Below are 57,364 nucleotides of genomic sequence, written 5' to 3'. Positions count from 1 at the left end.
AAACTTTACAATATTTAAGGAGTGCTGAACATGAAAGTCGTTACCTTCGGCGAGCTGATGATCCGGCTCCAGCCCTACAACTACGAGCGCTTTGTCCAGGCGGACCACCTGGAGTTCACCTTCGGCGGCGGCGAGGCCAACGTGGCCGTCTCCCTGGCCAACTACGGCCTGGACGCCGCCTACGTCACCAAGCTGCCCGCCCACGCCATCGGCCAGGCGGCGGTGAACTCCCTGCGCCGCTACGGCGTGGACACCTCCATGATCGTCCGGGGCGGCGACCGTGTGGGCATCTACTTCAACGAGAAGGGCGCCTCCCAGCGGGGCAGCGTGTGCATCTATGACCGGGCCCACTCCGCCATTCAGGAGTCCCAGCCCTCCGACTTCGACTGGGACAAGATCTTCGAGGGGGTGGACTGGTTCCACTTCACCGGCATCACTCCGGCCCTGGGGCCCAACCTGGTGGAGACCTGCAAGGAGGCCTGCAAAGCCGCCAAGGCCCACGGGGTGAAGATCTCCTGCGACCTGAACTACCGGGGCAAGCTGTGGACCCGGGAGCAGGCCCGGGAGGCCATGACCGAGCTGTGCCAGTACGTGGACGTGTGCATCTCCAACGAGGAGGACGCCAAGGACGTGTTCGGCATCGAGGCCGAGGCCACCGACATCTATGCCGGCGAGATCAACCACGAGGGCTACAAGTCCGTGGCCAAGCAGCTCTCCGACAAGTTCGGCTTTGAGAAGGTGGCCATCACCCTGCGGGAGTCCCACTCCGCCTCCGACAACGGCTGGAGCGCCATGCTCTACGACGCTGCCTCCAACGAGTACTGCTTCTCCAAAAAGTACGAGCTGCGCATCATCGACCGCGTGGGCGGCGGCGACAGCTTCGGCGGCGGCCTGATCTACGCTCTGCTCAACGGCAAGAGCACCCAGGACGCGGTGGAGTTCGCCGTGGCGGCCTCCGCCCTCAAGCACACCATCGAGGGCGACTACAACATGGTCACCGTGGCCGAGGTGGAGAAGCTGGCCGGCGGCGACGGCTCCGGCCGCATCCAGCGGTAACAGGATATTATCTTCCAGATCCAGATACACAGCGAGAGAGGACCGGTCCCCTGCGGTGATCGGTCCTCTTTCCATCCATTTGAATTCTTCCCGCACCCGCCGGGTTCGGGACACCAATTAAAATCAGGAGGGGCGTATTTATGGAGCATTTCAATCCGCTGCTTCGGGGGGCCAGCTCTCCCCAGAAATTCATCACCATCGGCGAGATCATGCTGCGGCTCACACCCCCGGACTACGAGAAGATCCGCATGGCCACCAGCTTCCAGGCCAGCTACGGCGGCAGCGAGGCCAACATTGCCCTGGCTCTGGCCAATCTGGGCATCGACAGTACCTTCTTCAGCGTGGTCCCCAACAACAGCGTGGGCAAGAGCGCCGTGCGTATGCTGCGCAGCAACGACGTCCACTGCACTCCCATGATCCTCTCCACCCCGGAGGAGACCCCCACCCACCGTCTGGGCACCTACTACCTGGAGACGGGCTACGGCATCCGGCCCAGCAAGGTCACCTATGACCGGATGCACAGCGCCTTTGTGGAGTACGACTACGGCCGGGTGGACCTGGACGCCCTGCTGGAGGGCTTCGACTGGCTCCACCTCAGCGGCATCACCCCCGCCCTAGGCCCCGGCTGCGCCAAGCTCACCCTGGACTGTTTGAAAACGGCCAAGGCCCACGGCCTCACCGTCAGCTTTGACGGCAACTTCCGCTCCGCCCTGTGGACCTGGGAGGAGGCCCGTGACTTCTGCACCCAGTGCCTGCCCTATGTGGACGTGCTGCTGGGCATCGAGCCCTATCACCTGTGGCGGGACGAGGCGGACCACAGCAAGGGGGACTGGAAGGACGGGGTTCCCCTCCAGCCCAGCTATGAGCAGCAGGAGGAGATTTTCCAGGCCTTTGTGGACCGCTACCCCAACCTCAAGTGCATCGCCCGCCACGTGCGCTACGCCCACAGCGGCAGTGAGAACAGCCTGAAGGCCTTCATGTGGTATGACGGGCATACCTTTGAGAGCCGCCTGTTCACCTTCACCATTCTGGACCGAGTGGGGGGCGGCGACGCCTTCGCCAGCGGCCTTATCTACGCCATGATGCACCAGTACAAGCCCATGGATATGCTCAACTTCGCCGTGGCCAGCAGCGCCATCAAGCACACCATCCACGGGGACGGCAACATCACCGACGACGCGGACACCATCCGCAGTCTGATGAACATGAACTACGACATCAAGCGGTAAATCCCCATCCGGACCCCAGGGGCCTCCGGCGGACAGTCTGTCCGCCGGAGGCCTTTTCTTTCTGCATTGTTCCGGGCACACCGGCGGCTCCCGGAAAATGAAGAATAATTTTACTCTTTCTTTATGACGGCGGCGGGAGCAATCCGGAGCAATCTGTGGTATGATACAGAGAAAGACGTCAGGCTGGAAAATTTCCTTTTTTCCGAAGAACCGTCCGCCTGGAGGAGGAGCTGCAATGAAGCGAACCATTTTATGCTATGGGGATTCCAACACCTACGGCTATGACCCCCAGTCCCCCCTGGGCGGGCGGTATCCGCCCCAGGTGCGCTGGCCCGATCAGCTGGCCGCTCTTCAACCGGACCGGCAGATCGTCAATTTGGGGGAGAACGGCCGTGAGATTCCCCGCCGCCCCTGGGAGGTCCAGCGCCTGGAGGAGGCGCTGAAGCGCTCCTCCCCCGTGGACGCGGTGGTGATTCTGCTGGGCAGCAACGACCTGCTGCAGATGTCCCCGCCCCAGGCGGAGGTGGTGGTGGAGCGGATGCGCGCCCTCCTGGCCTGGCTCCTGGTGCGGCGGGGGCAGTGGGGGGGCCAGACGCAATTTCTTCTGGCCGCCCCGCCCCCCATGCGCCGGGGCGCCTGGGTGGCGGATGAAGCCTGGGCGGAGGCCTCCCGCCATCTGGCGGAGCAGTACGGCGCCCTGGCCCGGGAACAGGGAATCGCCTTTGCCGACGGGGGCGCGTGGGGGGTGGAGCTGGCCTTTGACGGCGTCCACTTCACTCAGAGGGGCCACCTGGCCTTCGCCCAGGGGATGGACCGTGCGCTGCGGGCCCTGGGTCTGTAATGTTTACAAACCCGCCCTTGTTTCCGCTCCAAAACTCCGGTATAATGGGAGACAGCCCGGAGATACCTCTCTGCGGACAAAGGAGTGAGTTTATGGATCAATTTCGCAACAAGAGCGGCTATATCTGTGATATGGACGGCGTGATCTATCACGGGAACCGTCTGCTGCCCGGCGCCAAGGAGTTTGTGGAGTGGCTGTACCGGGAGAAAAAGAAGTTTTTGTTTCTGACCAACAACAGCGGCAAGACCCCCCGGGAACTGCAGGACAAGCTCGCCCGCATGGGGCTGGAGGTGGACGAGCAGCACTTCTATACCAGCGCTCTGGCCACGGCGGAGTTCATCGCCGCCCAGATGCCGGGGGCCAAGGCCTATGTCATCGGGGAGCCCGGGCTGTACAACGCCCTGTACGACCGGGGCATCACCCTCAGCGACATCAATCCGGACTATGTGGTCATGGGGGAGTCCCCCAACTACAACTACGACGCCATCTGCAAGGCGGTCCACCTGGTGCAGAAGGGGGCCCGGTTCATCGGCTGCAACTCCGACCTCACCGGCCCCACCGAGGAGGGGCTGGTCCCCTCCTGCCGGGCCCTGGTGGCCCCCATTGAGATGGCCACCGGCCAGCAGGCCTACTTCATCGGAAAGCCCAACCCCCTGATGATGCGCACCGGCCTGAAGCTGCTGGGGGTCCACTCCCAGGATGCCGCCATCATCGGCGACCGGATGGACACCGACATTGTGGCCGGCATCGAGAGCGGCCTGGACACCCTGCTGGTCCTCTCCGGCGTCACCACCCGGGAGGAGATGGAGCGCTTCCCCTACCGGCCCCGCCTGATCCTCAACGGGGTGGGAGAGATCCCTCCTGGAGAGGCCTGAATATTCTCCGCAGCCCTTGGAGCCTCCAGGGGCTGTTTTTTTCGGCCCTAACCTGCGTTCCCGCCTCCGCCGGGGGCGGGAACGCCAAGAAAAGATTTTTCCAGAAATGTAAGGCAAACGTGGAAGTCTTATTTTAGGAAAACAGAGTTGACAGCCGAATGAAACGCGCTATAATAAAGTCATCCCGTATTATTGATATATCAATCATTGATATGGCAAGAAAAGAGGTCGATTCCTGTGCGCTATGCCATTCATACCCTTTTGGCCCGCACCGCCCACGCCCAGCGGAACTATCTGCGGCCCTACCTCAAGGAGATGGGCCTCTCCCCCGGGCAGCCCAAGGTGCTGCGGTATCTGAGCGAGCTGGGACACAGCAGCCAGCGGGAGCTGGCCGACTGCTGCGACGTGGACCCCTCGGCCATCTGCCGGATGCTGGACAGCCTGGAGCGGGGGGGCTTTGTCACCCGCAGTCCCTCCCCCAACGACCGGCGCAGCGGCCAGGTGGAGCTGACCCAGCTTGGCCGGGACGCCCTGGACGCCTGGGAGGGGCGGTGCAAGGTCATTGAGGAGCAGATGCTCCAGGGCTTCTCCCCGGAGGAGCGCGCCCAGCTGCGGGACTTTTTGGAGCGGACCTACCGCAACGTGGGAGGGCGCTTCCTGGAGGAGGAGACGCCATGAAGGATCTACGTACCATGGCCCGGTATCTGCGCCCCTGCCGGTGGGATTTTTTCGTTGCCATCCTGCTCCTGCTGGTGGAGTGCGGGTTTGAGATGGCCATTCCCCTGCTGATGACGGGGATCATTGACGACGGCGTGGCCCTGGGGGACGTGCCCCGCATCTGGAAGCTGGGGGCCGCCATGGCCCTGTGCGCGGGCCTGGCCCTCATCGCCGGATTTATCTACGCCCGGTTCGCCGCCCGGGCCGCCTACCGCTTCGGCGGGGGGCTGCGGGAGGCGGAGTATGAGAAGCTCCAGAGCTTCGCCTTCTCCAACCTGGACCGGTTCTCCTCCTCGTCCCTGGTGACCCGGATGACCACCGACGTGACGGTGATGCAGAACGCCATCAACGGCGGCCTGCGGCCCATGGTCCGGGGGCCGGTGATGCTCCTGCTGGGCATCGGGCTGTCCTTTGCCATGAACGCCAGGCTGGCCCTGGTCTTTGTGATCTGCACCCCCGTTCTGGGGATCATCCTGGCCCTGATCGTCCGCAAGGTGAGTCCCCTGTACAGCCGCCAGCAGACCGCCATGGACCGCCTGAACAGCCGCATCCAGGAGGGGCTCACCGGCATCCGGGCCATCAAGGCCTTTGTCCGGGGGGAGTACGAGGAGGAGCGCTTCCAGGAGGTGAGCCAGGAGCTCTCCGACGCCAGCCGCACCACCTTCCAAAACGCGGTGCTCAACCTACCCTTCTTCCAGCTGGTCATGTACTCCGCTGTGGTGATGATCCTGTGGTTTGGCGGACAGCTGATCCTGGCCGGGGAGATGCAGGTGGGCGAGCTCACGGGATTTCTGAGCTATGTGCTCCAGGTGATGAACTCCCTGATGATGATTTCCAACGTGTTTCTCCTCCTCACCCGCTCCCTCACCAGCGCCCACCGCATCGGCCAGGTGCTGGAGGAGGCCCCCGACCTGGAGGAGCCGGAGGACCCGGTCCGGGAGGTGCCCGACGGGAGCATCGACTTCGACTGCGTCTCCTTCCAATACCAGGCGGGCTCGGAGAAATACGCCCTGCGGGATGTGGAGCTCCACATCCGGGCGGGGGAGACGGTGGGCATCCTGGGGGGCACCGGTTCGGCCAAGAGCACCCTGGTTCAGCTGATCCCCCGGCTGTACGACGCCACCGTAGGGACGGTCCGGGTGGGGGGCCGGGACGTGCGGGAGTACGACCTGAAAACCCTCCGGGACGCGGTGGGCATCGTCCTGCAGAAAAATGTGCTCTTTTCGGGCACCATCCGGGACAACCTGAAGTGGGGCGACCCGGAGGCGGACGACGGCACCCTGTGGGCCGCCTGCCGGGAGGCCTGTGCCGACGAGTTTCTGGAGCGGATGCCCAGGGGGCTGGACACCGACCTGGGCCAGGGGGGCGTCAACGTCTCCGGCGGCCAGAAGCAGCGGCTGTGCATCGCCCGGACCCTGCTGAAGCGGCCCAAGGTGCTCATCTTTGACGACTCCACCAGCGCGGTGGACACCGCCACCGAGGGGAAGATCCGCCGGGCTCTGGCCCAGCGGCGGGACGTGACCAAGCTGATTATCGCCCAGCGCCTCACCTCGGTGATGGACGCCGACCAGATTGTCATTCTGGAGGACGGGCGGGTCCACGCGGTGGGCACCCATGAGCAGCTCCTGGCCGGCGACCCCATTTACCAGGAGATCTACCATTCCCAGATGAGAGGAGGGGACCAGGATGGCCAGAGTTTATAGCGGAAAGCGGCCCCAGGACCTGAAGCGGACCCTGGGCGCGGTCTCCCGGTACCTGGGGCGGCACCGGGTCCTCATCGCGCTGGTGGCCGTGCTGGCCGCCCTCAGCGCCTCCGCCAATCTGCTGGGAACCTACATGATCCGGCCCATCGTCAATCAGGTGGTGGCCCAGGGCAGCGTATCCGGCCTGATGGCCGGCGTGGGGATCACGGCGGCCATCTATGCCGTGGGCGTCCTGTCCACCCTGGGCTACACCCAGATCATGGTCCGGGCGGCCCAGAAAATTCTCCTGGACATCCGCCGGGACCTGTACCACCGGCTTCAGACCCTCCCCCTGCGCTTCTTTGACCAGAACCGGAAGGGGGACCTGATGAGCCTGTTCACCAACGACGTGGACACCATCTCCGACGCCCTGAACAACAGCTTCGCCGTGGTCATCCAGAGCATGGTCCAGCTCTTTGGGATGGTGCTGCTGCTGTTCCTCCTCAACTGGAGGCTGTCCATCCTGGTCCTGGCGGGCTATGGGGTGATGTTCGCCTACATCCGATACAGCAGTAAGCGCAGCAAGTTCTACTTCGACCGCCAGCAGGAGCACCTGGGCAGCCTGGACGGCTACATTGAGGAGATGACCGCCGGACAAAAGGTGGTTAAAGTGTTCAGCCACGAGCCTGCCAATCTGGACGGCTTTCGGGCGCGGAACCAGGCCCTCCAGGAGGCGGGCTCCCGGGCCCAGGCATACGCCGCCACCATGATCCCCGCGGTGGTGACCATCTCCTATTTCAACTACGCCATCATCGCGGTGCTGGGGGGACTGATGGTGCTCAACGGCCAGTCCGACCTGGGCAGTCTGGCCAGCTATCTGGTCTTTGTGCGCCAGTCGGCCATGCCCATCAACCAGCTGACCCAGCAGGGCAACTTCCTCCTGGTGGCCCTGGCCGGCGCCGAGCGCATCTTCCGCACCATGGAGGAGGAGCCCGAGGTGGACCGGGGCGCTGTGGAGCTGGTCCGGGTGCGCCGGGAGGGGGACGGGACGCTGATCCCCTGCCGGGAGTCCACCGGCCGCTGGGCCTGGCGGGACTCCGCCCGGCCTTCGGCCCCTCTCGTCCCTCTGCGGGGGGATGTGCGGTTCGACCACGTCACCTTCGGCTATGAGCCGGGGCAGACCGTTCTGCGGGACCTGAGCCTCTATGCCAAGCCCGGCCACAAGATCGCCTTCGTGGGCTCCACCGGGGCGGGCAAGACCACCATCACCAACCTCATCAACCGCTTCTACGACGTGACCGGCGGGACCATCACCTACGACGGCATCGATGTGCGGGACATCCGAAAGGACGACCTGCGCCGCAGTCTGGGCATCGTCCTCCAGGACACCCACCTGTTCACCGGCACCGTGGCGGACAACATCCGCTTCGGCAAGCTGGACGCCACTCAGGAGGAGGTGGAGCGGGCCGCCCGCATTGCCAACGCCCACTCCTTCATCAGCCGCCTGCCCCAGGGGTACGACACCATGGTCACCGGGGACGGGGCCAACCTGTCTCAGGGCCAGCGTCAGTTGCTGGCCATCGCCCGGGCCGCCGTGGCCGATCCCCCGGTGCTCATTCTGGACGAGGCCACCTCCTCCATCGACACCCGCACCGAGGCCCTTATTGAAAAGGGCATGGACGCCCTGATGGAGGGCCGCACCGTGTTCGTCATCGCCCACCGCCTGTCCACGGTGCGCAACGCCAATGTGATTCTGGTGCTGGAACATGGGGAGGTGGTGGAGCGGGGGAGCCACGAGGACCTGCTTGCCCAGAGGGGGGAGTATTACCAGCTCTACCACGGGATGTTCGAGCTGTCCTAATTCATACGGAAGGAAGGCCCCGGGGCATGCGCGGCACGCGTGTCCCGGGGCCTCTCTGTACAGTTTACTTCTTCGACAGGGCCTCCCGGTCCTGGAGCATGGCCTCCACCTCCCGGCGGGGACAGCGGTAGTCCCCCTCCCCCCGGCGGTAGTAGGTGCCGGTGTAGGGGTCCTGACCGATGTAAACAGGCCGGTCCTTGGCCGGGGCCCGGGGGACGAAGATGGCCACCACCTCATTGCGGCCATTCTTCAAAATCTGCACGTCCTCCTCCCGGAGCAGGTTGACGCTGACCACGCTCCGATCCCGGACCATGGACCAGAACTCCTCCACCAGCTCCTCCGGGTCAAAGAGGGGGACCGAGTAGAGGGAGCCGTCCCCCTTGTCCTCCGCCACCCCCAGGAGGATCACGCCCCCCAGGGTGTTGGCAAAGGCGGAGTAGGTCTCCCACAGGCTCCGGGGCAGACCGCCCTGGGCCCGCTTGGCCTCAATGCGGTTGTCCTCCCGGTACTCCTCCAAAAATTCCAGATGTTCCAGCGCCACGAGGATTCCCTCCTGTCTCTCTATCCATTTTGTATTTTCCTGGCAAAAAAGTCCCATGCGTTTTTCCACAAAACTTTTTCCGCCGTATCCCGTCCCAGTTTTTCCTCCAGGTACCGCCCCAGCTCCGGGACTTTTTCACATCCGTCCAGACAGGCAGGCAGATCAGCCCCGTCGAAGTCGGAGCCCAAAGCCAGGCAGTGCTCCAGTCCCAGCTCCAGAAAATGGGCGGCGTGGCGGTACACATCCTCAAACTCCGCCGCCCTCCCGTCGGAGCGCAGGAAGGGGGAGTAGTAGTTCAGTCCCACCAGTCCGCCGCGGCGGGCAATCTCCCGGGCCTGGCGGTCGGTGAGGTTCCGCTGGTGAGGGCACATGGCCCGGGCGTTGGAGTGGGAGGCCGCAACCGGGCCGTCCGTCTCCTCCATTAAGTCCCAGAACCCCCGGTCGTTCAGGTGGGAGACGTCCAGCACAATTCCCCACCGAATCAGCTCCCTCACCGCCTCCCGACCAAAGGCAGTCAGCCCGTGATCGGTCTGACTGCCAGAGCCGATGGCGTTCTCCCCGTTCCAGGTGAGGGTGACCATCACCACTCCCGCCCGTGCCAGTTCCTCTGCTCTCCCCAGGTCCCGCCCCAGAACCGCGCCATTTTCCACCGTGAGGAACAGGGCGGCCTTATCCCGCTCCCAGGCCGCCTCCGCTTCCCCGGCGGTGCGGCAGATCCGGGCCCGGTCCGCAAACCGCGCCCCCTGCCGCCGGAAACTTTCCACATGGGTGTGGAAAAATGGGAATACATCTCCCTCCGGAAGTCCGTCCGGCACAAAAATTGCACAGCACTGCGCCCAGCTCTGCCCCTGGGGGAGGCGGCACAGGGCAAAGGCGGACTGCGGGTCGTTCAACGTGTCCAAGCAGCGGCCCGGGGTCATAAATGCGGTCAAGGTATCACAGTGGAGGTCAAAAACAGCGGACATGGAATCGCTCCTTTCCTCATGTGCTTCCATCCTATGCGCCCCGCGGGCCATTGACTTCCCCAAAAAATTTGTTATGATAGGGGCAGTTTATCCCATAAGAGGCCAGGAGGCGAGCTTATGTTCCAATGGGATGCCAGAGCGCTGGAAATTTTAAATACCCTGGAGCGGGCCGGCCATCAGGCGGTGCTGGTGGGGGGCTGCGTCCGGGACGCCCTGCTGGGCAGGGAGCCCCACGACTACGACGCAGCCGTCTCCGCCCCGCCGGAGGAGATCCTGGCCGCCTGCCGTTCAAAGTTCAAATGCATCCCCACCGGCCTGGCCCACGGGACGGTGACCGTGGTCCACAACGGCCTCCCGGTGGAGGTGACCGCCTTCCGAAAGGAGGGGACCTACTCCGACCACCGGCATCCCGACCGGGTGGCGTACACCTCCCGCCTGGAGGAGGACCTGGCCCGGCGGGACTTCACCGTCAACGCCATGGCCTGGGGCCGGAGCGGCCTCATTGACCCCTTCGGCGGACAGGCGGACCTGGCCGCCGGGGTCATCCGCTGCGTGGGGGAGCCGGACCGCCGCTTCCAGGAGGACGCCCTGCGGGTGCTCCGGGGACTGCGGCTGGCCGCCCAGCTGGACTTCCGGCTGGAGGGGGAGACCGCCGCCGCCATCCGGCGGAACACCCCCCTTCTGTCCTATGTGGCCTGGGAGCGCATCCAGGCGGAATTTCTCCGTCTGCTGTGCTGTCCCGGGGCGGAGCGGATCTTACTGGACTTCCCGGAGACGGTCTGCCAGATCGTCCCGGAGCTCACCCCGGCGGTGGGCTTTGACCAGAAAAATCCCCACCACTGCTATGATGTGTACACCCACAGCGTAAAAGCTCTGGGCCGGGTGCGGCCGGAGCCCGCCCTGCGGCTGGCCGCCCTCCTCCACGACGGGGGCAAACCCGCCTGCTTCTCCCTGGACGGCCAGGGGGTGGGCCACTTCTACGGCCACGAGGGGGAGAGCGCCCGGCTGGCGGAGCAGGCCGCCGCCCGGCTGCGGCTGGACAAGGGCACCCAGGAGCGGGTGGTCACGCTGGTGGCCCGCCACGGGCTGCAGATCGAGGCCAGCCCCAGAGTGGTCCGCCGCTGGCTCCAGCGGCTGGGACCCGACCTCTTTTTCGACCTGCTGGAGCTGGAGCGGGCGGACGGCATGGCCTGCGCCCCCCGGCCCGCCCCGGAGCCCGACCGCTGCGCGCAAGCAGAAACGATGGCCCGGGAGATTCTGGCCCAAAAACCCTGCCTCACCTTGAAGGAGCTGGCGGTGAACGGCCGGGACGCCCTGGCCGCCGGCCTGTCCGGCCCCGCCGTGGGCCGGGCGCTGAACCGCCTTCTGGATCAGGTGGCGGCGGGGGACCTGCCCAACGACCGGTCCGTCCTCCTCCCCCTGCTGAACCGTGACCTCAGAGAAGAATAATGGTAATCCCGTTGTTGTGCCGCTCCCGGTCCGGGTCCTTCCGCAGGCCGTCACAGCGGCGGAACGCCTCCAGTACCGCCGGGTTGAAGATGGAGAAGTCCTCCCCATAGATCACGTCCCGGATTTCTCCCCTCCCCTTCAGGCGGGCTAAGTAAGACCGGGCCTCCACCCGGATGCGGCCGCCGGTCCCGGAGGAGCCGTAGCCGTGGATGATCTTCAGGGCGGCGCACCCCAGGGACCGGCTGTGGTGGAGCTCAAAGGTGAGGCGCTTGATGGCGGCGTTCACCGTGGGCTTGCCCAGCTCCAGGTTCACCTCCCGCAGCCGCCCGGCGGAGGCGGTCACAGGCCTCCTCCGTCCCGGAAGGCCTTGGACACCCGGTAGATCAGATACAGGTCGCTGGCCCCGTCGTACACCAGGGACGCCCCAATGAGCATGGTCATGGCCTCCATGGTCCCAAAGGGGTTCAGCAGCACCACGCCCCCCAGCACGACCGTCAAGACGGCCAGGACCAGGTCCACCCACCAGTTGGGAATCCCCAGCCGCGCCAGGCTCACCGCCCCCTGCAGGTCGATGACCCCGTGGAAGATGAGCACCGCCGCCACGCTGAACTGGATGAGGACGATCACCGACCCGGGGCTGGTGAGCAGCCACAGCCCCAGGGCCGCCAGAATCAGCCCCGGGATCAGGAACCAGGCGGGGAACCCGTCCCGCCGCTTGGCCAGCCAGGTAAACAGATAGATGAGCCCCGTCACCAGCAGGGCCGCGCCCAAAACGGTGCACAGCAGCCGGATGGACCGGTTGGGGGCCAGCACCAGCAGAAGCCCCAGCAGGAGGGTGAGCGCCGCCATGACGATGCTGCTGCGCCGCTGTTCCCGAAAAATATTGCCCATAGTTGCCTCTCTTTCTCTATCGGCTCCAGATGGTGCGGCCCCGCTGAATGGTCCGCTCCACCTGGAGTTTTTTCAGTTCTTCCGGCGGCGTTCTCAGGGGGTCGCCGGACAAAAGCACAAAGTCCGCCCGCTTGCCCGGCCGCAGGGTTCCCAGCTCCCTCTCCAGCCCATACTGGAGGGCGGCGGTCTGGGTCACCGCCCGGAGGGCCGCCTCCACCGGGATGCGCTCCTCCGCCCCCAGCACCCGGCCGGTCTTGGTCCTTCGGACGCAGGCGCACCAGATGGTCTCCAGCATATCCGGCGGAATCACCGGGGAATCCTGATGGAAGGTGAAGGGGATGCCCCAGGCCAGAGCACTCCCCGCCGGACTGATGCGGCCGGCCCGGTCCAGACCGAAGCTTTTCACATGGATCTCCCCCCAGTGGTACACATGGGCCACAAAGAAGGAGGGGATCACCCCCAGGGTCTTCACCCGCTCCAGCTGGTCCAGGCCCAGCAGCTGGGCGTGGATCATCACCGGGCGGCACAGCTTTTTGCCCGCCTCCCGCTCCGCCTGGGCCAGGAGGGTCAGATACTGCTCCGCCGCCCGGTCCCCGTTGCAGTGGGCCAGCAGCTGGGCGTCCCGGTCCAGGGCCTGCCGGAAGGCCGACAGCACCTGGCCGTCCGTCATGGTGGAGGTCCCACAGCCGCCCCCCGCATAGGGCTCCCGCACCCAGGCGGTGCCCCCCTGGGGGGAGCCGTCCAGAAAGATCTTCATGCCCGCCGCCCGGAAGGTTCCAGGCGAGGCGCTCACCCCCTGGGCAAACTGTCCCCGGAGGCGGTCATAGTCCGCCGGGGGGACGTAGGCGTTCACATCCAGGTACAAGAGCCCCCGCCGCAAGATCTCCCGGTACACCGGGGCCATCACCGGCTGGAGCAGCCCCTCCTGGGCGGTGGCGATGCCGTGGGAGGCGTACTCCTCCTGGGCCCCCTGAAAGGCCCTCAGCACGTCCTCCAGGCCCTCCATGGGAATCCGGCCCAGCAGGTCCAGGAAGGGGTTCTCCTCCCCCCGGCCGGTGAGCTCCCCCTGCCCGTCCCGCTCCAGGCCACAGTCCCCGTTCAGCGCCCCCAGCCGCTCCAGGGCCAGGGTGTTGAACACCCCCGCGTGGCCGGAGGCGTGCTGGATGACCACCGGGTTGTTGGGACAGGCCCGGTCCAGGCAGAAGCGGTCGGGGGCCGCCCCCTCCGCCAGGGCGTTCTGGTCGTAGCCGGTACCCTTGACCCACTCCCCGGGCTGAACGCCCCGCTCCTGAACGTGCCTGCTCAGCCGGTCCGCGATCTCCCCCCAGCCGGCGCACTCCCCCAGGGGGACCTGGAGGCGGGCGTAGGCGCAGGCCAGCAGGTGGCTGTGGGGGTCCAAAAAGGCGGGCAGGAGGGCCCGGCCCTCCAGGTCCACCCGGCGGGCCCCGGGACCGGCCAGCCGCTCCGCCTCCTCCCGGTCCCCCACATAGGCGATCCGTCCGCCCCGCTCCACCAGGGCCTGGGCATACCGGGGCTCCTCCAGGGTCACGATGGGCCCGCCAAAGTAAAGGGTGGTCTCCATGGCTCCGCCTCCTGTTTCATTTGCCCTGATTGTATCACGGTTCCCGTGTACAAACAAGGGCCCGTCGGTGTCTAGTGTGTCCGATTTTTCCCCTATATTTCACACTTGCTCCTCCCGGCGAGCTTCGAAACACAAAACGGCCGTCCCGGTTGGGACGGCCGTTTTTATGGAGCGGTTGCCTTACAGCAGATCCTCCTCGTTGACGATCTGCGCCTTGATCAGGTTGGTGGAGCCGCTGCGGCCCAGGGGCACGCCGGCGGTGATGACCACGGTGTCCCCGTTCTGGACCAGCCCCTCCTTCAGGGCCACCTCCACAGACATGGAGAAGATCCGGTCGGTGGAGGTCACCTCGCCGGTGAGGAAGGGGATGATGCCCCAGGAAATGGCCAGCTGGCGGCGCACCTTCTCGTGCATGGTGAGGGCGGCCACCGGGCAGGAGGGGCGGAACCGGCAGATCATCCGGGCGGTGCGGCCGGAGCTGGTGGCCACCAGAATGGCCTTGGCATCCAGATCCTTGGCGGTGAGGCAGCAGGTGTGGGTGATGGCGTCGTCGATGTTGGAGGCGGACACCCCCATCATCTTCTCAAAGCGGCGCCAGTAGTGGATGGACTGTTCGGCCTCCTCCACGATGCCCACCATGGCGGACAGGGCCTCCACCGGGTAGTTGCCGTTGGCAGTCTCGCCGGAGAGCATGACGCAGCTGGTGCCGTCAAAGACGGCGTTGGCCACGTCGGACACCTCGGCGCGGGTGGGGCGGGGGTTGCGGATCATGGAGTCCAGCATCTGGGTGGCGGTGATCACCGGCTTGCCCAGGCGCAGGCCCTTGCGGATGATCTGCTTCTGCAGGATGGGCACCCGGGCGGCGGGGATCTCCACGCCCAGGTCGCCCCGGGCCACCATGACGCCGTCGGCGGCCGCCAGGATCTCGTCGATGTTGTCCACGCCCTCCTGGTTCTCGATCTTGGCGATGATCTTCACGTCCTGGCCGCCGAACTGGTCCAGCACCTCCCGGACCGCCTGGACGTCGGCGGCCCGGCGGACAAAGGAGGCGGCGATGAAGTCAAAGTCGTGCTCCACCCCGAACTTGATGTCGCTGACGTCCTTCTCGGTGAGGGCGGGCAGGTGGATCTTCACGCCGGGGATGTTGATGCTCTTGTTGGCGGACAGGGTACCGCCGTTTTCCACGGTACAGTGGATGTCCTGGCCCTCAATGCGGTCCACCTTCAGGGCCACCAGGCCGTCGTCAATGAGGATCTCCTGGCCGGGGCCCACCTCCTTGTGGAGATTGGGGTAGGTGACGGAGACCAGCCCGGCATTGCCCGCCGCCTCCCGGGTGGTCAGGGTGAAGGAGGCGCCCGCCTCCAGGGTAATCGATTTGGTATCAAAGCTCTTGATGCGGATCTCCGGGCCCTTGGTGTCCAGAATGGTGGCCACCGGACGGCTCATGGCGTCCCGGACGTTGTTCAGCTTGTTCAGGCGCTGCAGATGCTCCTCGTGGTCGCCGTGGGAAAAGTTGAAGCGCGCCGCGTCCATGCCGGCACGGATCAGCTTGCGGATCAGCTCCTCGTCGTCCACCGCGGGGCCAAGGGTGCAAATCACTTTTGTTTTTCTCAAAGTCATACAATTCTTCCTCCTACGGGAATTTGATTCTTTTTTTCTCTTCTTTTCCATGTTAATCATACTAGACGGGCATGGGGTTTGACTAGGGGAAAAACGATGAAAAAAGCCGTCCGAAGCCCATAAAAATCAGGCAAAGCGGTACGTTGCGCCTCCGCTTTGCCTGTATTTTACGCCGATTTTATCGATACGAATCAGCCAGCTCCTTAAATTTCGGCAGCGCCCGCTCAATCATCTCGGTCTGGACGCAGTAGGCCAGCCGGAAGTGGCCGGGAGCGCCGAAGCCGGAGCCGGGCACCAGCAGCAGGTCGAACTGCTTGGCCCGCTCGCTGAAGGCCATGTCGTCGCTCTCCAGGCTGCGGGGGAACAGGTAGAAGGCCCCGCCGGGCTCGGCCACATGGTAGCCCATCTCCCGGAGGGCGGACACCAGAAGCTTGCAGTTGTGCTCGTATACCGACAGGTCGGAGGTCAAATCGCAGCACAGGGAGGTCACCTGCTGGAACAGGCTGGGGGCGTTCACATAGCCCAGAGAGCGCCCGGCCCCCGCCACGGCGGCGTAAACCTCCTTGGAGTCGGTGACCTTGCCGGGGACCAGCACATAGCCCAGGCGCTCGCCGGGGAGGGAGAGGGACTTGCTGAAGGAGTAGCACACGATGGTGTCGTCGTACAGATGGGGAATCCAGGGGGCCTTCACGCCGGAGAACACGATCTCCCGGTAGGGCTCGTCGGAGATGAGGTAGATGGGGTGGCCGTACTCGGCCTCCTTCTTTCTCAAAATGTCCGCCAGCCGCTCCAGGGTCTCCTGGGAGTAGACCACGCCGGAGGGGTTGTTGGGGCTGTTCACCACCACGCCCTTGGTGTGAGGGGTGAGGGCCTGCTCAAAGGCGGCGAAGTCGATCTGGAAGTGCTCGATCTCCGGGGGGATGAGCACCATCTTGGCTCCGGCCCCCTCGATGAACACCTTGTACTCGGGGAAGTAGGGGGCGAAGACGATGAACTCGTCCTCCGGGCAGGTGAGGCCGTTGAACACGCAGCACAGGGAGGCTGCCGCGCCCACGGTGAGGTAGAACTGATCGGCGGTGTAGTCCCCGCCGAAGCGCCGGTTCAGGGAATCGGCAAACCGCTGCCGGGCGGCGGCGTCCCCCTGGGCGCTGGTGTAGCAGTGGATCAGGTCGGGCTGCTCCTGCAAAATGCGGATAGCCGTCTCATTCACCTGGGGAGGGGCGGGGACGCTGGGGTTGCCCAGGGAGAAGTCATACACGTTCTCCCGGCCGACGACGGCGGCCCGCTGGTTGCCGTACTCAAACAGCTCCCGGATCACAGAGCGGGCGGTGCCCAGCCCAAGCATGCGTTTGGAAACCATGACACAAAACCTCCTGGAAATCGAAATTTACCAAATTTGCAGCCGCGGGCAGAAAAAAGCTCCCTGCGGCAGGATGGATTTGGTCTTATTATAGCACGACTGTTTAACGCTGTAAAGCGTCGATTTCTCCTCTGTTTTTCGCATTTTTTCCCCGACTTTCCCCAATATACCAGGCAAAATGTTTTCCGTTTCTTTGATCTTACCAAATTTTAACATTCTTTGTTGTGCAATTTTTCCGATTTACAAACTGCACAAATGTCACTATAATCAAAAATACAGAAAGGTCCTTGGCACATTTGCCCTGGGAACAGCCTCCGGTCGAGGCTGCTTCCCTGCGAACAGCCAAACATTTTTCAACGCAGAGGGGCGGTGATCGTATGAAAATCCTGACCGGCAAATCCATTTTGGATCAGGTTGCCTACGGTCCCCTTCGGGTTTACCACCGCCAGCCTTTCCAGCTGGACTTCCTCTCCCACCTCTCCTCGGGGGATGAGGTCCTCCGGTTCCAGGCCGCCCAGCGCCGGGCGGTGCTCCAGCTGGCCGATCTGTACGACCAGGCCGCGCTGGTGGTGGGTCCGCAGGCGGCATCCATCTTTGCCATCCACGCCATGCTGCTGGAGGACACCTCCTTTGTGGACAGTATTTTATCTATCATTCAGACTCAATACACCACCGCGGAATACGCCGTTCAGGTGGCAGGGACCAGTTATTCTGCCGCCTTTGCCGCCCTGGACAACCCCTACATGGCGGCCCGCGGGGCCGACCTGCGGGACATCTCCAATCGGGTGATCCGCCTGCTTTTGGGGCAGAAGACCCCCGATCCCCTGGGGAACCGGCCGGCGATCCTGGTGTCCGACGAGCTCCTCCCCAGCGAGGTGATGGCCCTGGACCGGAAAAAACTGCTGGGTCTGGTCACCTGGCACGGGAGTACCGACAGCCACACCACCATGCTGCTTCGCCTGATGAACATCCCCGGCCTGGCCCAGACTGACATCGGCCAGGAGTGGGACGGCCACCAGGCCCTCCTGGACGGCTCCGCCCAGAGCCTGTACTTAGACCCGGACAAACAGCTGGTGGTGGATATGGGGTTCGGTCCTTCCAAGAATACCAAACGCTCATCCATTATCTTACCAGCCCAGTAAACAGACGCAATGATCAAAATTTAGGCCACCCTGAAACAAAATAGTTTCAGGGTGGCTTCTTTATGATTCAAAAAATACAATATACAATGTCTCTAAATACATTAAAAGCGGTATTGAGCGTTCCAACACCTTGGCTATCTTTGTCCACCTGTCATCTAAGCCACCATAGCAATCTTTCCGAATTATTGGTATCATAATCAGCGATGGGGTTAGTAAAATAAGAGGTAGTCCGAGCAGAATATATGAACGTACTGGAGCAATTAGCCGAGGAACCAATAATTCCACTAAGATTACAGTCCCTACTCCTAAAATATAAAGTATTATTAGCCATAGCATACACTTTATATAAGATTTTTTCATATTTTCTTGCTTCCCCTCAAATATACACAGGTCAAATAGTGTATTACTTCATTATAATTGTGTCTGTTTTGACATCCGTACTTCCATCAATGTATTCAGTAACCACTTTAAAATGAATTTTCTCGCTTACACAGTGTCTATTTGTCTCATCTAACCGATCAACCTGATATCGGTATTCATGCCGACTGGAAACTGTAACCGTATAAAAAATATCATCATCCAATAAAACAGTTTTCAAAGAAGTATAGAAAAGAGCTAATTGTGACACAACCCGTGTAATATATGGGGCCATTGATACATCATCCAAATGTCCCGGAATAGCAGCCGCTACCACACCAAGCAAACCTGCACCAACCACCTCTGCTACTACCGCTGCTTCATAATCTTCGACAGTAAAACTCCTCACAGACTCCACTTTATAATCTGGGGACGAATACTCCGTCACATAATAATAACGGTTGTTATGTGGCTCAATTTCATTTCCATTTGGCATCTTTGCTGCAAAACCGGAGGACACCACTCCCAAAGTCATCGCTAATACTAAAAAGATAGACACAATTCGCTTTTTCATATTTAAAATACTCCTTTCACCACTCAAATACAAGTCATTTCATGCCATGATTTACGCTTTCTTTTCAGACGACAGGATCGTCTGCGTTTCCGACGCGCCGCCCGACCAGGCCGTCACCTCTGCCTTGGCCCGATAGGTCCTGCCTGCGGTCACCGTCTTCGTCTCAGACACCGAGGCCCGCCTGCCGTCGGATTCATCGGACCACGTTGCAACCGTTTCCCAGCTGCTTCCGGATTTCTCCTGGAGCTCAACCACGATGCGGCAGCGGTCCGCCACTCCGGTTTGCCCGGTGACCCACCCATTCACAGCGGCCACACCCGCAGAGATGTCAAAGGTCAAAGACTTCCCTCTTATGAACAATGCATAGGGTGTGATCTCCCCCTGACCGGGCGGGTCAGGGAGCGCCGCCGCCGATACGCCGGGGACCATGCCGCCGCACAGGCAGAGGGATACACACAGGGCCGGAAGGAACGCTTTTTTGTGGAACACTGGAACCACATCCTTTCTTTGGCTTCTACTATATATAACCATCGGCAGCGCCGATTTTGGACACTGTTTTTAAAAATTTTTCCGGCCTGTTGATGAAACAACCCAAAGCCTTGTGCTGCAAGGCTTTGGGCTGTTTTTGTTTTATTGGATCCCTTCCGCGACCCGCTCCAATTCCTCCATGGGAATGGTCCCGGACAAGAGATACACAAACGGTCCCTCCGTCCAGTGGATCGTGCGGTCCACGCCTTTCACGATCCCCAGGGCTTCCGTGCCATGGACCGTCAGGTCAAAGACCTCCGCGTCCTCCGTATCCAGTCCAAGCTGCATTTCCACGCCATCTGCAACCAGGGTCTGACTGAATTCCACAAACGCTCCGTCCGGCGATTCATAATACACATAACATGCTGTCGCACTCTGCTCCCGGCCGGTCTCCTCCATCCCCTCCGGCAGATAGGTGAACGTCAGGTCTCCCGGCTCGTCTGCGGCGGGCGAATCCGAGGTATAGGTAAACTCGGTAAAATCCCGGAGCACCTGCACCACCACCTGGATCACCCGCTCCCGGAAGGCGGCGTCCACGGTCATCAGGCAGGAGAAGGACAGGGTGAGGAACACCAGGGCGAAGGCCGCCGCCCGGCGGCCATAGCGGAGGGCAGAATTGACGGCGGGGGACCGCCGCTGCCGCCGCAGCAGCTTTTCCACCTTCCGGCGGAACTTTGGGGAAAATTCGTGCTCGGGGGCCTGTTCCGGGAGGGCGGAGAGCCACAGCTCACCCGCCTCCGGGGCGTACCGGTCCAGCAGTCCGTCCAGCTCGTCTCTCATACCTCCACCCCCTCATCCTTCAGCGCCTGGCGCAGCTTCTCCTTGGCCCGCTGGAGGGTGCGGGCCACATTGCCCTGGGTCATCCCCAGCAGGGCGGCGATCTCCCGGTCGGAGTACCCCTGCCAGTGCTTGAGCAGAATCAGCTCCTGGTACCGGGGCGGCAGGGCGGCAATGGCCCGGGCCACGGCGCTTCCCTCCTCCAGGACCTCCATCCGGTCCTCCCCGGGCAGCAGCTCCTCCATCAGGGGCAGGCTCCCCCGCCGCTTTTTCCGGTTGTACTCGTTGATGGAGATCCTCTCAACCATAATAACCACCAGGGCCCGGGTTTTTGGACACTCCGGGTCGGAAATTTTTTCGATGTGATTCGCCACACGGACGAAGGCCTCGTGGACTGCGTCCTCCGCGTCCCGGTCGTTGCCCAATATCTGCCTGGCCCGGTAAAACATCAGGTTCTTGTACTTCTCATAGATTCGCTCAAACTTGGACCGGTCCTCGGGCGCGTCAATCATGGCCAGATAGATCAGCATGGACCTGTTCCACCCCCTCGGGCTAAAAAAGGCCCTGGAGCGGCGTTTGCTTCCTCTCCAGGGCCGGTTTGCTTGTCGGAACCGCAGGTCTCAGCGCTTGCGGTTGAAAATGCGCTCCAGAATGTCCCAGTCGTCGTCGCTGACGGCGGCCTTCTCGGCCTCGGGCTCCTGCGCGGGGGCGGGGGCGGCGGGCTGAGCCGCTCCGGCGGCGCGCTGCTCCTCCACACGGGCTCCGGCGCTGGTGAAGGGCTTGCTGCTGGCGGCCGCGGCGGGGGCGGCGGCGGGCTGCTCCTCCTTCTCGTCAAAGCCGGTGGCGATGACGGTGACCCGCAGCTCGTCCTCCAGGGTGTCGTCAAAGGCGGCGCCGAAGATGATGTTGGCCTCGGGGTGGGCGGCCTCCTGCACCAGATTGGCGGCGGTCTCCACCTCCTCCAGGCCGATGTCCATGGAGCCGGTGACGTTGATGAGCACGCCCTTGGCTCCGTTGATGGAGGTCTCCAGCAGGGGGCTGGAGATGGCCATCTTGGCGGCCTCCTCGGCCTTGTTCTTGCCGGCGGCCCGGCCCACGCCCATATGGGCCCGGCCGGCGTCCTTCATGACGGCGGACACGTCGGCGAAGTCCAGGTTGATGAACCCGGTGTTTTTGATCAGGTCGGAGATGGACTGGACCGCCTGCTGCAGCACGTCGTCGGCGATCTCGAAGGCGTTGAGCATGGTGATCTTCTGGTCGGTGGCCAGCTTCAGCCGCTCGTTGGGGATGATGACCAGGGAGTCCACCTTGTTGCGCAGCTCGTTGATACCCCCCTCGGCCTGCTTCATCCGGCGCATGCCCTCAAAGCGGAAGGGCTTCGTCACCACGCCCACGGTGAGGATGCCCAGCTCCTTGGCGATGTCGGCCACGATGGGAGCCGCGCCGGTGCCGGTGCCGCCGCCCATGCCGGCGGTGATGAACACCATATCCGCGTCCTCCAGTGCCTTGGAGATCTGGTTGCGGTTCTCCTCGGCGGACTTGCGGCCCACCTCCGGGTCGGAGCCCGCCCCCTGTCCATTGGTGAGCTTCTCGCCAATCTGGATCTTATAAGTAGCCGCCGACACGGAAAGCGCCTGCTTATCCGTGTTGATGGCAATAAAGTCAACTCCCTTTGTGCCGGTGCGCACCATGCGGTTGACCACGTTGTTTCCGCCGCCGCCCACACCGATCACTTTGATATTTACCACGCTGTCGGGACCCATGTCCATTCCGAAGGCCATTGTCGTTCCTCCTAAGTACAAAGTCAAAATCCCCCACAAGCCTACTTCTTGTGGTCGGAAGAATTGCAAAGTCGATATTTTGTTTTATTGTATCGCTCTTTCTCAGGCAGGTCAAGAGAAAAAGGCGGAATTACAGAAACTTTCCAGCTCAGCTCGCGGAAAATACCTTTTCGTCCAGCCGGCCGCCCCCATCAGAGCAATCAAACATTCTGATGGGTGATTTAACTGAATGAGAACAGCTCAGGACGGCCTCTCAGCTTTCCGCCGGAGTAAAGATCGCGTCCGCCATCTCCTGAGTCAGATCCATGGTGCCGGCGGCCTGGGGCCCCCGGGTCTGGAGGGTATCCTCCACCGCCGCCGAGAGTACCGCCAGGGAGTGGGCCATATCCTCCCCCAGGGGCAGGCGCGCGTCAAAATTCTCCCGGTAGCGCATTCCCACCCAGGTGGAGTGGGTCAGGTCAATGGAGGAGACCTGATCCAGCTCCCCAGCCGCCTCTAGGGCGGAGAGCAGCTCCTTCAGCGTGGCCAGCCGGGACTGCTGCTCCTGGGGCACCGCCAGCATGGTCCCCGCCTGGGGGGCCAGAACCGTCAGCCCGGTGACGGACAGCACTCCGCTCCCCTCCGGCGCCGCCTCCAGCAGCTTGCCGCTGGCGCTGATGAGCCAGGGCTGATCGGCCAGAGCGGGGAGCTCCTCCCCCTCTGCCTGGGAGCTGTCCCCCTGGGCGGAGCTGTCCGCCTCCCCGCCGTCCCCGGACCCGTCCGCCGCCGGCTCCGCCTGCGCCGAATCGTCCCGATAGACCTCCACCTGGGCGGCGGCGGAGATCTCCGTCACCTGGATGGTGAGCGTGCTGGGCAGCCCCCGCTGGGGAGATACCTCCCCCACATAGGGCAGCCGCTGCAAAATCTGCTGGCTGATCTGGTTTTTGTTCATCTGAAACAGGTTGTCGCCGATCTGGACCCCGGAGGCGTCGATGACCTCCTGGGCGGTGTAGCGGCTGTTGCCCACCACCGCAATGGTCTCCACCTGAAAAAAGACGGTGGCCCCCAAGGTGGCGGCGGCCACCAGGGCCGCCCCGCACAGCAGCTTGAACAGCAGGCCGAACCGCCGCCGGCCCCGTTTCCGTTTTCGGTTGTGCCGCATTGACGCCATAGGTGTTCTCCTGCCGCCGCCCCGCGCGGGAGCGGCGTCTTTTTATCTCAGTGTATCAGCCGGACCTGCGCCCCCAGGGCGGTCAGCTGTCCCTCCAGGTCCTCGTAACCCCGGCGGATGTGCTCCAGGCCGCTCACCTGGCTCACCCCCTCCGCCCCCAGGGCGGCCACCACCAGGGCGGCTCCGCCCCTCAGGTCGGTGCTGTGCACCTTGGCGGCGTGGAGGGGCCGACCGGTGACCACCGCCACCCGCCCCGCCAGCTGGATGTCGGCCCCCATCCGGGAGAGCTCATCCACATGCCGGTACCGGCTGTCAAACATATTCTCTACAAACATGGTGGTGCCGGTCCCCCCGGCCAGGGCGGCCATGAGCACCGCCTGGGCGTCGGTGGGAAAGCCGGGATAGGGGGCGGTGCGCACCGGACGGATTCCCCTCAGCCGTCCCCGGCTGTTCAGGGCAATCCGGTCCCCCAGAATCTTGATTTCACAGCCCGCCTCCTGGAGGCAGGCGGTCACCGCCGCCAGGCTGGACGCTTCCGCCCCCTCCAGCTCCAGCCGTCCGCCGGCGGTCCCCGCCGCGCATAAGTACGTGGCCGCCGCGATGCGGTCCCCCATGACGGTGTGCTCCGCCGGGTGGAGGGGAGCCCCCCCTTCCACTGCGACCACCGGGCTGCCCGCGCCGGACACCCGGGCCCCCATGGCGTTGAGGAAGTTCTGCAGGTCCACGATCTCCGGCTCCCGGGCCGCCCCCACGATGGTGGTGGTCCCCCGGGCCCCGCAGGCGGCCAGCATGGCGTTTTCCGTGGCCCCCACGCTGGGGATGGACAGGCACAGCTCCCGCCCCACCAGGCCGCTCCCCACTGTGCAGCGCAGGCGGCCCTGCTCCTCCACGATCTCCGCCCCCAGGCTCCGCAGCGCGGCCAGGTGCAGGTCGATGGGGCGGGGCCCCAGCTCGCAGCCCCCGGGGTAACTCAGCTCCGCCCGGCCCAGCCGGGCCAGCATGGCCCCCAGGAAAATGACCGAGGAGCGCATCTCCCGCATCAGCGGGTCCGGAATGGTCCAGCCCGTGGGCTGGGAGGCGTCCACCAGCAGGGTCTTTTCCTCCCGCTCCACCCCGCAGCCCAGCAGCCGCAGGATCTTCCCAGTGGCCTCCACGTCGGACAGGCGGGGACAGTTGTGGAGGATGCTCTGGCCCGGAGCCAGAAGGGCGGCGGCCAGGATGGGCAGAACGCTGTTTTTCGCCCCCTGGACCCTCAGCCGTCCGGAGAGCGGCACGCCGCCGCGAATTTCAAGATGACTCATGGGATAGCCTCCAATTATATGTTGGATTCAGGCTATCCTATGCCCAAACGCAAAAATTGGTTTCCCCTCTCAGGGACAGGCCGCCCGCGGGACTCCCACCCGGGCGGCAGGCGGCGGAACGCCGCCCCTACTTTTTCAAAAGACCCGCCAGGGTCTGATAGATCTTCTCCCCCGCATCGGGCACCGCCATGGAGTTCAGGGCCCGGATCATGGAATCCCGCCTGGCCGGGTCCCGCAGCAGGGCGGAGGCCTGGTCGTAGAGCTCCATGCCGGGGCAGTCCTTCTCCAGCAGCAGCACCGCCGCCCCCTGCCCGGACAGCACCCGGGCGTTCTTCTCCTGGTGGTTGGCGGTGACGTTGGGAGAGGGCACCAGGATGGACGGCTTGGCAATGGCGGTGAGCTCCGAGATGGTGGAGGCCCCCGCCCGGCACACCACCACGTCGGCGGCCGCCATCACCAGGGGCATGTCGTAGATATACTCCCGCACCTCGATGCCGGTGCCCTCCAGCTTCACGCCCCGGCGGAGCAGCTCCTCCTGCATCCAGGCGAAGTCCCGGCCCGCCCCGTGGATGTGGCGGAAGGGAGCGCCCTCCTTCGCCTCCCGCTCCAGGAAGTCCACCATGCGGCGGTTCATCACCTCCGCCCCCAGGGACCCCCAGTAGGACAGGAGCAGGGGCCGGCCGTCGGCCAGGCCCAGCTTCTCCCGGGCCTCCTGCCGGGTGTAGCGGAAGAAGTCCCCCCGCACCGGGGTGCCGGTGACCACCACCCGCTCCGGGTGGTCGTAGTGGGCGCGGCTCTCCTCAAAGCCCACCATCACACAGTCCACCACCTTGCTCAGGGCCTTGGTGGTGAGGCCGGGGACGGCGTTGGACTCGTGGACGGCGGTGGGGATCTTCCGGCGGGCGGCCTCCTTGACCACGGGGAAGGAGGCGTAGCCCCCGGTGCCCACCACCAGGTCGGGCTTGAAATCGTCCAGAATGCGCCGGGCCTGCCCCTTGGACTTCTGCATGTTCATCAGGGTCCCAAAGTTGTGGGCGATGTCCGCCGGGGCCAGAGAGCGGTGGAAGTTGGTGATGGTCACCGTCTCGATGGGATAGCCCTCCTTGGGCACCAGACGGGTCTCCATCCCCCCGTCCGCCCCCACAAAGAGCACCCGGCAGCCCGGGTTGCGCTCCTGAAAGATGCGGGCCAGGGCCACCGCCGGATTCACATGCCCGGCCGTCCCGCCACAGGTAAACAGAATGTTCATGCAAACACCTCGTTTGAATTAGGAATTAGGAATTCTCTCACCGCCGTATACGTTCAAACCTGCTTGGGAGACAGTCACCCAATTCTTCATTCTTAATTCTTCATTTCCCTCAGTCGTTTTTCGGCGCCCGGATCTGCCGGGAGATACTCAGCACCATCCCCATCTCCGCCAGCTGGATCATCAGGGCGGTGCCGCCGTAGCTGAAGAAGGGCAGGGAGATGCCGGTGTTGGGGATCAGGTTGGTGACCACCCCGATGTTCAGAAACACCTGGACGGCAAACAGCGTGATAATTCCAACAACCGTCAGCGCCCCGAACTTATCCCGGGCGTGGAGGGCCAGCCAGTAGCCCCGCAGGATCAGCAGGGCAAACAGGGTCAGCACCAGCAGTCCTCCCAAAAAGCCCAGTTCCTCCACCACAATGGGAAACACAAAGTCATTTTCCGGCTCCGGGATGTAAAGCATTTTCTGCATGCTGTTGCCCAGCCCACGCCCCAGTAAACCGCCGGAACCCATGGCAATCAGGGCCTGCCGGGTCTGATAGGCCAAGTCCTCCCATGTGCCCTGCCAAAGCTGGATACGGGCCAGCATGTAGGGATTCAGGGCAATGACTACCAATCCCATCAGAAGCACCACTACGCCTCCGGCTGCAAACCAGCCCAGATGGATACCAGCGGCAAAGAGCACCGACGCGCCTCCCGCCAGGATCAGCAATGCGCCGGACAGGTGGGTCTGAAAGACCACCAAGCCAGCCACGATCCCCAGAATCACCATGTAGGGCAGCAGCTCAATAAAGCCAATCCGGTCCAGCAGATTGTAGAACCGGCCAAAAAAGGAGCGGTTTTTATAGCGCTTGTGCTTCTCCGTGTCCCGCTTGCACAGCCGGGCGGCAAAGAACAGGATGACCGAAATTTTAGCGAACTCCGAGGGCTGAAACTCGATGCCCAGCCGCAGCCACCGGCGGGCGCCGCCGTGCTCCACTCCCAAGGGAGTATAGATCAAAATCAGCAGGAAGATAGATCCCACCAGCGCGATGGGGGCCATCCACCGGAAGGTCTGGTAGTTGATCTTGGAGACCACATACATGGCCGCCACTCCCACCCCGGCGAACATGGCCTGACGGGTAATGTAGATCAGCGGGTCCCCGTCGTTGTAGTAGGCGGTGGCGTAGGAGGCGGAGAACATCATAATCAGGCCGATGCCCAGCAGAAGGAGCACCAGCATCAGGAAGGGCAGGTCCATAGGGCCCCGGGCCAGCTGTTCATCGACGGTCAAATCACGTTTGGGCTTTCGGGCCATGGACTGCCTCCTTACTCTCATGTTTTGATACAGACGGGATTTTGCCACAGACAGATTACTATTAGTATTGCCTTTTAGCCGGGGAATTTCGCCGCCGGGGCGGCGAAATTCCCCTCCTGCAAAGGCTTTCCAATTACATGGGATACCGATTCATGACCCCCAGGAACGCCAGCAGGCACAGTACCAGGGTGATCCCGGAAAAGACGCAGAACAGCTTGGTCTCGCTCCAGCCCCCCATCTCCAGATGGTGGTGGAGGGGCGCCATGCGGAAGAACCGCTTGCCGCCGGTCTTTTTGAAGTATACAACCTGGATAATATCGGACAGAACCTCCAGGACGTAGATGAGTCCCACAATGGGGATCATCAGGGGCAGGTCCAGGGCGAAGGCCAGGCCGCACACCGCGCCCCCCAGGAACAGGGAGCCCGTGTCCCCCATGAACACCTTGGCCGGGTGGAAGTTATAGATAAGGAAGGCGGACAGCCCCCCCGCCAGGGCGGCGGACACGATGACCAGGTCGGTGCGGCCGTACCAGGCGGACACCGCCACATAGCAGAGCATCACCGGGATGGTCACGCCGGTGGCCAGGCCGTCCACCCCGTCGGTGAGGTTGACGGCGTTCACCGTCCCCACCATGACGAAGGCGGCAAAGACCATGTACACGATCCAGGGGATGCCCACGATCTCCACATTCAGGAAGGGGATATACAGGTCCGGGGTGAGGTAGCCGTCCCGGCGCATCAGGATGACAAACACAATGGCCGCTGCCAGCTGAAGGAAAAATTTCTGGGGGGCGGTCAGCCCCTCGTTGGCGTGGTGGCGCAGCTTCTGAAAATCGTCCACAAAGCCGATGGCCCCGAACACCAGGGCGAAGAGGAACACCACCAGATGGTTGTGGAGGCCCCTCTGGAGATCCCCCCAGCCGGCGGTGAGCACGGCGATTCCAATGCCCAGAATAAACATCAGGCCGCCCATGGTGGGGGTGCCCTGCTTGGACATGTGCCAGGTGGGCCCATCCTCCCGGATGGACTGCCCCGCCTTCAGGCGGCGGAGAATGGGAATCAGGATCTGCCCGGCGATGGCGGTGACGCCAAAGGCCACAATAAAACTGAGGATATATGTCATCGGTCAAACCTCCAGGAGTTTTCTTTCTCTTGGGCACGCCAATGGGTCGGTTGGCAAACTGGTATTATACTACACCCGCCGGAAAATTTCCAGCCCTTTCCCGCCGCTTGGCCTGTTTTTCAAAATATTCCGCCACGATCTCCCGCTCATCCATGGGGTACTGCACCCCGTTTACCTCCTGATAGGTCTCATGTCCCTTGCCTGCCAGGACGATCACGTCCCCCGGCCGCCCCTGGGCCAGGGCCCAGCGGATGGCCTGGGGCCGGTCGGGCTCGATGTGGATCTCGCCCCCCGGGCCGCCCATGCCGGCCAGGATGTCCTCCAGAATCGCCCAGGGGTCCTCGGTGCGGGGGTTGTCGGAGGTGACCACCGCCACGTCGGCCAGCTCCCGGACCACCGCCCCCATGAGGGGCCGCTTGGTCCGGTCCCGGTCGCCGCCGCAGCCGAACAGGCAGACCAGCCGCCCCGCCGTAAAGTCCCGGGCGGTGAGGAGCACATTCTCCAGGGCGTTGGGGCTGTGGGCGTAGTCGATGAGCACCGTGTAGGCGGTGGGGGTGGGAACCACCTCCACCCGCCCCTTTACCCCCCGGGCGCAGCGCAGGGCGGCGGCGATCTCCCCCAGCTCCAGCCCCAGGCACAGTCCGCAGGAGGCGGCGGCCAGGGCGTTGTAGATGGTGAAGCCCCCGGGGATGGGCAGGTGGATGCGCTGGATGTCCTGTCTGGACACCGCCTCGAACTCCACATGTCCCGGGAAAAGGCGGATATTCTTGGCGGTCAGGTCGGCGGCGTCCTTGTTCTCCGAGTAGGTGAACACGGGGCAGGAGAGCCGCTCCCGGTACCAGCGGCCCGCCTCGTCGTCCAAATTGAGGACTGCCGTCTCACACTGCCGGAACAGCAGGCCCTTGGCGTCCCGGTACTCCTCCATGGTGTGGTGGTAGTCCAGGTGGTCCTGGGTGAGATTGGTGAACACCCCGGCGGCGAAGGTCAATCCCTCCACCCGGTGCTGGACCAGGGCGTGGGAGGACACCTCCATCACCACATGGGTGCACCCCGCGTCCGCCATCTGCCGCAGCAGCTGCTGAACCTCGTAGCTCTCCGGGGTAGTGCGGTGGGCGGGAAGGCGAAGGGCGCCGATCTGGTTTTCGATGGTGCCGATGAGGCCCGCCTTGGTCCCCAGCACCCGCTCCAGCAGGTCTTTGATGAGACAGGTGGTGGTGGTCTTGCCGTTGGTGCCGGTGACCCCCACCAGGGTGAGCTTCCGGGCCGGATGGCCGAACCAGTTGGCGGAGGCAAGAGCCAGGGCCCGCCGGGCGTCGGGGGTCGCCAGCCAGGGCCCTTCCCCCTCCGGGGGCGTCTCACACAGGACGGCGGCCGCCCCCTTTTCCAGAGCCTCCCGGATAAACCGCGCCCCGTCGGTCCTGGCCCCGGGCAGGGCCACGAACAGGGCCCCGGGCTCCAGGGTCCGGGTGTCGTAGGATAAGGAAGAAATTTCCATATCCTCGGTAAAATGCTCCCCCGCGAGGGGGACGCCGTGCAGCAGATTCCACAGCTTCAAAGTTGTCACCCCTCACGGGTGCGGTTTCATTCTCTCTAAATTTTGCGCATTGGGCCTTCCGGCCCTCTTGGGAACACCGTCTAATCCAGTCCGGCGTAGCCGTCCTCCACCACGGTGGAGAACTGTACGTCGATCACCGTGCCGATGGCCGCGGTCTCCCCGCCGGCCACGCTCTGGCTCTGGGCCCGGGAGGAGTTGGTGTAGAAGGTGCTGGTACCGGTGGCCCGCATGAAGAAGCCGGCCGCCTCCAGGGCGTTCTTGGCCGCCTCATAGCTCTGTCCCACCACGTTGGGCACCGTCCCCGTCTCCTCGGGGGCGGCTCCGCCCAGGTAGAGGATCACGGTGGACCCGCCCGGTACGGCGGAGTTGGCGGCGGGCACCTGGCTGGTGACCACATCCCCCTCCCCGATGGTCCGGTAGCTCAGTCCCTTATTGCTCAGCCTGGCCTCCGCGTCGGCCACGGTGTATCCGGTCACCTGGGGGGTGGTCACGTCCACGGCGGCGGACTCCTCCGCCGTGTACTGCTTCTCCACATCCAGATAGTCCAGAATCTGGGCGATCACCTCGCCGGCCATGGGGGCGGCCATGTTGCCGCCGCTGATGTACACGCCGGTGGTGGACCAGTTGCTGCCCGGGGAGGCGGGCTGGGGCTTGTCGTAGGCCAGGAGCACGATGATCTCCGGGTCGTCCGCCGGGGCGAAGCCCATGAAGGAGACGATGGTCCGGTCGTCCTCCTTGGGAATGGTCTCGGAGGAGCCGGTCTTGCCGCCGATGCGGTAGCCCGCCTGATAGGCGTTTCCGCCGGTGCCCTCGGATACCACGGTCTCCAGGATGGCCCGGCAGCGCCGGCTGGTCTCCTCGCTCACCACCTGGCGGATCAGGGTGGGCTCGGTATTCTGAATCACCGCTCCGCTGGCGTCGGAGATGGACTGGACCACATAGGGCTGGTACAGATTGCCTCCGTTGATGACAGCGGAGAAGGCGGTAATCATCTGAATGGGGGTGACGGTAAACCGCTGTCCAAAGGAGGCGGTGGCCAGGGACAGATAGCCCTCCAGGGATGTAATATAGTCCCGGTCCCACACCAGGCCGGTCAACTCCCCCGGCAGGTCGATGCCGGTTTTCTCCTTCATGCCGAAGGCCTCGAAGTAGTCGTAGAACTTCTCCGCCCCCAGCCGCTGACCGATCATCATAAAGGCTGGGTTGCAGGAGTTCTGCACCGCCTCCGCCAGAGTCTGATTTCCATGCTTTCCGGTGCGCTCCGAACAGTAAATTCGGACCCCGTTGACCTCATAGTAGCCGGGACAGTAGAAAGTGTCGCTCTCGCTCACCACGCCCTCCTCCAGGGCGGCGGCCAGCACCAGGGCCTTGAAGGTGGAGCCCGGCTCGTAGGGCTCCCGTAGGCCCTTGTTCAGCCACTGGGTCTCCCGGACGGCGGCATTGGCCTGGGACTGGGCCTGCTGCTGGAGCTCCGCGTCGGTGAGCTGCTCCTCGGCGGGCTTCTGGGCGTTCTCCGCCTTGAGCTGCTCATAGATCCCCTGGACGTTGGACGAGGCCTCGCCCTGGAGGAGACTGTCCATGATCGCCGAGTAGTTGTTGGGGTCAAACTCCGGGGAGCTGGCCATGGCCAGGATCTCCATGGTCTTGGGATTGGCCACGATGCACACGCCGCCGTTGCGCACGTCGTAAGCGGCGATGCCCTTCTCCAGGATCTGCTCGGCATAGGACTGGATGGTGCTGTCAATGGTCAGGGTCAGGTTATAGCCATTGACCGCGTCCACATAGTTGGAGTAGCTGTTGTACAGCTCGTCGTTCTGGGCGGTGCGGCCAGTGACCACCCGGCCGGGGACGCCCTTTAAAATGCTCTCATAGCCCGCCTCCAGGCCGTAAACGCCCCCCTCGCTGTTCACAAAGCCCAGCACCTGGGAGGCCAGCGCTCCGAAGGGGTAGTAGCGCTTGGTGCTGGGGGTGAGATAGAGGTAATAGCCCGTGTTGTTCTCCTCAATGAAGGTGCGGATGGCCTGGGCCTCTTCCTCCTCCAGCTCGGTGAGGAGCACCTCATACTGGGAGTTTTCCTTGGCCATTCGCCGCTCCAGATCGGCCCGGTCCAGGTCGGGGCGGATGGCCATCAGGCCGTCGATGATCTCGTCCCGCAGCTCCTGCACCGCCGCGCTCCAGGCCTCCCCGTCCTCGTTGCCCTCCTCATCGGTATAGTCGCTCCGGTCCACGCTGTTCATCAGGTCCTTGGGGGCCAGAATCAGGTTGTATACGGTGGCCGACATGGCCAGCACATCGCCGTTGGCGTCCAGAATGTCCCCCCGGTGGGCGGACACCGACACGTCCATCAGCTGCTGATCTGTGGCCCGCTGCTGGTAAAAATCGTGGTCCCGGATGGAGATCGTCCACAGCTGGATCACCAGCGGAATGAACAGTCCCACCCCGCACACCAGCATCAAAAACAGGGAGCGCCGGAATACCAGGCGCTTGGACTGCCGGTTGCGGTCGATCCGGCTGTCCCGGTCCTCCCGCTCCCAGCGCGGTCGATTCTGCACGTTGGTCCCTCCTTGTATCTCTGCTCAAAGGCGTCATCAGCGCCAGAAGGGCGCAAGAAAGCCTCCCTTCCTGCGCCCTTATCTCTGTCCCGCCTGCGTTTTATGGTTCCAATTTATGGCTGTGTCACTGAAAATATGCGAACAGATCGCCAAACAGCTCCTTCAGGCCGTCCAGCAGCCCCTGGGGCCCCTGGCTGGTCTCCTCCTGTCCGTACAGCACCACGCTGTCCGGCTCAGACAGATCCAGATAGACGATCTGGTCGTTGGTGGGCCGGACCATGGTGTCCCCCACCGCCGCCTGGATGCGCTCCATGTCAAAGACCTTCTCATACTGGGCGGAGAGCCGCACGTTCTCCTCCTGCAGGTCGCTGAGCTCGCTGCGCATGGTCACCAGCTGGTCGCTGGTCACGATATACTGGGAGTAGCTCCACAGCACCAGGGCGGCAAAAATGCCCACCGCCAGAAAGCCGATCACCGCGAAGGGAGAGACCTCCCCCGCCTCCCGCACCTGGACCCGGGTCCGGGTGAGGGCCCGCTCCCGTTCCCGGGGCCGGACCTTGGGCTTGGGCCGGAGCGTATCCTCCCGCCCGGGGGCACGGACGGCGCTGCCGTCGTAAGCGGGGGCATAGGCTACGCTTCCATAGGTGTCGTATGAGGGTCGGTTGCGGCGGCGGCTTGCCATTCCATTCACTCCGTTTCTCCTTGGTATCCCACAGTCTGCCCGCTCAGGCCCTCCCTGCCGGGGGCTTGAGCTTCTCCGCCGCCCGCAGCTTGGCGCTCCGGGCCCGGGAATTTTCCGCGATCTCCTCCGCCGTGGGCAGAATGGGCTTTCGGGAGATCAGTTTCACGTCCGGAGTCTTCCCGCACACACACACCGGGAAGTCGGGCGGACAGGTACAGCCTTTTGCAAAGGCGGCCAGGCCGGTTTTCACGATCCGGTCCTCCAGCGAGTGGAAGGTGATCACCGCCAGCCGTCCCCCCTGATTCAGCCGGGGCACGGCGGCCTGGATCATCCGGTCCACCGAGGAGAGCTCGTCGTTGACGGCGATGCGGATGGCCTGAAAGCTCCGCTTGGCCGGGTGCTGCTTCTCTTTCAGTGCTCTGGCGGGCATGCCGCTCTTGATCACGTCCACCAGTTCCAGCGTGGTCTCAATGGGGCGCTCCTGCCGGCGGCGGACGATGGCCGCGGCGATGGTCGGGGCGTACCGCTCCTCCCCGTACTGGGACAGGATGCGCCGCAGCTCCTCCTGGGGCCAGGTATTCACCACCTGGGCGGCGGTGAGGCCCTCGGAGCGGTCCATCCGCATGTCCAGAGGGGCGTCGGTCCGATAGGAGAAGCCCCGCTCCCCATCGTCCAGCTGGGGGGAGGACACCCCCAGGTCAAAGAGCATCCCGTCCACCCCGGCGAGATGGAGCCCGTCCAGGATGGCGTCCAGCTGGTCGAAGTTGCTGTGGACCAGGGTCACCTTGTCCATCCACTCCCCCAGCCGCTCCTGGGCCGCGTCCAGGGCCGCCTGGTCCCGGTCCACGCAGATGAGCCGTCCGGTGGTCAGCCGCCGGGCGATCTCCCGGCTGTGGCCCGCCCGGCCCAGCGTCCCGTCCAGGTAGATCCCGTCAGGGCGGATGTTCAGGGCCTGGATGCACTCCTCCAGGAGCACCGGCTTGTGGGTCAACACTTCTTCCATACGCTAGAACCCCAGCTCGCTCATACAGGCGGCCATCTTTTCAGGGGTCATCTCCTCCTCATCCTGATACCAGAGCTGGGCGCTCCAAATCTCCGCCCGGTCGTTGACCCCTAGAATCACCGCGTCCTTCTCCAGCTTGGCGTACTTGCGCAGCTTCTGGGGAATGACGATGCGCCCCTGGCTGTCCAGCTCGCACTTTACCGCGTTGGCAAACAGGGGGCGCATGACCTTGGACTGGGTCATGGGCAGAGAGGCAAATTTTTCGGTGAACTTGTCCCACGTGGACTGGGGGTAGATGGCCAGACAGGTATCAATGCCCATGGCCAGATAAAAGGTGACGCCCAGCTCCTCCCGGAGCTTGGCGGGGATAAACAGACGGCCCTTGGCGTCGATGCTGTGCTCGTACGTGCCGGTCATCTGTGTCACCTCTCCCCCACTTCTCTATCTTTTTATGGGAGACTAATCCACTTTCCCCCACCACGTGTTTTTAGTATAAAAGCTGTTGACATAAAATGCAACCCCTTTTTTGAATTTTTCCCAGAAAAAAACCGCAGGAATCCTGCGGTTTCGTCTCTTTTCACGACTAAAACATTCGTTCTATTCAGTTGACAGAACAACCTGTTTTTTCAATCTCTTCAGACAGAATTGTGCTGAATCGCCCTCCCCGCTACTATATGTTGTGTTTTGTGGTTTTTGACGCGCCGTTCTTTCTCCCCCCGCCCGATTGCACACTCCGCCCAGGTATGCTACACTAGCCTTATCTGATCTGTGAGAGGAGTCGCCGCCATGCTGGATTGGGAAGAATTGGAGAGACAGTGCCTGTCCTGTCAAAAGTGCGGACTGGCAGAGACACGCCATCATGTGGTATTCGGCACCGGTCCTCGGGACGCGGAGGTCATGTGCATCGGAGAGGGACCGGGCGAGCACGAGGACCTGCAGGGGCTCCCCTTTGTGGGCCGGGGCGGCCAGCTGCTGGACGAGATGCTGGAGCTCATCGACCTGAGCCGGGACAAGAACGTGTACATCGCCAACATGGTCAAATGCCGTCCTCCTCACAACCGCGACCCGCTGAACACCGAGCAGGACGCCTGTATCGGCTACCTGCGCAACCAGGTGGCCCTGATCCGCCCCAAGATCATCATCTGCCTGGGGCGCATCTCCGCCATCCGGCTCATCAAACCCGACTTCAAAATCACCAAGGAGCACGGCCAGTGGTTTGAGAAGTCCGGGGTCCACATGACCGCCCTGTTCCATCCGGCGGCCATCCTTCGGGACCCCTCCCGCCGTCCGGATACCTTTGTGGACCTGAAAGGCATCCAGGCCAAGATCCGGGAGGTATGTACCCACACCTACCGGTGAATTAAGAATGAAGAATTAAGAATGAAGAATTGTTATGGGCTTCCAAAGGACTGTACGGGGCATTTTATTGCGGAGCAGTTCAAAAAATCGGCGAAAAGAAAAAAGCTGCCGGCAACCGAAGGAAATTCGGTTGCCGGCGGCTTTTATGCAGAAATTATTGCTCGTTTTTAACATCAAAACTGCCCGTTCAAGGCAATTCTTAATTCTCCGAATTACATCATCTTCACGGTGTAATACACCAGCAGGGCAAACAGCCAGGCCACCATGGCGAACAGCAGATAGTAAGACACCGCGCCGCCCAGGGCGATGGCCGCCGCAATGGCCGCCAGACTTACCACGCAGCTGGCAAACATCAGTCCGTAGCCGGCGTCCGGGGGCAGCACCCGCTTGATCCCCTCTTTGACAATGAGGCGGCCCTGATGAGACTTCATCCAGAACATGGCGGCGGCCAGAATCACAATCACTCCGATGGCCAAAATTGTATAAAAACTTGCCGCTCCCGCGTGCCGCACAAACCACAGGCCCAGCACACCCGCGCCGCTCACCAGAGCGGCCAGGAAAAACTCCCGCTGATAGAGGTAGTACACCAGCGCCAAGGCCGCCCAGGCAGGCACCAGCCAGAACAGCATCCGCACCCCTGCGTCCTGGAAGTGTATGATAACATGGGAGCAGACCAGCAGCACCCCGGAGGCGGCTGTCAGCGTCAACGGAAGCCCCGCTTTCCGGCCCTTGCTCAGGCGCAGGGCCACCCATATCACGCAGGCGATCAAAGCCGCCAGGCTCGCCCATCTCAGAACCCTCAGACCGGCATTGAAGGCCAAAGCCAGATTGATGGATTCCGCAGTGGTCCGGTAGTTGATATAGTAGCGGTCCACAAGCACCAAAAAAAATTCCAGGACAATCGCCGCTCCAACCCAGATCAGAGCTCGATTCAGGTCCTGATCCTCCTGACGCCGGCGTGCCTCTTTCTCATTATAATTCATGTGCCTTGATTCTCCTCTTATTGTTCCGGGGCCCAAAGCCCCGCTTCTCATTTCGGTCAGGCAAACTGCACTTATCTACGATCCAGTCGGTTTATTATTGTACCAGAACTCAGAAATTTTTGCAACACAAAAAAAGGAAAAAGCAGGATGGCGGGAAAAGCCGGGAGAAATCTCCCGGCTTTTCCCCATTTTACACAAAAATCACTTCTCCGCTTCAGTTGTTCCCACCAAACTCAGAGAAGAATTTGTCATGGACCGCCTGGACCGCCCGGTCGGCGTCCCGCTCATCCACCAGGACGGACACCTTGATCTCGCTGGTGGAAATCATGTTGATATTGATGCCGGCGCTGGACAGGGCCTCAAACATGCGGCTGGCCACGCCGAAGTTGTTCACCATGCCGGCCCCCACGATGGACACCTTGGCCACCTGGGCGTTCATCTCAATGGCCTTGAAGCCGATGTACTCCTGGTTCTCCTCCAGGATCTTCTTGGCCTCCTCCGCGTCGCCGCGGGCCACGGTGAAACTGATGTCCTTGGTCTCCTCGCGGCCGATGGACTGCAGGATGATGTCCACATTGATCTTCTTCTTGGCCAGCAGGGAGAAAATTTTAAAGGCGGTGCCGGGCTCGTCAGCCAGGCCGATGAGGGCCAGCCGGGCCACGTTCTTATCCTTCGCCACACCGCTTACATGGGTCTTTTCCATGGTCTTGACAACCTCCTTGACTTTTGTACCGGGATTTCCCGTGAAGCTGGAGAGGACCTCCAGATTGACATTGTAGCGCTTGGCCATCTCCACCGAGCGGTTGTGGAGCACCTGGGCGCCCAGGCTGGCCAGTTCCAGCATCTCGTCGAAGGTGATCTCCTCCAGCTTGCGGGCCCCCTTCACAGAGCGGGGGTCGGCGGTGTATACGCCGTCCACGTCGGTGTAGATCTGGCACAGATCGGCATGGAGGGCCGCCGCCAGGGCCACCGCCGAGGTGTCCGAGCCGCCCCGGCCCAGGGTGGTGATGTCGCCGTACTTGTTGACGCCCTGGAACCCGGCCACCAGCACGATCTTGTTCTTGTCCAGCTCGGTCTGGATGCGCTCGGTCTGGATGCGCTTGATGCGGGCGTTGCTGTAAGCGGAATCGGTGTTCATGCCCGCCTGCCAGCCGGTGAGGGAGACCACCTGATAGCCCATCCCCTCAATGGTCATGGCGCACAGGGCGATGGAGATCTGCTCGCCGGTGGACAGGAGCATATCCATCTCCCGCTTGGAGGCGTTGGGATTGAGCTCCTGGGCCTTGGCGATCAGGTCGTCGGTGGTGTCCCCCTGGGCGGAGAGCACCACCACCACGCTGTTGCCCTTCTTATAGGTCTCGGTGATGATCCGGGCCACGTTGCGCACGCGGTCCGCGTTGGCGACAGAGCTGCCGCCGAATTTCTGTACAATCAATGCCATATATTGTTTCCCTCCAACGGTTTGTCAAAACGCAGGTCTGCTCTCTATCCTATGCAGACCAGGGCCCCCCGGGCAAATAGCCGCCCCGCGGCTTACAGCACGCGGAACCGGGAGCCCACCTCCATGCCCGCCAGGCGGTCCATCAGCTGGGGCTCCGTCATGGGGGCGGTGAGGAAGGCGGCCTCTCCGGCGGGAGCGCCGGCGCGGGCCAGGGGCTGAATCTCCCCGCAGGCCAGCCGGGCCTGATCCATGGTGGTCTGGGCCCGGACGTACCACCGGGAGGTGAGGCCGTCGGGGGACACCACCAGGTCGGGGGCGCCGGGGCCCCACTGGTTGTGGTGGTCCCGCTTGGTGTCCTTGGCGATGTCGATGACGTCGGCCACCACGGCGGAGGCGGTGGGCAGCTTGCCCGCGCCCCGGCCGTAGAACATCACGTCGCCCACCGCGTTGCCGGTGACGGCGATGGCGTTGAACACGTCCTCCACCCCGGCCAGGGGGTTCTCACAGGAGACCAGGTGGGGAGCCACAAAGGCGCACACCTTGCCCTCCGGCTCCCGGATGGCGCGGCCCAGCAGCTTGATCTTATAGCCGCAGGAGTCGGCGTAGGCCACGTCGGCCAGGGTCACCCCCCGGATGCCCTGGGTGGGCACCTGGTCGGGGTACACGTGCTGGCCGAAGGCCAGGGCGGCCAGAATGCAGATCTTCCGGCAGGCGTCGTGGCCGTCCACGTCGGCGGTGGGGTCCTGCTCGGCGTAGCCGTTGGCCTGGGCCTCCTTCAAAGCCTGGTCGAAGGACAGACCCGCCTTGATCATCCGGGTGAGGATGTAGTTGGTGGTGCCGTTCAAAATGCCGGTGATCTGGTCCAGCTCATTGGCGGCCAGGCAGGCGGTGAGGGGGCGCAGGATGGGGATGCCCCCGCCCACGCTGGCCTCAAACAGATAGCTGACCCCGTGCTCCTTGGCCAGCTGGAGCAGGTCATAGCCGTGGGTGGCCACCAGCTCCTTGTTGGAGGACACCACGCTCTTGCCCGCCTTCAGAGCCCGCTGGGTGAAGTCCAGGGCCACCTTGGCCCCGCCGATGGTCTCCACCACCACGTCCACCTCGGGGTCGTTCTCGATGACGGAGAAGTCCTTCACAAACAGGTCCTTGTAGGGGCTGTCCGGGAAGTCCCGCACATCCAGGATATATTTCAGGCGGACCAGGCCGTCCACCCGCTGGTCAATGACCGCGCTGTTCCGGGTGAGCACGTCCGCCACGCCGGAGCCCACGGTGCCAAAGCCTAAAATCGCTACGTTTACCATTCCAAATCACCTCAATGTATCCGCTTTCCGTTATCCCGCCAAAATCTCGCACCGGAGCACGCCGGGGCTGGAGGCGGCCGCCTCCAGCATCTCCTCCAGGGTGCGGCGCAGGGCGGAGGTCTCCGCCGTAATGGTGACCACCGCGCAGCCGTTGGTGGGGATATTCTGGTTGATGGTCAGAATATTGACCCCGGTCCCGGCAAAGACGTTGAGCAGGCCGGAGAGAATCCCCGGCTCATCCCGCAGCATGGTCTGAAAGGTGACGATCCGCCCATGGAGCATGTCGTTGAAGGGGCGCACCGCATCCTTATATTTATAAAAGGCGCTGCGGCTGATCCCTACCGCCCGGGCCGCGCCGTTCACTGTGGTCTCCTCGCCGGTCTCCAGCAGACGCTTGGCTTCGGCCACCTTCCGGAAGATCTCCGGCATGGCGGATGCCTCCACAATGAAATATCCCGCCGACTGACTCATGGGTGTCCCTCCATCCTGTGCCGACCTCTGTCCGCGTATCACGGGCATTTGTAGTTGCACTGTGGTCTATTTTAGCACACCCCCCGGGGGGATGCAACGAAAAACCGCGAACGGACCGTAGATTTTCCGCAGCCACAGAGGGCGCATTTTGTCGTATTTGCCCAATTCTCCCAGAGAGAACAGCGGGCGGAGAGAACCCGAAGTTCTCTCCGCCCCTTTGATTCCATTTGCTCAATAGCCATAGGGCCGGCCGGTCTCCGGATTGATGGCCACGCCGCCCTCGCTGCCGTTCCCCATCGGGTCCGTGGTGCCGGAGGAGCTGGACCCGGGCGTCCCGGGATCGTCCGTGCCCGGCTGGCTGGAACTGCCGGAGGAATCTCCTCCGGGATCGCCGGTCCCCGGCTCATCCCCGGAACCGCCGGGGTCGGCGTTGGGGTCCTCCACCCCATTGGGGTCGTCGGGGTCGATGATCTGGCCGCCCTCGCCGTGGACGGTGCACTGCTCGGTGCCTGCCGCCGCCACATAGGCGGAGTAGAAATACTGGCTGTCCTCGGCCACCGCGCCGCCCACGCTCTCCCGTTCCAGGTTCAGATAGCTGTAAGTGCGGATGCTGACCTCGGGACAGTTGGGGCCGGCCAGGTGATAGTAGCCGGTGAACTCCCCGTTGGCGTCCAGAACCGGGTCGTCCACGCACACCCGGACCATGGAGTTGGAGCCCTCCTCCAGGGAGTGGCAGGTACACACCGTGGAGGGCCGGTCCTCGGCAAACACATACGCGGTGGCCACCCGGCTGCCCCGGGGATCGCTCTGGCAGGCGGTGGTGGCCTCTCCGCCGCAGTCCAGGCAGTAGGACACCTGGGTCAGGCCGCTGGGCTGGGTGAAATCGGCGTTGGACAGCTCGGCGTGGATCGGGGCCATCACCTTCTGGAACATCTGGGCCGCCGGGTTGCCGGAGGCCTGGACACGGGCGGGCGTCTCATAGCCCACCCACACCGCGGCGGTGTAGTAGGGGGTGTAGCCCACAAACCAGCGGTTGTCCTTGGTGTCGGTGGTACCGGTTTTGCCGGCCACCGTCATGCCGCTGATCCGGGCCTCATAGCCGCCTCCGCTGCTGACCACGTTGGTGAGCATATAGTTCATATAGTAGGCGGTGGTGTTCTTGATGGCCTGCTCCTCCTCCCGGGTGTTGTCCAGGAGCACATTGCCGTCGGCGTCCTCCACCCGGGTGAAGGTGCGGGCCTCCCGGTACACGCCGTCGTTGGGGAAGGTGGCAAAGGCGGTGGCCATATCCCGGGTGCTGACGCCCAGGGACAGGCCGCCCAGGGACAGGGGGGCGATGGCGATGTCGCTGACCGTCTGGCCGCTGATGGTCTGCTCGCTGATCAGGGGCAGGTGGAACCGCTGGGTCCCGTACTCAAAGCCCTTGGCGGGGGTCACCAGATCGGCCAGCACCCGCACCGCCACGGTGTTGAAGGAGTCCTCCACCGCCGCGTTGACGGTGACCTGTCCCCGGTAGCGCCCGTCCACGTTCACCGGCCAGGCGCTTCCGCCCAGCACCTGATAGGGGTAGTCCGGGATCACCGTGATGGGGCTGATCAGCCCCATATCCACGGCGGGGGCGTACACGGTCAGGGGCTTGATGGAGGAGCCGGGCTGGCGCTGGGCGTCGGTAGCCAGGTTGAAGCCCCGGTTGAGCTCCTTCTCCCCGATGCGGCCCACGATGGCGGCAACGTCTCCCGTCTCGTTGTCAATGATGGTGATGGCGGACTGGAGCCGCTGGCCGCTGGAGGAGTGGTAGTTCAGATTGGACTCGTCCTCGTAGATAGCCTCCGCCTGGGCCTGGACATCCGGGTCAATGCAGGTGTAGATCCGCAGGCCGCCCTTGGAGAGCATCAAGCTGACCACCTGGTCCGAGTAGTCATACTCCTCCTTCAGGGCCTCCCACACATCGGAGATCACCGCCTCCTCGTACCAGGAGTAGATCTCTCCGGTCTTCGTGGAATCATCTTCGGTCTCGCCGGCGTTGACGCCCACAAAGTGAAGCTCCTCGGCCACCGCCTGGTCGTGCTCCTCCTGGGTGATATAGCCCTGGTCCAGCATCTCGTGGAGGATCAGCTCCTGGCGGTACTTGTTCCACTGCACCGCGGTCCACATCTCCCCCTCGCTGTTGGCCACCCGGGCCAGGGAGTAGGGGCCGTACTGGGAGGGGTTGTTGGTGATGCCGATGAGGCTGGCGCACTCGGCCAGGGACAGCTCCGACACGGACTTTCCAAAGTACTTCTCCGCCGCGGCGCCCACACCCTCGCAGCCGGCGCCCAGGGGGATGATATTCAGGTAATACAGCAGGACGGTATCCTTGCCGTAGGTCTCGTCCACATACATGGCCCGGAAGATCTCGGTGACCTTCCGCTTCACCGTCACATCGTTTTCATTGGTGAGGTTTTTGATGAGCTGCTGGGTGATGGTGGAGCCGCCCTGGATATCCCCGCCGGTGAACATGCTCACCACCGCCTGGGCAGTGCGCCACCAGTCCACGCCGTGGTGGGTGTAGAACCGGCGGTCCTCGATGGCCACCGCCGCGTCCTTCAGATCCTGGGGGATCTCCTCAAAATCCACCCACTCAGAGCTGGTGTCGCTGAGGACCTGGCCCAGCTCCTGATACTGCCCGCTGTCATCCTGGTAGTACATGATGCTGTTCTCGTTGAGGGTGAAGTCGTTCATGTCCATCTGGGCCAGCGGCAGGATGTTGTTGCGGATGTAGACCGCCGCGAAGCAGCACATTATGGCCCCCGTGGTGACGGCCACCAGCAGAATGGTACCGATCACCCACAGAGCCGTGCGCCCCGGGCTCCGCTTCCCGCGCTTTTTGCTCCGGCGGGGCTCAGAGGAGCGGCGGCCGGAACTGCTGCGGCTGCGGGGCCGGGATTCGTCCTGGGACGAATAGGAAGAATAATTTCGTTCAGACACAGGATTTACCTCCGAACATAGGGAGCGCCGGAGACCGGACGCTCCCAGGGTCATAGCGTTTTCGTTCGTCAAGGAATCTTGCCGCTGGATGGCTCCCGCGGCAAAAAATCTCCATATATTATACCATATTCTGCCCATTTGTCCATCCCGTGATTTTTCTCACTTTTTTCTCCCTTTTCCTGAAAATATGCCGAAATCCGTAAAAAAAGCGCGCCTCCCGCTCTCATTGTGCGGAAGGCGCGCCTTTTGTCTCTGTTACAGGAGGTCGGGGGTCTCCACCTCTTCGATGCCGTGCTTTCTGGCGTAGCCGGTGAGCATCAGGGTCAGCGCCCCGTCGCCGGTGATGTTGCAGGCGGTGCCGAAGCTGTCCTGAAGGGCGAAAATGGTCATCATCAGGCCGGTGCCCGTGTTGTCAAAGCCCAGCACGCTGGTGATGAGGCCCAGGGAAGCCATGACGGTGCCCCCTGGCACGCCGGGCGCGCCCACGGCGAACACCCCCAGCAGGAAGCAGAACAGGACCATCGTGCCCAGAGAGGGCAGCTCCCCATAGAGCACCTTGGACACGGTCATCACAAAGAACACCTCGGTGAGCACCGAGCCGCACAGGTGGATGTTGGCGAACAGGGGAATCCCGAAGTCCACCATGTCGTGGCGCAGCACCTTGGACTTGTGGGCGCACCGCAGGGCCACCGCCAGCGTGGCGGCGGAGGACATGGTGCCCACGGCGGTGATATAGGCGGGGCCGTAGTGCCGCACCACCTCCAGGGGATTGGAGCCGGAGTAGAGGCCGGCCGCCCCGTACAGCACCGCCATCCAGATATAGTGGCCCACCATCACAATGAGAATCACAATGAGGAAGACGGGCAGCTGTCTGGTGATGGAGCCCTCATAGGCCAGGCCGCAGAAGGTGCCGGCAATGAAGAAGGGAAGGATGGGGATGACCACCCGCACCACCATATCCAGCACTACCCTCTGGAACTCCTCCAGCACCTTGGTGATGACCTCCGCCTTGGCCCAGGTGGCCGCCAGGCCCACCAGCACCGAGAATACCAGGGCGGACATCACCGACATGATGGGGGCGATCTCCAGGTTGAAGAGCAGCTCGGGCAGCTCGTTGAGTCCCTCCGCCGCCGACTGGATGGACAGGGCGGGGATGATGGCAAAGCCCGCCGACATGGACAGCAGGGCGGCCAGCACCGACGAGCCGTAGGCCAGAATCAGGGCCAGCAGCAGCATCCGGGACGCGTTCTGCTTCAGCCGGGTGATGGACGGGGCGATAAAGCCAATGATGATCAGGGGCACGCAGAAGTTGATGATGGAGCCCAGCAGCTCCTTGATGGTCAGAACCACCTGCATGACTTGAGGCCCAAAGGAAACTCCTCCGGCCCACAGTCCCAGCGCGATGCCCACCACAACGCCCACCAGCAGACGGAAGGGCAGGCTTTTGACAATACTTTTCATATACACACTCCATTTCCCCAGGTTTCCGCCCAGCGGGCGGCACACACCGCTTCGGCCTCCCATTCTATGCCGAAACACAGGCTGATTGTACCATATTTCCCAGCTTGTCACAAGGCGAAACCCGTCTTTTTCCGAAAAAGGCGGCCCGCCGCCGGAACGCGGAGGGCCGCCAAACCGAACCTTTTCGATTACGCCAGCACAGCTTCCAGGGCCGCCCAGCCGTTTTTCTCCCGCTTTCTGGTCACCTTCAGGCCGTTCCGGGCCAGGGCGTCGGCCACCTCCTGGGCCCTGGGCGCGATGATGCCGGAGCACAGAAACACTCCGTCCCGGGAGAGCACCTGGGGCACCCAGGCGGACAGGGGGATGATCACGTCGGCCACGATGTTGGCCAGCACCAGGGGGTACTTCTCCCCGCCCAGCTCCGCCTCCAGCTTCCGGTCGGTGAGGATGTCCCCCGCCCGGACGGCGTACCGGTCCTTTCCGATGCCGTTGAGGGCGGCGTTCTCATAGGCCACGTCCACGGCCTTGGGGTCGATGTCCACCGCGGCGGCGTATCCCGCCCCCAGGCACAGGGCGGCGATGGAGAGGATGCCGCTGCCGCAGCCCAGGTCCAGCACCCGGTCCCCGGGACGGGTGTGCTCCTCCACCCCCTCCAGGCACAGCTGGGTAGAGGCGTGAGAGCCGGTCCCAAAGGTGAGGCCGGGGTTCAGATAGAGGGGCACCCGGCCCTCGGGCACCGGCTTGTCCTTCTCCCACTCCGGGACCACGTAGAGCCGCTCCCCGATGGTCAGCGGCTTATAGTACTTCTGCCAGCTGTATGCCCAGTCGTTCTCCGACAGGGGGGCGGTGGTGTACTCACAGTCCAGCCCCTGGGTGTACCGGGCCAGCTGCTCCCGTCCGTGGCCGTCGTCGGTGACATAGAATTTCACCCGGCAGACCCCGGCCATCCGGTCCAGCAGCTCCTGGTCCACATAGTCCCAGTACTGGCGGTTCTGCTCCAGAAACTGCTTGAAATCCCCCTCGTCCTCAATGACCACCGAGGCCATGCCCGCCGCGGTGAGCTTGGCGGTCACCTCGTCCAGCCGCTCCGGGGTGGTGTTCACCGCCACCTCCAGCCATTTTACGTCCTCCATGTTTCAAACCTCCAAACTAAATAAGAGGCCGGGGCAGTCCAAGACGCTCCGGCCTATATGATTTTTCCGCTTACCGCTCGGTCCCCAGGTAAAACAGGGCCAGGGTCCCCGGCCCCGAGTGGGCTCCGATCACCGGCCCCACATAGTTGATGCGGATATCCTGGGTCCCAAAGCGCTCCCGCACCATATCCGCCACCGCCACCGCGTCCTTGCGGCAGTCCCCGTGGCTGATAAAGACCGTCTTTTTTCCCTCTTCGGTCACGGTTTTCTCCATCTTGTCCACCAGGGCCTTCAGGGACGCCTGACGGCCCCGTGCCTTGCCGATGTTAATGAGACGTCCCTCGTTGTCCACGTGGAGGACGGGCTTGATCTGGAGCATGGAGCCCACCACGGCGGTGGTGGCGGAGATCCGGCCGCCCCGCTTCAAAAAGTGCAGGTCGTCCACGGTGAACTGGTGGCACAGGTGCAGCTTGGTGCTCTCCGCCCAGTCCCGCACCTCCTCGATGCTCCTGCCCTTCCGCTGCTCCTGAACCGCCAGATAGACCAGCAGCCCCTGGCCCAGAGAGGCGCACAGGGTGTCCACCGTATAGATCTTCCGGTCGGGATATTTCTCCCGCAGCTCCTCCGCCGCCAGGACCGAGGCCTGATAGGTGCTGGACAGGCCGGAGGAGAAGGCCAGGATCAGAACGTCCTTTTTCTCCTGAAGGATCGGCTCTACCGCCTGGGTGTACTCGGCCACATTGACCGCGGAGGTGGTGGCCAGTTCCCCCGCCCGAAGCATGTCGTAGAACAGGGGCAGGTCCATCTCCCGGTTATCCGGATAATTTCGGTAGACTTTTCCCTGAATGGTAAAGCTCAGAGGCAGAACCGTCACGCCCAGTTCCTGAACCATCTCCTGGCTCAGGTCAGCGGAAGAATCTGTCATCAGCACAAACTCAGACATGGAAACAACCTCCTGTTGATCCGCGTTTATTTTTTGGCTTTCTTGGGGTGTTCCTCCCCCGAGGGCTGGAGAATGTCCAGAATGCGGGCGCAGGCCAGCTGGTCGGCGTAGCTGCGCAGGGCCAGGTCCAGGGCCATGCGGGCCAGATCCTCCCGGCCGGCGTCCGCGTCAATGGCGGCGGCGGTATCGCTGAGGGCCTGATCCAAAGCGCCGCAGAAATATTGATAGAGCTCCTCCGGCGTCTTGTTCCGCTCCTCCGCCGCCCGCAGCAGGATGCCGATGTCCCGCACAGAGAGCACCTTCTTCAGGGCGCACACCGCCGTGAGGTAGCCCAGGTGGATGGGCCCGTACCGCTTGCCCGCCGCCCGGGGCACCAGGCCGTCCTTGATGTAGTTGTTCACCATGGCGGAGGTGAGGGCCTCCCGGTCGTCAAAGCGGATCAGCTGCCGGGGCATATAGGCGATGATCTGATCCATATACAGGGCAATATCGGGCAGCTCGTGCCACTGGGCGGGGCGCTCATGCTCCATGCGCTCCTTCAGGTCCATCAGTTCGTTCATCCGGGCGTTCTCCTCCCTCGCTTCTCATTAACTCTATGCTACCACGGGGTGATAGAAAATGCAAATATGATTTTCAATACCACGCCCCAGCATGTTCACCGCTTCTCCAGCCAGCGGCGCAGACGCTCCAGCGTCCTTCGGTGGTCCAGGGACCGCATCCGGGGGAAGGCGGCCAGCAGGCGCTTCTGGCCGAAGATGTACCGGCCCCGGGCCTCCTCAAGCCGGCTGCGCAGCTCGTCCAGATCCCGCTCCCGCTCCTCCAGCCACTCCGCCTGGTCCATGCGCAGCTGGAACCGCCTCTGGGCCAGGGAGTCCTTTACCTCGTCCATCCCCTCCAGCAGCTCCCGGCGCCGGCGCTCCGCGGCCTCCCGCAGCTGGTCCAGGCCGTCCTCGAAGTCCTCCCGCAGGTCGTCCCCCGCCTCCGCCGCGTCGATCACCCGGACGGCCAGGTGCCCGCCCAGCTCGTTGGACACCTCCCGGAGCCGTTCGGCCAGCTCGTCCAGCTGGCTCAGCTGCTTGTTCATCCGGGCGATAGTGCGCACCGTGGCCGCCAGGTCCACCGCCATCACGGCGGCAAACACCGCCAGCAGCCCCCATCCCGCCAGGTGCGGCAGCGCCCGGATGCCCCACACAACGGCGGGGTGGAGGATTTTCACCACAAACAGGCAGGCCGCCCCCCACATCAGGGAGAAGCGCAGGCAGATATATCCCCCGATATTCAAGGGCTCGTCGGAGTAATCCCACCACCGCTGGTGGAACAGCTTCTCCAGCACCAGGCCGGTGATCCACTCCAGCGCGGAGGTGAGAACCACGGAACCCAAAAACAGCAGCAGGATATGTTCCGCCAGAGGCTCCAGCACCCAGAGCACAATGATCACCCCGAAGCCGTAAATGGGACACACCGGGCCGTTGAGAAAGCCCCGGTTCACAAACCTGCCCGTACGCAGGGCGGCATAGCCCACCTCCGTGCACCAGCCCAGGAAGGCATAGACAAAAAAGATCCAAAGGGTCAGATAGAGCATGGAAAACCTCCGGGCTACTTAGGGCTCACTCGCCTTATCCTTGGCCTCCCCATGTTCCGCGCCGGGTTCCCTGCGCGCCCGCTCCATGCTGGAGAATTTGGCGAGGATCAAAACGCCGAAGATGGAAACCACCACAATCAGATAGACCAGCAGACTATAAATGGAATTGACAAAACGCACCCCGCAAATGGGGAGTGGAACGAGCACCGAAAAAATGATACCGCCCACTCCGATCAGCAGTCCCGTCACAACCGCTTCTGTCACGCCAAACACGCCTCCTATCCTGCTCAGAGCTGCTTCTCGTAGCAGTTGAGCACCTCGTGGATAAACCCCTGGAAGAAAAACTCGGTGGCCCCGGCCAGGCGATAGCCCAGGCGGGGGTACATGGTGTTGGCGGGGAAATTTCCCTCATAGGTGTCCAGGCGGACCGCCTTTTTCCCCTGGCGGCGGAGCTCCTCCTCACAGAAGGCCACAAACTCCCGGGCCTTTCCCCGCCCTGACCAGCTGGGCCGGATGACCAGGGTGTGGATCACCCCCACCTCCGAGGGCTGGGCGGGGATGGACCAGGGGATGGCGTCGTACTCGGGCAGCTGCTCCCCGTTCAGGTTGACGCAGCCGTATACCGCTCCGTCCTCCTCCCCCACCCACAGGGTGCCCGCCTCCAGGGCGGCCTCTGCCGTATCCCGGGTGGGGTACTTTCCCCGCTGCCAGTTGGTGTAGGACGCCGGGCGGGCGTCCTCGGCGGCCAGAATCTCCTCATAGATCTCCGCAATGGCGTCCAAATCGGAGGGATTTGCAAGTCGGATCATAGACAGGCGCTCCTTTCCAGATTATGCTGCGCAGCGTCTTGCAGCGGTCTGCGGGCCGAAAGCTCAATATCTGGGCACCCAGCTGGTCAAAAACCACACCGGCGCCACCCAGAACAGCAGGAAAACCAACAGATTCAGGGGGGACAGGGAGCCGTAGGCGTCCACCGCCGTCAGGTAGTAGGCCAGCAGGAGTCCCAGGGCGGAACCCACGCAGGTGAGCGCCGCCCCGAACCGGGCGCACCACCGCAGGCGCTTGGCCCCCACCACCGCGTCGGCATAGGGCAGCAGCCCCTCCCGGCACAGGACCGCGGTGATGGTCTCGCTGTGGGGCTGGTCCGGGTCGGACAGCTCCCGGCGGCGCTCCACCGGCGGAAAGTCCATCTTGTCCGCCGCCAGCTTGAAGCGCTGATGAAGCATGGAGGGGATGAGATTGAAGTCCCGGGTGGCCAGCACCGGCCCCACCTTCTCCCGCATGAGGGAGTCCAGGGCGGGGAACACCACGTCGGGCAGGGTGTAGTTCAGGGCAAAGATGCCCGCCAGCTCCCCGTCGATGGCGCAGAACACCGCGTTCTTTACATGGAGGCCCTGGGGGAGGCGCACCTCCATCAGGTTCATAAAGGCGGCGGAACCCACCAGCACCTGCTCTCCCCGGATATTGGCGGACAGACCTCCCCCCTCATAACAGCACAGGTCGTCCGCCCGGCGAAAAATGGCCCCCTGGGCCCGAAGCAGGTCGTGAAACAATTTGGTCAGGCCGCTGCCGGAGTCCCGGATCAGCGTGGCGGTACACCCCACCACCTTCTCAATGGACCAGTCTCCAAAGACCTTGATGCCGTTGAGCTCCACATAGCCGGGCGGGAACAGGTCCCCGTCGGTGATGAGCACCCGGTCCCCCTTCCGGGACTGGGCCATCCCCGGCCAGCCGGCCAGGGCCCCTCCGCTCTGGGCCAGGCGGCGGGCCACCTTGTGAAAGGGGCGGCCGTAGACCAGCGCCCCGCCGAAGGCGGCGGCGGCGGTGAAGGTGGCGGACAGGCACCACAGCAGGTGCTGCGGCTTGCCCACCCCATAGGAGGCCAGCAGGGAGAGCAGCACGCAGGCGAGCAGAAGGACCGGGCATACCACCCGGTAGATCCGCTGGGCTCCGTCGTCCATCTGGATCTGGCTGCCGAAGCCGTTGGGGGTTCCGGTCCACTTGCAGTAAGTGTCCCGGCCATTCCATTTCCCCTCATCCAAGGTTAGGATGTAGGGCTCGGACACCGAGGCCGCCGTGCGGCAGCTCAGGCGCAGGCCGCACTTTTTATGGTACGTCCCGTGGAGCAGGAAAAACAGCCCCGCCAAAACGGCGGCCGAGTAGGGCAGCTGTCCCTCCCGGTCCTGGGTGACGGCCAGAACCAGGGCGTCGGCCAGGGTAAAGATTCCGGACAGGGCGGCCAGGGTGTCCATCCCCACCCGTCCCCGGAACATCCGGGCAATCCCGGCAGCCAACACGTCCAGGGACAGCAGAATCCCCGCCCCCAGCAGTCCCGCGGCAATCCAAACCTGCACCTGGTAGCCGTCCAGAGGGGGCAGCCACACAAATCCGGCGGCGGGTACCGCCAGCTGAAACAGGGCGGCGGCGGCCAGCAGAAAGACCAGCACGACCCGCAGGCGCATGACCTTCAGCCCCTTGCCGTACTGTCGGGCCAGCTCCTGGGGCGCGGTATCCGGGGGCGGCGGCTCCGGCCTGCGGGGGCGGCGAAAGCGGCCGGGGGACTCCTCGGGCTCGTCCTCCTCCACATCGGTGCCGGGGATCAGCTTCTCCAGGCGGTGGATCTCCTCCTGATCCATCTCCTCCGACTCCTGGAACATGTGGTCCGCGTAGTGGTCCGCCTTTCGGGTGACGTCCTTTAAAAAGGCGGACAGGACGCTCTCCTCCTCCGGGAACTCCACCACCCGGTCGTTGGGCTCCTCGTCCTCCCCCTCCTGGTCCTCTGCGTCCTCTCCGGATTCCGGCTCTCTGTCCTCCTCCGGCTCCCGGGCGTTCTCTTTTTCCGCCGCCTGGGGCGGCTCCGGCACAGGAGCAGAGCGGGCGCCGGGAAACAGCACCACGTTGTCTTTTTCCGTCCTCTGAGGCTGGCTTCGGCTTTCGATCCTCCGGGGAACCGCCTCAGGCTCCGGCTCCCGCTTCACTCCGTACTCCGCCAGAATGTCGTCCAGTGTGAAGGGGCCCGGCTCCGCATCCCGGACCAGCTCCTTCACATCCACCAGATCGTCCTTCTTATTCAGTTGTTCCGGATCGCGGTCACGCATGGGGAACTCCTTAGGTGCTGTCAATTTTCCTGCGGAACCGGGGCGAACCGCTCCGCAGATATCTCCGCTCTGCAATATCGATTGAAAAAGCTACTATTTGTATTGTCTCTGTGGGGCTGAGACCCCCATCAGCCGCTCATTCTCTGGCGCACCGCCTCATAGAGCAGAACGGCGGCGGCCGCCGAAGCGTTCAGGGAGTTGATCTTCCCGAACATGGGAATGGAGACGGTAAAGTCGCAGTTCTCCGCCACCAGCCGCCCCATGCCGGTCCCCTCGCTGCCGATGACGATGGCGGCAGGCCCCTTCAGATCGGCCTGATAGAGGGGGGTGGTGCCGTCGGCGGCGGTGCCGAACACCCAGACTCCCTCCTCCTTCAGCTCCTTGAGCAGGGCGGGCAGGTTGGGCACCCGGGCCACGGGCACGTGGGCCACCGCTCCGGCAGAGGTCTTGCCCACCACGGCGGTGAGGCCGGCGGAGCGGCGCTTGGGGATGATGACCCCGTGGGCCCCGGCGGCGTCGGCGGTGCGGATCACCGCCCCCAGGTTGTGGGGGTCGCTGAGCTCGTCACACACCACGATAAGGGGATTCTCCCCCTTCTCCCGGGCGGCGTTCAGAATATCGTCCACACTGGCGTACTCCCGCACGGCGGCCAGGGCGATAACTCCCTGGTGGGAGTGGGTGCGGCTCATACCGTCCAGCTTCCGCCGGTCGGCGTCCACCACCACGATCCCCTTCTCCCGGGCGGCGGAGGCAATATGGCCCAGGGCGGAGTCCGTCTCCCCCTTCATAATATAGATCTTATCAATGGCCGTGCCAGCCCGCAGCGCCTCGATCACTGCGTTGCGGCCCTCGATCACACCGTCGTTCTCCGCCTCAACAGGGGCGGAACGGCGCAGAGGGGGGCGCTTATTCATAGGACATAACCTCCTGAATCCGTGTTGACGGAAAAAGATGCAATACGGAGTATACTATAACATACTTCCCTCTGAAATGGAAGGAGGAAATTCTATCAGACGATCTATCCAGAACTGCGGATTCAGGTGGATGTAATGGCGGTTCCCCGCCGCGGCGCCCCAGACCCGGAGTTGTGTCCGTACCAGTACGCCGCCATTGACGAGTTCACACATCTGAACTTTCTGGCCGTCTACCCGAAACAGTCCACCTATCCCTCTGCCGGCTTTCTTCGAATGAATTCGCTGCCCAATATGTTTGACAAACCCATACGGCGGCAAAACTCCCCTTTTGCGCCGGAACCTCTTGCAATCCAGCCCGTATCCAGGTATAATATTACGGATTATAAGAGGTATCCCCGCCCTGTGCGGAAAGAACGACCAGAAAGTGTGATGGATTTTGAAGTACGATTTTACCGCCATCGAACAGAAATGGCAGAACAAGTGGCGGGAGGAGAAAACCTTCGCCTGCCGCACCGGTGACACGGATAAGAAGAAATTCTACGCCCTGGTGGAGTTCCCCTACCCCTCCGGCCAGGGCCTCCATGTGGGACACGCCCGGCCCTACACCGCCATGGACGTGGTGGCCCGGAAGCGCCGCATGGACGGGTACAATGTGCTCTTCCCCATCGGCTTTGACGCCTTTGGTCTGCCCACCGAGAACTACGCCATCAAGAACCACATCCACCCCGCCAAGGTGACCCACGACAACATCGCCAACTTCACCAAGCAGCTGCACATGCTGGGCTACTCCTTCGACTGGGACCGGGTGGTGGACACCACCGACCCCAAGTATTACAAGTGGACCCAGTGGATCTTCCTGCAGCTGTACAAGCACGGCCTGGCCTATAAGACCACCATGCCCGTGAACTGGTGCACCTCCTGCAAGTGCGTGCTGGCCAACGAGGAGGTTGTGGAGGGCGTGTGCGAGCGCTGCGGCTCCCCCGTCATCCGCAAGGAGAAGTCCCAGTGGATGCTGAAGATCACCGAGTACGCCCAGCGCCTCATCGACGACCTGGACGGCCTGGACTTCATCGAGCGGGTGAAGATCCAGCAGAAAAACTGGATCGGCCGCTCCACCGGCGCCGAGGTCACCTTTAAAGCCACTACCGGCGACGACATCGTGGTGTATACCACCCGGCCGGACACTCTGTTCGGCGCCACCTATATGGTCCTCTCTCCCGAGCACGAGCTCATCCGCAAGTGGATGCCCCTGCTGAAAAACGCGGACGACGTCCAGGCCTATCAGAAAGAGGCCGCCTCCAAGTCCGACCTGGAGCGCACCGAGCTGAACAAGGAGAAGACCGGTGTGTGCCTGGACGGTGTGAAGGGCGTTAACCCGGTGAACGGCAAGGAGATCCCCATTTTCATCTCCGATTACGTGCTGGCCACCTACGGCACCGGCGCCATTATGGCCGTGCCCGCCCACGACGACCGTGACTGGGAGTTCGCCAAGAAGTTCGGCTGTGAGATCATCGAGGTGGTCTCTGGCGGCGAGGACGTGCAGAAGGCCGCCTTCACCGCCAAGGACGAGACCGGCATTCTGGTCAACTCCGACTTCCTCAACGGCATGACCGTGAAGGAGGCCATCCCCGCCATCACCAAGTGGCTGGAGGAGAAGGGCATTGGCCACGCCAAGGTGAACTACAAGCTGCGTGACTGGGTGTTCTCCCGTCAGCGCTACTGGGGCGAGCCCATCCCCATGGTGTACTGTGAGAAGTGCGGCTGGCAGCCCCTGCCCGAGGACCAGCTGCCCCTGCTCCTGCCCGAGGTGGAGAGCTATGAGCCCACCGACGACGGCGAGTCCCCCCTGAGCAAGATGACCGACTGGGTGAACACCACCTGCCCCTGCTGCGGCGGGCCCGCCAAGCGGGAGACCGACACCATGCCCCAGTGGGCGGGCTCCAGCTGGTATTTCCTGCGCTATATGGACCCCCACAACGACAAGGCCCTGGCCAGCAAGGAGGCCCTGGAGTACTGGTCCCCGGTGGACTGGTACAACGGCGGCATGGAGCACACCACCCTCCATCTGCTGTACAGCCGGTTCTGGCACAAGTTCCTGTACGACATCGGCGTGGTGCCCACCAAGGAGCCCTATCAGAAGCGCACCAGCCACGGCATGATCCTGGGCGAGGGCGGCGAGAAGATGTCCAAGTCCCGGGGCAACGTGGTCAACCCCAATGACGTGATCGAGGCCTACGGCGCGGACACCATGCGCACCTATATCATGTTCATCGGCGACTTCGAGAAGGCCGCCGCCTGGTCGGACAACGCGGTGAAGGGCTGCAAGCGCTTCCTGGACCGGGTCTGGAACCTGGCCACCGAGCAGGAGCACACCGGGGACGAGTACTCCCAGGTGAACGAGGTGGCTGTCCACCGGGCCATCAAGAAGGTGTCCGAGGACATCGAGGCCATGAAGTTCAACACCGCCATCGCCACCCTGATGGCCCTGGTCAATGACTTCTACGCCAACGGCGCCAGCCGGGGCGACATGAAGGCCCTGCTGCTGATGCTCTCCCCCTTCGCCCCCCACATGTGCGAGGAGCTGTGGGAGATGGCGGGCTACGGCGGACAAGTGTCCCAGCAGCCCTGGCCCGTCTACGACGAGAGCAAGACCGTCACCGCCACCACCCAGATGGCCGTCCAGGTCAGCGGCAAGGTGAAGGCCAACATCGTGGTGCCCACCGACGCCTCCGACGAGGAGATCGTAGCCGCCGCCCTGGCCGAGCCCAAGATCGTCAAGCTGGCCGAGGACAAGGTGCTGGTGAAGTCCGTCGTCGTCAAGGGCCGACTGGTCAGCCTGATTTTCAAACCCAAGGCCTGAGCGGGGCGTCTCGTTACAAAAAATTCAAATTTCCACCGGAAAGAAGAACTTGACATTTGACGGAAAGTCAAATATAATGGTTCTGTTAAAGCCATACACATGGCCCTTTCGCGGAAGGGGGATGTCCCGCCGCGCCGGAGGGAGGGAAATATATGTCGGAAGTCCGTGTAAGAGAGAACGAGTCTTTGGAGAGCGCTCTGAAGCGCTTTAAGCGCAGCTGCGCCAAGTCTGGTGTGCTGGCCGAGGTCCGTAAGCGTGAGCACTACGAGAGCCCCAGCGTCAAGCGCCGCAAGAAGTCCGAGGCTGCCCGCAAGAACCGTAAAAAGTACTATTGAGCGACGAAAACCGCTGCGGCATTGTGCCGCAGCGGTTTTTCCATGAGGGAGATGGAACGGTTAAAATAGTGCAGAAATTTTTTGAATTTTTGCTTGACAAAACAATGAGATTCTGGTAATATATTACCTGCGCTGGACAACAAAAGGTTGTGCGCAGGCAATTCAGATGGGGGTATAGCTCAGCTGGGAGAGCGCTTGAATGGCATTCAAGAGGTCAGCGGTTCGATCCCGCTTATCTCCACCAAAACAAACAGGACATCCTTTTGGATGTCCTGTTTGTTTTCGCGTTCAGCGAAAAGGTTCCGTAGTCCTGTGGAGCGACTGGACGGCGTCTTTACGATGATATTATGTATGAGCTTGATATGTTGCTTTACGAGGGGTATAATCAGTTACAATAAATGATTTGAACCGGTGATACTCATATGATCCAAAAAAATGACTGGAGATTGAGAGATCAAGGATGTTATTTGAAAGGAAAAACTCTATTTCATCGAAACTGGAGGACACGATCCCTAAAATGGGATCATGATCACTGTGAATTTTGCTGGGGAAAATTTTCAGATGCAGATGGAGACCGGCATGAGGGATAAACAACAGAGGACAACTACCATTGGATTTGCCATGCGTGTTTTAGAGATTTTGAGGCAATGTTTGATTGGGATGTAATTGAGGACATGGAATCATAATTTGGAGATATTTGTGGAATTTTGGTGTGTTGCGTATTGAAGCGCATCTCAAAGGCCCGGTTACGGGGAGGTGTAACCGATGGGGTTGGGAGCTCGGAGGAACAGCGAGCTGGAGTATAATCAGTGGAGGAATACTGCTGGGAGACAGACCTCAACGCACAAGGCGGGAACATCTATAACGGTGTTCCCGCCTTGCTATTTATAAATTCGATCACTCCACCCGCTTGGATCATGCACTCAGGCTATTGCTGTTTAGAAGGGACGGTAGACGGTAAAAAACCTATATTTTGAAACGCGAGTCATAAAATGGACATACAGAGACAAAACCACCTTACCGGTCCGCAGGGGGGACATTTGGGATGCTGAAAGCAAAAACAAAAGGCAACTGCTTTCGCAGTTGCCTTTTGTCTTGGTCCGAGTGCTGAGATTCGAACTCAGGGCCTCTTGAACCCCATTCAAGCGCGATACCAAACTTCGCCACACCCGGATTTTCTCGCCGCAGGCGTCTCACCCGAACGGCTTATATAGATTACCATAGTTTGCCCCAAAAAGCAAGTCTTTTTTTAAGTTTTTTGATGGGCTTTTGCGACAAAAAAGTCTAAATAAATCACTCTTTCTTATGCGAATTTTACGATACGGGAGAGAGGACGTGTTCAGCGCACATCCGGCACAGAGCAGATTCTTTGCCTGCCCGTGATGTGGACCTTGACCGTTCCATGGATGGTGATGGTATAATGTAGCTGACATCATTCGGAACCGATAGGCGGCTGTGCACGGCCCCCTGTCAAGCTGTTCCACCAAAAGGGAGGAGAGCGCTGTGCGATACAGAGAACTGGGAAAGACAGGGCTGAAGGTCAGTGAAATCGGCCTTGGAGCGGAGTGGCTGGAGCGCCATAATGCGGAGGAGGTTAGAGCGGTCATTGACTGCTGTGAGGCTCAGGGGATCAATATTCTGGACTGCTGGATGGCGGAGCCCAATGTGCGGTCAAATATCGGCGCTGCCATCGCCGGGAAGCGGGAGCGGTGGATCATCCAGGGGCACTTCGGCTCCACCTGGCAGGACGGGCAGTACGTCCGCACACGGGACATGGAGAAGGTCAAGCCGGCCTTTGAGGATCTGCTGTCTCGCCTGGGGACAGATTACCTCGACCTGGGCATGATCCACTTTGTGGATGAGGAGGCGGAATTTCACCGGATTATGGACGGAGCGTTTTTCGCCTATGTGAAGGAGCAGAAGGCCAGGGGCGTGATCCGCCATATCGGTCTGAGCACGCACAATCCCAAGGTTGGAGTTCTGGCGGCCCAAAGCGGAGAGATCGAGATGCTCCTGTTCAGCATCAATCCGGCGTTTGATCTGCTCCCGGCCAGCGAGGACATCAATACCTATTTTGCGCCCGACTATGAGGAGCACCTGGGAGGAATCCACCCGGACCGGGCGCGGCTCTATCAGGTATGTGAGCAGCAGGGAATTGGAGTCACGGTGATGAAGGGGTATGCGGGCGGCCGCCTGTTCTCCGCCGAGACCTCGCCGTTCGGAGTTGCGCTGACCCCTGTGCAGTGCATTCACTATGCCCTGACCCGGCCCGCCGTGGCCAGCGTGCTGGCCGGGTATGATACGCCTGAGCATGTACTGGCGGCGGTCGCCTATGAAGACGCCTCCGAGGAGGAAAAAGACTATGCCAGCACGCTGGCGGGCGCCCCCCGCCACGCTTACTCCGGCCAGTGCACCTACTGCGGCCATTGCGCGCCCTGCCCCAAGGGTATTGATATCGCCATGGTGAACAAGCTGTATGATCTTGCGGCCATGCAGGACCGGACTCCGGACTCCATCCGGGCACACTACCAGGCGCTCCCGGCAAAGGCGGAGGACTGTATTGCCTGCGGGAGCTGTGAAAAGAGATGTCCCTTTGGCGTTCCGGTTATCCAGCGGATGGAGCAGATCAAACAGCTCCATTTGATTTGATCCGCCGCGCTCATTGAACCGACGGCTCCTCAGGCTGTCAAAAAAGTCCAAGGACTTTTCCGACAGCCTGCAAAAATGCCGTTACTTTTCCGCCGCGCAGCGGCGGAAAAGTTCTCGCTGCGCTCGC

Annotated in this window: 50 protein-coding genes and 2 tRNA genes; 15 read left to right on the top strand and 37 right to left on the bottom strand. The window is 62.8% G+C overall.

Translation table 11 applies throughout. From position 1 onward, the window contains the following. Positions 1 to 30: 30 nt before the first annotated feature. From B5F19_RS04715 to B5F19_RS04685, 7 genes are all read left to right on the top strand, one after another. Complete coding sequence (locus B5F19_RS04715; protein WP_087288476.1) at positions 31 to 1,056, top strand: sugar kinase; 1,026 nt, start codon at positions 31 to 33, stop codon at positions 1,054 to 1,056. A 140-nt stretch (positions 1,057 to 1,196) separates the two neighbouring features. Further along, a complete protein-coding gene (locus B5F19_RS04710) occupies positions 1,197 to 2,285 on the top strand; it encodes a sugar kinase (protein ID WP_087288474.1) in 1,089 nt (362 codons plus the stop codon). Positions 2,286 to 2,520: 235 nt separating this feature from the next. Continuing rightward, positions 2,521 to 3,126: a GDSL-type esterase/lipase family protein gene (locus B5F19_RS04705; protein ID WP_162612518.1), complete on the top strand. Its 606-nt coding sequence runs from the start codon at positions 2,521 to 2,523 to the stop codon at positions 3,124 to 3,126. Between the two features lie 92 nt (positions 3,127 to 3,218). Then, entirely contained in the window at positions 3,219 to 4,001 is a 783-nt protein-coding gene (locus B5F19_RS04700; protein ID WP_087288470.1) for an HAD-IIA family hydrolase, read from the top strand. A 237-nt stretch (positions 4,002 to 4,238) separates the two neighbouring features. Then, entirely contained in the window at positions 4,239 to 4,679 is a 441-nt protein-coding gene (locus B5F19_RS04695; protein WP_242972700.1) for a MarR family transcriptional regulator, read from the top strand. Further along, a complete protein-coding gene (locus tag B5F19_RS04690; protein WP_087288468.1) occupies positions 4,676 to 6,421 on the top strand; it encodes an ABC transporter ATP-binding protein in 1,746 nt (581 codons plus the stop codon). The genes B5F19_RS04695 and B5F19_RS04690 overlap by 4 nt, the downstream gene beginning before the upstream one ends. Further along, entirely contained in the window at positions 6,405 to 8,261 is a 1,857-nt protein-coding gene (locus B5F19_RS04685; RefSeq protein WP_087288466.1) for an ABC transporter ATP-binding protein, read from the top strand. The genes B5F19_RS04690 and B5F19_RS04685 overlap by 17 nt, the downstream gene beginning before the upstream one ends. Positions 8,262 to 8,325: 64 nt before the next feature. On the opposite strand, the gene B5F19_RS04680 is transcribed toward B5F19_RS04685, so the two are convergent. Together B5F19_RS04680 and B5F19_RS04675 are read right to left on the bottom strand one after the other, a co-directional pair. Continuing rightward, the gene (locus B5F19_RS04680) at positions 8,326 to 8,802 is read right to left on the bottom strand and encodes an ATP-binding protein (protein ID WP_242972699.1); all 477 of its coding nucleotides are present in this window, start codon (positions 8,800 to 8,802) and stop codon (positions 8,326 to 8,328) included. A 20-nt stretch (positions 8,803 to 8,822) separates the two neighbouring features. Then, the gene (locus B5F19_RS04675; protein ID WP_162612517.1) at positions 8,823 to 9,767 is read right to left on the bottom strand and encodes a membrane dipeptidase; all 945 of its coding nucleotides are present in this window, start codon (positions 9,765 to 9,767) and stop codon (positions 8,823 to 8,825) included. A gap of 117 nt (positions 9,768 to 9,884) precedes the next feature. On the opposite strand from B5F19_RS04675, the gene B5F19_RS04670 reads away from it, so the two are divergent. Beyond that, positions 9,885 to 11,216 (top strand): HD domain-containing protein, encoded by a 1,332-nt coding sequence (locus B5F19_RS04670; RefSeq protein WP_087288461.1) that lies wholly within the window; start codon positions 9,885 to 9,887, stop codon positions 11,214 to 11,216. Here B5F19_RS04670 and B5F19_RS04665 read toward each other — a convergent pair. The 5 genes from B5F19_RS04665 to B5F19_RS04645 form a co-directional block, all read right to left on the bottom strand. Further along, positions 11,203 to 11,559, bottom strand: a complete 357-nt coding sequence (locus tag B5F19_RS04665; RefSeq protein WP_087288460.1) for a hypothetical protein — start codon at positions 11,557 to 11,559, stop codon at positions 11,203 to 11,205. The genes B5F19_RS04670 and B5F19_RS04665 overlap by 14 nt on opposite strands. Then, positions 11,556 to 12,107 (bottom strand): DUF308 domain-containing protein, encoded by a 552-nt coding sequence (locus tag B5F19_RS04660; RefSeq protein ID WP_087288458.1) that lies wholly within the window; start codon positions 12,105 to 12,107, stop codon positions 11,556 to 11,558. The genes B5F19_RS04665 and B5F19_RS04660 overlap by 4 nt, the downstream gene beginning before the upstream one ends. A 16-nt stretch (positions 12,108 to 12,123) precedes the next feature. Next, a complete protein-coding gene (locus B5F19_RS04655) occupies positions 12,124 to 13,689 on the bottom strand; it encodes an amidohydrolase (protein WP_087288455.1) in 1,566 nt (521 codons plus the stop codon). Positions 13,690 to 13,869: 180 nt separating this feature from the next. Beyond that, positions 13,870 to 15,309 carry a pyruvate kinase gene (pyk, locus tag B5F19_RS04650; RefSeq protein ID WP_087288453.1) on the bottom strand — a complete coding sequence of 480 codons (1,440 nt, stop codon included), beginning with the start codon at positions 15,307 to 15,309 and terminating at the stop codon, positions 13,870 to 13,872. A gap of 178 nt (positions 15,310 to 15,487) precedes the next feature. Further along, complete coding sequence (locus B5F19_RS04645) at positions 15,488 to 16,669, bottom strand: pyridoxal phosphate-dependent aminotransferase (RefSeq protein ID WP_087288452.1); 1,182 nt, start codon at positions 16,667 to 16,669, stop codon at positions 15,488 to 15,490. A gap of 377 nt (positions 16,670 to 17,046) precedes the next feature. Here B5F19_RS04645 and B5F19_RS04640 point away from each other — a divergent pair, with 377 nt between their 5' ends. After that, positions 17,047 to 17,811, top strand: a complete 765-nt coding sequence (locus tag B5F19_RS04640; protein ID WP_087288450.1) for a phosphoenolpyruvate-utilizing N-terminal domain-containing protein — start codon at positions 17,047 to 17,049, stop codon at positions 17,809 to 17,811. A gap of 403 nt (positions 17,812 to 18,214) precedes the next feature. Here B5F19_RS04640 and B5F19_RS17045 read toward each other — a convergent pair whose 3' ends face one another. The 15 genes from B5F19_RS17045 to mraZ all read right to left on the bottom strand — a co-directional run bounded on the left by B5F19_RS17045 (position 18,215) and on the right by mraZ (position 34,157). After that, positions 18,215 to 18,742: a hypothetical protein gene (locus tag B5F19_RS17045; RefSeq protein ID WP_140394154.1), complete on the bottom strand. Its 528-nt coding sequence runs from the start codon at positions 18,740 to 18,742 to the stop codon at positions 18,215 to 18,217. Positions 18,743 to 18,793: 51 nt separating this feature from the next. After that, complete coding sequence (locus tag B5F19_RS04635; RefSeq protein WP_087288449.1) at positions 18,794 to 19,231, bottom strand: hypothetical protein; 438 nt, start codon at positions 19,229 to 19,231, stop codon at positions 18,794 to 18,796. Positions 19,232 to 19,372: 141 nt separating this feature from the next. Then, positions 19,373 to 20,050, bottom strand: a complete 678-nt coding sequence (locus tag B5F19_RS04630; RefSeq protein WP_087288447.1) for a DUF4367 domain-containing protein — start codon at positions 20,048 to 20,050, stop codon at positions 19,373 to 19,375. After that, positions 20,047 to 20,577 (bottom strand): sigma-70 family RNA polymerase sigma factor, encoded by a 531-nt coding sequence (locus B5F19_RS04625; RefSeq protein WP_087288446.1) that lies wholly within the window; start codon positions 20,575 to 20,577, stop codon positions 20,047 to 20,049. Before B5F19_RS04625 ends, B5F19_RS04630 begins: the two co-directional genes overlap by 4 nt. A gap of 90 nt (positions 20,578 to 20,667) precedes the next feature. Beyond that, positions 20,668 to 21,828 (bottom strand): cell division protein FtsZ, encoded by a 1,161-nt coding sequence (gene ftsZ, locus B5F19_RS04620; protein WP_087288444.1) that lies wholly within the window; start codon positions 21,826 to 21,828, stop codon positions 20,668 to 20,670. A 253-nt stretch (positions 21,829 to 22,081) separates the two neighbouring features. After that, the gene (locus tag B5F19_RS04615; RefSeq protein WP_087288443.1) at positions 22,082 to 22,978 is read right to left on the bottom strand and encodes an FtsQ-type POTRA domain-containing protein; all 897 of its coding nucleotides are present in this window, start codon (positions 22,976 to 22,978) and stop codon (positions 22,082 to 22,084) included. A gap of 47 nt (positions 22,979 to 23,025) precedes the next feature. Then, positions 23,026 to 24,279: a UDP-N-acetylglucosamine 1-carboxyvinyltransferase gene (murA, locus tag B5F19_RS04610; protein ID WP_087288441.1), complete on the bottom strand. Its 1,254-nt coding sequence runs from the start codon at positions 24,277 to 24,279 to the stop codon at positions 23,026 to 23,028. Positions 24,280 to 24,406: 127 nt separating this feature from the next. Next, positions 24,407 to 25,528: an undecaprenyldiphospho-muramoylpentapeptide beta-N-acetylglucosaminyltransferase gene (gene murG / locus B5F19_RS04605; protein WP_087288439.1), complete on the bottom strand. Its 1,122-nt coding sequence runs from the start codon at positions 25,526 to 25,528 to the stop codon at positions 24,407 to 24,409. A 109-nt stretch (positions 25,529 to 25,637) separates the two neighbouring features. Beyond that, positions 25,638 to 26,825: an FtsW/RodA/SpoVE family cell cycle protein gene (locus tag B5F19_RS04600; protein ID WP_242972698.1), complete on the bottom strand. Its 1,188-nt coding sequence runs from the start codon at positions 26,823 to 26,825 to the stop codon at positions 25,638 to 25,640. Positions 26,826 to 26,958: 133 nt separating this feature from the next. Then, positions 26,959 to 27,948: a phospho-N-acetylmuramoyl-pentapeptide-transferase gene (gene mraY / locus B5F19_RS04595; RefSeq protein ID WP_087288437.1), complete on the bottom strand. Its 990-nt coding sequence runs from the start codon at positions 27,946 to 27,948 to the stop codon at positions 26,959 to 26,961. Positions 27,949 to 28,012: 64 nt separating this feature from the next. Further along, positions 28,013 to 29,512: a UDP-N-acetylmuramoyl-L-alanyl-D-glutamate--2,6-diaminopimelate ligase gene (locus tag B5F19_RS04590; RefSeq protein WP_343219413.1), complete on the bottom strand. Its 1,500-nt coding sequence runs from the start codon at positions 29,510 to 29,512 to the stop codon at positions 28,013 to 28,015. Between the two features lie 71 nt (positions 29,513 to 29,583). Then, entirely contained in the window at positions 29,584 to 32,055 is a 2,472-nt protein-coding gene (locus tag B5F19_RS04585; protein ID WP_242972697.1) for a penicillin-binding transpeptidase domain-containing protein, read from the bottom strand. Positions 32,056 to 32,179: 124 nt separating this feature from the next. Further along, entirely contained in the window at positions 32,180 to 32,737 is a 558-nt protein-coding gene (locus B5F19_RS04580; protein ID WP_087288434.1) for a hypothetical protein, read from the bottom strand. Between the two features lie 43 nt (positions 32,738 to 32,780). Then, positions 32,781 to 33,740, bottom strand: coding sequence for a 16S rRNA (cytosine(1402)-N(4))-methyltransferase RsmH (rsmH, locus tag B5F19_RS04575; RefSeq protein ID WP_087288432.1), 960 nt, complete (start codon positions 33,738 to 33,740; stop codon positions 32,781 to 32,783). Positions 33,741 to 33,743: 3 nt separating this feature from the next. Beyond that, positions 33,744 to 34,157 carry a division/cell wall cluster transcriptional repressor MraZ gene (gene mraZ, locus B5F19_RS04570; protein ID WP_087288430.1) on the bottom strand — a complete coding sequence of 138 codons (414 nt, stop codon included), beginning with the start codon at positions 34,155 to 34,157 and terminating at the stop codon, positions 33,744 to 33,746. Positions 34,158 to 34,526: 369 nt separating this feature from the next. Here mraZ and B5F19_RS04565 point away from each other — a divergent pair, with 369 nt between their 5' ends. Both B5F19_RS04565 and B5F19_RS17420 read left to right on the top strand, forming a co-directional pair. Next, positions 34,527 to 35,099, top strand: coding sequence for a uracil-DNA glycosylase (locus B5F19_RS04565; protein WP_087288428.1), 573 nt, complete (start codon positions 34,527 to 34,529; stop codon positions 35,097 to 35,099). A 21-nt stretch (positions 35,100 to 35,120) separates the two neighbouring features. Further along, positions 35,121 to 35,270 (top strand): hypothetical protein, encoded by a 150-nt coding sequence (locus tag B5F19_RS17420; RefSeq protein ID WP_162612516.1) that lies wholly within the window; start codon positions 35,121 to 35,123, stop codon positions 35,268 to 35,270. A gap of 41 nt (positions 35,271 to 35,311) precedes the next feature. Here the strand turns inward: B5F19_RS17420 and B5F19_RS04560 are convergent, their stop codons facing one another. The 14 genes from B5F19_RS04560 to rlmB form a co-directional block, all read right to left on the bottom strand. After that, a complete protein-coding gene (locus B5F19_RS04560; RefSeq protein WP_087288427.1) occupies positions 35,312 to 36,082 on the bottom strand; it encodes a hypothetical protein in 771 nt (256 codons plus the stop codon). Positions 36,083 to 36,296: 214 nt separating this feature from the next. Next, the gene (locus B5F19_RS04555) at positions 36,297 to 37,523 is read right to left on the bottom strand and encodes an aspartate kinase (protein WP_087288425.1); all 1,227 of its coding nucleotides are present in this window, start codon (positions 37,521 to 37,523) and stop codon (positions 36,297 to 36,299) included. Positions 37,524 to 37,615: 92 nt separating this feature from the next. Further along, positions 37,616 to 38,824, bottom strand: a complete 1,209-nt coding sequence (locus B5F19_RS04550; protein WP_087288424.1) for a homoserine dehydrogenase — start codon at positions 38,822 to 38,824, stop codon at positions 37,616 to 37,618. 30 nt (positions 38,825 to 38,854) lie between these two features. Next, positions 38,855 to 39,295 (bottom strand): ACT domain-containing protein, encoded by a 441-nt coding sequence (locus B5F19_RS04545; RefSeq protein ID WP_087288422.1) that lies wholly within the window; start codon positions 39,293 to 39,295, stop codon positions 38,855 to 38,857. Between the two features lie 231 nt (positions 39,296 to 39,526). Further along, entirely contained in the window at positions 39,527 to 42,262 is a 2,736-nt protein-coding gene (locus tag B5F19_RS04540) for a transglycosylase domain-containing protein (RefSeq protein ID WP_162612515.1), read from the bottom strand. 255 nt (positions 42,263 to 42,517) lie between these two features. After that, on the bottom strand, positions 42,518 to 43,723 hold the full coding sequence (locus B5F19_RS04535; protein ID WP_087288504.1) for a dicarboxylate/amino acid:cation symporter: 1,206 nt from the start codon (positions 43,721 to 43,723) through the stop codon (positions 42,518 to 42,520). A gap of 188 nt (positions 43,724 to 43,911) precedes the next feature. Beyond that, positions 43,912 to 44,856: a 50S ribosomal protein L11 methyltransferase gene (prmA, locus tag B5F19_RS04530; RefSeq protein WP_087288419.1), complete on the bottom strand. Its 945-nt coding sequence runs from the start codon at positions 44,854 to 44,856 to the stop codon at positions 43,912 to 43,914. A gap of 70 nt (positions 44,857 to 44,926) precedes the next feature. Then, on the bottom strand, positions 44,927 to 45,799 hold the full coding sequence (locus B5F19_RS04525; RefSeq protein ID WP_087288417.1) for a DegV family protein: 873 nt from the start codon (positions 45,797 to 45,799) through the stop codon (positions 44,927 to 44,929). Positions 45,800 to 45,825: 26 nt separating this feature from the next. After that, positions 45,826 to 46,359, bottom strand: a complete 534-nt coding sequence (locus tag B5F19_RS04520; RefSeq protein WP_087288416.1) for a DUF1836 domain-containing protein — start codon at positions 46,357 to 46,359, stop codon at positions 45,826 to 45,828. Positions 46,360 to 46,454: 95 nt separating this feature from the next. Continuing rightward, positions 46,455 to 47,381 carry a putative ABC transporter permease gene (locus B5F19_RS04515; RefSeq protein ID WP_087288414.1) on the bottom strand — a complete coding sequence of 309 codons (927 nt, stop codon included), beginning with the start codon at positions 47,379 to 47,381 and terminating at the stop codon, positions 46,455 to 46,457. Between the two features lie 18 nt (positions 47,382 to 47,399). Then, positions 47,400 to 47,645, bottom strand: a complete 246-nt coding sequence (locus B5F19_RS04510; protein ID WP_087288412.1) for a hypothetical protein — start codon at positions 47,643 to 47,645, stop codon at positions 47,400 to 47,402. 23 nt (positions 47,646 to 47,668) lie between these two features. Next, complete coding sequence (locus B5F19_RS04505) at positions 47,669 to 48,190, bottom strand: GNAT family N-acetyltransferase (protein WP_087288410.1); 522 nt, start codon at positions 48,188 to 48,190, stop codon at positions 47,669 to 47,671. Positions 48,191 to 48,253: 63 nt separating this feature from the next. Continuing rightward, complete coding sequence (locus tag B5F19_RS04500; protein ID WP_242972696.1) at positions 48,254 to 50,479, bottom strand: hypothetical protein; 2,226 nt, start codon at positions 50,477 to 50,479, stop codon at positions 48,254 to 48,256. Between the two features lie 128 nt (positions 50,480 to 50,607). Further along, on the bottom strand, positions 50,608 to 51,393 hold the full coding sequence (gene rlmB / locus B5F19_RS04495; protein ID WP_087288408.1) for a 23S rRNA (guanosine(2251)-2'-O)-methyltransferase RlmB: 786 nt from the start codon (positions 51,391 to 51,393) through the stop codon (positions 50,608 to 50,610). A gap of 436 nt (positions 51,394 to 51,829) precedes the next feature. On the opposite strand from rlmB, the gene leuS reads away from it, so the two are divergent. The 3 genes from leuS to B5F19_RS04480 all read left to right on the top strand — a co-directional run bounded on the left by leuS (position 51,830) and on the right by B5F19_RS04480 (position 54,832). Next, positions 51,830 to 54,253 carry a leucine--tRNA ligase gene (leuS, locus tag B5F19_RS04490; protein WP_087288406.1) on the top strand — a complete coding sequence of 808 codons (2,424 nt, stop codon included), beginning with the start codon at positions 51,830 to 51,832 and terminating at the stop codon, positions 54,251 to 54,253. Between the two features lie 152 nt (positions 54,254 to 54,405). Then, complete coding sequence (gene rpsU / locus B5F19_RS04485) at positions 54,406 to 54,588, top strand: 30S ribosomal protein S21 (RefSeq protein WP_008981822.1); 183 nt, start codon at positions 54,406 to 54,408, stop codon at positions 54,586 to 54,588. A 168-nt stretch (positions 54,589 to 54,756) separates the two neighbouring features. After that, positions 54,757 to 54,832: transfer RNA gene (locus B5F19_RS04480), tRNA-Ala, on the top strand. A gap of 852 nt (positions 54,833 to 55,684) precedes the next feature. Here B5F19_RS04480 and B5F19_RS04475 read toward each other — a convergent pair. Continuing rightward, a tRNA-Pro gene (locus tag B5F19_RS04475) sits at positions 55,685 to 55,761 on the bottom strand. A 330-nt stretch (positions 55,762 to 56,091) separates the two neighbouring features. Between B5F19_RS04475 and B5F19_RS04470 the strand changes: the two genes are divergently transcribed. After that, positions 56,092 to 57,237 (top strand): aldo/keto reductase, encoded by a 1,146-nt coding sequence (locus B5F19_RS04470; RefSeq protein WP_087288405.1) that lies wholly within the window; start codon positions 56,092 to 56,094, stop codon positions 57,235 to 57,237. The last annotated feature ends 127 nt before the right edge of the window (positions 57,238 to 57,364 follow it).

Origin of the sequence: Pseudoflavonifractor sp. An184, assembly GCF_002160305.1 — a bacterium.
GTDB classification, from domain to species: domain Bacteria; phylum Bacillota; class Clostridia; order Oscillospirales; family Oscillospiraceae; genus Lawsonibacter; species Lawsonibacter pullicola.
The sequence above is the reverse complement of the archived record's forward strand: the minus strand, read 5'-3'. Positions and strand labels throughout refer to the sequence as shown.

Coding starts and splice junctions, on each gene's coding strand:
- B5F19_RS04555 (WP_087288425.1), bottom strand. CDS start 37,523: ATGGCATTGATTGTACAGAAATTCGGCGGCAGCTCTGTCGCCAACGCG.
- B5F19_RS04600 (WP_242972698.1), bottom strand. CDS start 26,825: ATGGCCCGAAAGCCCAAACGTGATTTGACCGTCGATGAACAGCTGGCC.
- B5F19_RS04645 (WP_087288452.1), bottom strand. CDS start 16,669: ATGGTTTCCAAACGCATGCTTGGGCTGGGCACCGCCCGCTCTGTGATC.
- mraZ (WP_087288430.1), bottom strand. CDS start 34,157: ATGACCGGCACGTACGAGCACAGCATCGACGCCAAGGGCCGTCTGTTT.
- pyk (WP_087288453.1), bottom strand. CDS start 15,309: ATGACTTTGAGAAAAACAAAAGTGATTTGCACCCTTGGCCCCGCGGTG.
- B5F19_RS04535 (WP_087288504.1), bottom strand. CDS start 43,723: ATGAAAAGTATTGTCAAAAGCCTGCCCTTCCGTCTGCTGGTGGGCGTT.
- B5F19_RS04705 (WP_162612518.1), top strand. CDS start 2,521: ATGAAGCGAACCATTTTATGCTATGGGGATTCCAACACCTACGGCTAT.
- B5F19_RS04505 (WP_087288410.1), bottom strand. CDS start 48,190: ATGATCCGACTTGCAAATCCCTCCGATTTGGACGCCATTGCGGAGATC.
- prmA (WP_087288419.1), bottom strand. CDS start 44,856: ATGGAGGACGTAAAATGGCTGGAGGTGGCGGTGAACACCACCCCGGAG.
- B5F19_RS04565 (WP_087288428.1), top strand. CDS start 34,527: ATGCTGGATTGGGAAGAATTGGAGAGACAGTGCCTGTCCTGTCAAAAG.
- B5F19_RS04640 (WP_087288450.1), top strand. CDS start 17,047: ATGAAAATCCTGACCGGCAAATCCATTTTGGATCAGGTTGCCTACGGT.
- murA (WP_087288441.1), bottom strand. CDS start 24,279: ATGAGTCATCTTGAAATTCGCGGCGGCGTGCCGCTCTCCGGACGGCTG.
- mraY (WP_087288437.1), bottom strand. CDS start 27,948: ATGACATATATCCTCAGTTTTATTGTGGCCTTTGGCGTCACCGCCATC.
- B5F19_RS04560 (WP_087288427.1), bottom strand. CDS start 36,082: ATGAATTATAATGAGAAAGAGGCACGCCGGCGTCAGGAGGATCAGGAC.
- B5F19_RS04685 (WP_087288466.1), top strand. CDS start 6,405: ATGGCCAGAGTTTATAGCGGAAAGCGGCCCCAGGACCTGAAGCGGACC.
- B5F19_RS04690 (WP_087288468.1), top strand. CDS start 4,676: ATGAAGGATCTACGTACCATGGCCCGGTATCTGCGCCCCTGCCGGTGG.
- B5F19_RS04500 (WP_242972696.1), bottom strand. CDS start 50,479: ATGCGTGACCGCGATCCGGAACAACTGAATAAGAAGGACGATCTGGTG.
- B5F19_RS04670 (WP_087288461.1), top strand. CDS start 9,885: ATGTTCCAATGGGATGCCAGAGCGCTGGAAATTTTAAATACCCTGGAG.
- B5F19_RS04675 (WP_162612517.1), bottom strand. CDS start 9,767: ATGTCCGCTGTTTTTGACCTCCACTGTGATACCTTGACCGCATTTATG.
- B5F19_RS04545 (WP_087288422.1), bottom strand. CDS start 39,295: ATGAGTCAGTCGGCGGGATATTTCATTGTGGAGGCATCCGCCATGCCG.
- ftsZ (WP_087288444.1), bottom strand. CDS start 21,828: ATGGCCTTCGGAATGGACATGGGTCCCGACAGCGTGGTAAATATCAAA.
- B5F19_RS04550 (WP_087288424.1), bottom strand. CDS start 38,824: ATGGTAAACGTAGCGATTTTAGGCTTTGGCACCGTGGGCTCCGGCGTG.
- B5F19_RS04515 (WP_087288414.1), bottom strand. CDS start 47,381: ATGCTCTATCTGACCCTTTGGATCTTTTTTGTCTATGCCTTCCTGGGC.
- B5F19_RS04525 (WP_087288417.1), bottom strand. CDS start 45,799: ATGTCTGAGTTTGTGCTGATGACAGATTCTTCCGCTGACCTGAGCCAG.
- rsmH (WP_087288432.1), bottom strand. CDS start 33,740: ATGGAAGAAGTGTTGACCCACAAGCCGGTGCTCCTGGAGGAGTGCATC.
- B5F19_RS04615 (WP_087288443.1), bottom strand. CDS start 22,978: ATGGCGTCAATGCGGCACAACCGAAAACGGAAACGGGGCCGGCGGCGG.
- B5F19_RS04625 (WP_087288446.1), bottom strand. CDS start 20,577: ATGCTGATCTATCTGGCCATGATTGACGCGCCCGAGGACCGGTCCAAG.
- B5F19_RS04520 (WP_087288416.1), bottom strand. CDS start 46,359: ATGAACGAACTGATGGACCTGAAGGAGCGCATGGAGCATGAGCGCCCC.
- murG (WP_087288439.1), bottom strand. CDS start 25,528: ATGAACATTCTGTTTACCTGTGGCGGGACGGCCGGGCATGTGAATCCG.
- B5F19_RS04630 (WP_087288447.1), bottom strand. CDS start 20,050: ATGAGAGACGAGCTGGACGGACTGCTGGACCGGTACGCCCCGGAGGCG.
- B5F19_RS04655 (WP_087288455.1), bottom strand. CDS start 13,689: ATGGAGACCACCCTTTACTTTGGCGGGCCCATCGTGACCCTGGAGGAG.
- B5F19_RS04710 (WP_087288474.1), top strand. CDS start 1,197: ATGGAGCATTTCAATCCGCTGCTTCGGGGGGCCAGCTCTCCCCAGAAA.
- rpsU (WP_008981822.1), top strand. CDS start 54,406: ATGTCGGAAGTCCGTGTAAGAGAGAACGAGTCTTTGGAGAGCGCTCTG.
- B5F19_RS17045 (WP_140394154.1), bottom strand. CDS start 18,742: ATGAAAAAGCGAATTGTGTCTATCTTTTTAGTATTAGCGATGACTTTG.
- B5F19_RS04700 (WP_087288470.1), top strand. CDS start 3,219: ATGGATCAATTTCGCAACAAGAGCGGCTATATCTGTGATATGGACGGC.
- B5F19_RS17420 (WP_162612516.1), top strand. CDS start 35,121: ATGAAGAATTGTTATGGGCTTCCAAAGGACTGTACGGGGCATTTTATT.
- rlmB (WP_087288408.1), bottom strand. CDS start 51,393: ATGAATAAGCGCCCCCCTCTGCGCCGTTCCGCCCCTGTTGAGGCGGAG.
- B5F19_RS04715 (WP_087288476.1), top strand. CDS start 31: ATGAAAGTCGTTACCTTCGGCGAGCTGATGATCCGGCTCCAGCCCTAC.
- B5F19_RS04580 (WP_087288434.1), bottom strand. CDS start 32,737: ATGGCAAGCCGCCGCCGCAACCGACCCTCATACGACACCTATGGAAGC.
- B5F19_RS04660 (WP_087288458.1), bottom strand. CDS start 12,107: ATGGGCAATATTTTTCGGGAACAGCGGCGCAGCAGCATCGTCATGGCG.